A 57,671-nucleotide genomic window follows, 5' to 3' on the forward strand; every position below is an offset into this window, starting at 1 on the left:
TTTTTACCATTTACTAAGTTTTTCTCACTAAATTTAGGCAAAAAATTTATGCAAATTCGCCCCTTTTGCCAAAAAAGTGAAGCGTTTAGTATCGCTGGGCCACTTATGCCTCTATGTGTAAAAAGTAGATCACCACTAAATTTATGGCTCTCGTTTTTGGTATTTATCACTACATCTGCACTTAGACTAACGCCGCTAAGCTCTTTAAACCAAAACTCATCTTTTTGCACGCTAAAGCCAACAAGAGCAGGGGCAGGCATTGATAGCTCAAGTCCAAATTCGCTAGCTATTTTATATCCAACATCGCTTGCGCCAAGGGCTTTGTAGCTTAGTCCGCCACTTGCGATGACTAAATTTCTAGCTCTAAATTTCTCATCTCTTGTTGAAATTTCAAAAATTTCATCTACTTTTTTGGCGCCAAGAACCTCTTTGTTATAAAAAATATCTGCATTTTGCCTTTTTAAAAGCAGGCTCAAAACGCTCTTTGCACCGCTATCACAGAAAAATTGATTTTGCTTTTGCTCGCTAAATTTAAGCTCACTAAAAAATCTCAAAACCTGATCAGGGCTTAGTGCCTTTAAAATTTGCTCTATAAATTTCTGCTCGCCAAGGTAGTTTTTAGCGCTTACGAAGCGGTTTGTGATGTTGCATCTGCCACCACCGCTTGCTAAGATCTTTTTGCCAGCGCTACTGTTTTTCTCTAAAATGGCAACCTTTTTGCTCTTTAAATTTGCCCCTAAAAAGAGCCCGCTAGCGCCAGCACCAACGATAATGACGTCGTAGATCAAAACTTCAAGCTCTCTTTTAAGGCCGCCTCGCTTGTTAGGCGAGAGTCAAATTTGATCACTTGATTTTTCTCATTTTTATAATAATCCACCACGCCTTTTTGGCTGTTTAGTAGCTCTAAATTTAGGCTCGCTTCTGGGCTTAGGTAGATATTTTTAAAAATTCTTGGATCGCTTAGGCTAAAGAGCAAAACAAGCCAGATCACGCAAAGCACCACGCAGATGATTGCAAGCACTTTAAAACCAAAAGCGTGCATGATGTATCCGCCAAACGCGCCTCCAGCGAAGCTGCCAAGGTAGCCAAATGAGTTAAAGATGCCAAGAGCGGTGCCTTTTTGTGAGGATTTTACAAATTTTGTCGCGGTTGATTGCATGATGGGCTCGTGAAGGTTAAAACCTATAAAAAATATCGCGATGCCAACCACAAATATAAATTTCGTAAAGCTAAGGGCAAAAATGGCGTAGGTTATGGCAAAAAGCAATGTGCCAGCTATCAAGATGACCTTGCTAAGCCCCTTGCCATCGCCCAAGGCGCCAGCTAGCCCCATAGCTAAAAAGCCAAGCACAGCGCCAAGCGTATAGACCTTGTAAAGCTCGCCACTCTCATAGCCATACTCTTTTACTAAGACGATAGGGATCACCAAAAATGCGATGCTTGTGAGCATCTTTTGCATGAAAGAGGTGAAATTTATGATCATGTAGTCTTTTTGCAAAAAGAGCTTGCCAAATGGCACCTTTTCGGCCTTTGCGCTCACTTTTATCTCTTTTGGCACGACGGTGTAGAGCAGCACGACGCAAAGCAAGCTAAGAACGGCACTTAGATAAAAGAGGCTTGAAAGTCCGTAGTCTTTGGCAAGAAGCGGTCCAAGCACCATCGAAAGCGTGAAGCTAAGCCCTATAAAAGCGCCCATGATCGCCATGGCTTTTGAGCGGTTTTCTTCAGCTACAAAGTCGCTTATCATCGCTGTTGCCACGGCTCCCACGGCTCCCACACCTTGTAAAAATCTACCAAAAAGCATCGTGTAAATTTCACTTGCCAGCGCGCAGACGATAGAGCCAGCCACAAATATCAAAAGACCGATGGTTAGGGCTTTTTTGCGGCCTATCTTATCTGAAAGAGCGCCAAAAGGCACTTGAAATATCATCTGCGAGATCGCATAGACGCCTACTATTAGCCCCACTAAAAACTCATTTGCGCCGCTTAAATTTAGCGCGTAAAGGCTAAGCACCGGTAAGACTATGAAAAGCCCAAAAAATCTGCTAGCTACGATAAAAGATAGTGGCAAAACGCTTTTTAACATAAATTTTTCCCTTATTTTTAAAAGGACTAAGTTTATCATTTTAACACTAATTTAAATTTAAAAATTTAATCTACTTTTTTGTAAAATACGCCCAAAAATCAAGGAGTTTTGCGATGAAAATCGTGCTTGCGACATCAAATTTAGACAAAGTAAAAGAGATAAAAGAGTTTTTAAAAGGCTATGAAATTTACGCACTAAGCGAGGTTGTGAAGCCATTTGAGATCGTTGAAGATGGTAGCACTTTTCAACAAAATGCGCTCATAAAGTCAAGAGCCGTCTTTGCAAAGCTTAAAGAGCAGGGACTTGAGGGCGAATTTGTCTCACTTAGCGATGATAGTGGCATCAGTGTGGATGCGCTTGGTGGCGAGCCAGGGATCTACTCAGCGCGCTACTTTGACCTTGATGAAAATGGCAAAGTGCGCGGCAAAAACGCAAATGACGCAAACAATAGAGCAAAGCTAATTAGCAAGCTAAAGGCGTTAAATTTAAAGAGCTCGCTAGCTCACTACACCGCCTGTATCGCCATTAGCTCGAAATTTGGAGACTACACGGCCCATGGCTTTATGTATGGCGAGGCGATAAACGAGGAGCGCGGCACAAACGGCTTTGGCTACGACGCACTCTTTATCCCAGATGGCTTTAACAAGACGCTTGGCGAGCTAGATAACGAGACAAAGCTTAAAATTTCTCACCGCTCAAAGGGGCTTGAGCTTGCAAATTTCGTGCTAAAGAGCCTAAAGAAAAACTTTAGTTAAGCTCATTTAACCCCTTGCTGGCTCGCTCCAAAAGACCCAGCGCACGATGATTTTGCTCTTTGCCTTTTAAAATTTCAAGCACTTCTTTGTAGTTCTTGGCAGCTTCGTCCTTTCTTTCAAGCTTTACTAGGTCGTTAGCGACCTCTACTAAAAGCTCTGATCGCACAAGCTCGTTGCCACTTAACTCTGGTGTGATATCAAGTAAATTTAACGCTAAAATGTGCTTGTCGTAGGCATTTGCAAAGTCATTTTTCATGTAGTAGGCGTTACCGATGGACTTTATGCAAAGCAGCTCGTCGCGCATTGGGGCATTTGGCGTGACGTCATAAATTTTTTGAGCTTCTTGAAAATTAGCAAGCGCCTCGTCATATTTGCCTAGCGCCTTTTTTGCTGCGCCTATGTTTTGATAAGAGCGCGCTAGCAGCAGTTTGTCGCTAACGTTTGCCGCAAGCTCTAGGGCTCTTTGTGAGAGCTCTAACGCCTTTTGTGGCTCTTTATTTACCATGCAAATGCTAGCGCCATTTATGAGCGAAGTGATCGCCTGCTCGGTGTTGCTCTCTTTTAAGCAGACATCAGTCGCTTGCTCGGCTAAATTTATAGCGCGAGCTAAATTTCTATCACTTTTATAAAACTCATTTACGCTCTCTTGCACCAGCTCGTCGCAGCTACTTGCAAAGAGGCAAATAGGCGCTAAAAATGGCAAAATTTTCTTCATCTTTTTACCTTTAAAATTTGGCTCATTTTACCTTTTGAAGCTAGAAATTTATATTAATATAAAAAATATTATCATTTACTAATCTCAAAAGCAGTTTTAATATAGAGATAAAATTACATAAGAAGCCATGCAAATAAATTTATATTAAACCTGATAAAATACGAAGAAACCATAAAAGGATTGGTAATGGCGCTAAAAAATACATTAAATTACTTACTTTTAAGTGAATATTTAAATCCGCAAACGTTACAAAAACCACAAAAAGAGCAGAGTAAATATAAAAAAATTTATGAGACTAGTCTTGAAAAATTTACAGATGATTTTTGGCATTACTTAAAACAAATGAAAAGCGTATCTGATCTTGCAAATAGTGCTAGAAAGCGCGTTTTAAGTATAGAAATTTACGGAGGAATTTTTGAGCTAGATGAGATAAGTGAGGAGATAATAAAACAAAATCCAAATTTACAAACTAGTGAATTTCGCCAGAGCTCAAACCAAAAAGCTACGAGTTATTTTATAAAATTTATTGGAGATCTGTCTGTAAAAAACGGAGTAGAAAAAATCAGACTAAGTGAGCTAGTAAAAGATCCAAAATTTAGTGATATGGATGTTTTGGGTTTTGAACTTATTTGTGGAGAAAATAGTGGATTTAACGTTGATTTAAACAGCGTATTTTTATCCACGGCTCCTTGGGCGACGGCAAATTTCAACAAACCACAAAATTTGGATTATAAAAATTTTGAAGAACTTAGAGATAACATAAAGACGCAAATAGACGCACTAGGCAAAAACGAAAGAAGCTTGGAAGAGATGGTGAAATTTATCCACGATGAGTTTAAAAAACAGTTAAACTCTCCGCTACTAAGTGATAAATTTCGTATAAATATCTGTTTGGAAAATGGCGTTAAAAATAGTAATGATTTGTTAAATAGCTTTTACATAGAAGAGATTAGCCTTGCTCTAAAAAATGGGCTAAATAATAAAAATTTACAAACTATTTTTAATGAAACGGATGAAAATCTCATAAAAGCAGGACGCATTGATATGAGAGATAGTGCAAATTTTAACCATATTTTTTCAATGCTAGAGCCAAAAAACTATCCACTTGGAGCATTTGCAAGCGAATATATGCTTATCTATTCGCAACAAATTGCTGTAAATAATATAATTAAGCTTTTTAATGAGCAAAAAGGAGGAATTTATAGTGTAAATGGACCTCCAGGCACAGGCAAAACGACGCTTTTAAAAGATGTTATTGCAGCCATAATCGTAGAGCGAGCAAAAGTTTTAGCCACACTTAAAGAAGATACAATTTTTGGACGTGGCGTCAAACTAGATGGCAGTCAGTATCCAGACTTTTATCCTTTAAATGATAAGCTAAAAGGATTTGAAATCGTAGTAGCTTCATGCAACAATAAAGCTGTCGAAAATATAAGTGCAGAGCTTCCAAAACTAGATAGTGTAGATAAAATTTATTTGGATGAGTTGGATTATTTTAGGATGCAGGCTACAAGACTACTATCATTTAATCAAAAGGATGCATATAGAAGCCAACTAGCCCAGCCTGCATGGGGACTAATCTGCGCCACACTAGGCAATAGTGGCAATGTAAGTGATTTCAAAGAAAACTGCCTAAATGACTTTTTTATCTTCCAAAATCATCCAGATTTTAATGATCTAGAAAGCCAAGATGTGCTAACTAGTTATAAAGATAAAGAAGGAAATCCAAAATTTAAAGTCAATGGTCTTGTAAATTTACTTAGATTTGATAAGCAAAGTTATGATTTTGAAAATGCTAAAAATGAATTTATTAATGCACTAAATACGATAAATACACTTTTAGCTCTGCTAAATTTTACTAATCAAAAAGAATTGATTTTAACACAAGATAAAGAAGAGCGCGAAAATAACTCACCTTTTATGGCGGATAAGGGCATAAAAACAGCTGTTGCACATGCTAGGATAAATGTATTTATAAAAGCGTTAAATTTACACAAAGTTGCGATCTGGTCTCAACATAAACAATTTGGAACAAATTTATCGGCATTTTGCGATCTTGGTAAATTTAAAAAGAAAGACGAAGCCAGAGAGATTTTAAAATCACTCTTTTTTGTCGTGCCAGTTATTAGCTCAACATTTGCATCGTTTGGGCGATTTTTCAGTGATTTTGGAGAGAATGATATCGGACTTTTACTAGTAGATGAATCTGGTCAGGCAAATATCTCAAATGCAGTCGGAGCGTTGTATCGCTCAAAAACGGCAGTAATAGTTGGCGATCCGCTTCAACTTGAACCAGTAGTTACTTTACCAGAAAATTTAAATGATGTATTACTAAACTATACTGGTGCTTTAAAGGAATTTAACGTAGCTACAACTTCGTTACAAACATGCGCTGATAAAACACAAAAAATAGGCGCATACATTGGACAAACTTGGGTTGGGTCACCACTTATTGTGCATAGACGTTGCGATAATCCTATGTTTGACATAGCAAACGAGACTACATACGATAATGCAATGGTTTGGGGAAAAAGAAAAAATAAAGGTTCGTTAGAAGGTGTTAAAAGCTGCTGGATAGATATAAAAACAACTACATGGAATGGCAATAGCAGTGAGGCGGAGTTAATGGCTGCGGATCAAATTTATAAATCCTTAAAATCTCTAATCGGTGAAAATGCAAGTGAGCAGATAAAGGCCATAACGCCATTTACTGATGTTGTAAAAGCTAGCACAAATTTACAAAAAGAAGGCAAGATAGAAATCAGGGCAAACACAATCCACACTATGCAGGGTCAAGAAGCCAAGGTTATTATATTTATTCTTGGAGGAGCTAGTGCGGGAGCTAGAGCATGGGCATCAGCAAAACCAAATCTACTAAATGTAGCTTTAACACGTGCCAAAGAATATATCTATATTGTAGGTGATAAGGACGCTTGGGGTGAGCTTGATTATTTTAGTGTGGCAGCTAGAGAGCTTTAGGAATTAGATTTAAACAAATATCGATAAAATTGTATTTTAAAATTTTAAGGAGCCAAAAATGTCAAATATCTTAATCATCGGAGCAGGCGGCGTTAGTCAAGTCGCAACCGTAAAATGTGCGATGAACTCGGACGTTTTTACAAATATCACCCTAGCAAGCCGCACAAAAAGCAAGTGCGACGCGATCGCTAAATTTATAAAAGATCGCCTTGGCGTGCAGATAAACACCGCGCAAATCGACGCTGACGACACAGCGGCCGTGGTGGAGCTCATCAAACAAACAAAGGCTGATCTGCTTCTAAACGTCGCGCTGCCGTATCAAGACCTAACTCTCATGGACGCTTGCGTAAAGGCTGGCATACCTTACATCGACACCGCAAACTACGAGCACCCAGACACCGCAAAATTTGAGTACAAGCTTCAGTGGGCGAAGGATGGTGACTTCAAAAACGCTGGCACCATGGCGCTTCTTGGCTCTGGCTTTGACCCAGGCGTGACAAACGTATTTTGCGCTTATGCACAGCAAAATTTATTTGACGAGATCCACGAGATCGACATCCTTGACTGCAACGCTGGCGATCATGGATATCCGTTCGCGACAAATTTTAACCCAGAGATAAATTTACGCGAAGTTAGCGCAAATGGCCGCTACTGGGAGGCTGGCAAATGGATCGAGACAAAACCTATGCAGATCATGTTTAAGTGGGACTACCCAAAAGTTGGCGTCAAAGATAGCTACCTGCTCTATCACGAGGAGCTTGAAAGCTTAGTAAAAAACATCAAAGGACTAAAGAGAATTCGCTTTTTCATGACCTTTGGACAAAGCTACCTAACCCACATGAAGTGCCTAGAAAACGTGGGAATGCTGCGCATAGACGAAGTCGAGCATAACGGTATGAAAATCGTGCCGATCCAGTTTTTAAAGACGCTTCTACCTGACCCTGCAAGTCTTGGACCTCGCACAAAAGGCAAAACAAACATCGGCTGCGTTATCCGCGGTCTAAAAGATGGCAAAGAGCGCCAAGTCTATATCTACAACGTCTGCGACCACGAGGCTTGCTACGCTGAGACAGGCGCGCAGGCTGTTAGCTACACCACAGGCGTGCCAGCGATGATCGGCTCGCTAATGGTCGCAAAAGGCATCTGGAGCGGCAAAGGCGTCTTTAATATGGAAAACTTTGACGCAAAACCTTTCATGGACGAGCTAAATAAGCAGGGGCTGCCGTGGGAGGTAATAGAAATGAAACCAGGAGAGAGATACGAAGTTTAAAATTTAGACTCTTTAGGCTTGTCTTTTTCTACTTATACTTCGTTGGTTTTAAATTTTTCTCGGTCATTACCCACTCGGTAACTCCCGTCACAAAATTTAAAACCGCCTCGTCTAAGCGAAAAATCCTGCACCTAAATTTATTAAATTTAATATCTTGAAAGACTATATGTCTAGTCTTGGGATGAAAATTTCTTCGCTTCTGCTAGCAGTTGCGACCTTTGGGGATGCAAAGCCCAAAATTCAACTCACGATACTTCATCAGAGACTTTGTGGCATTTAAATTTTTAATAACACGCTCCGCTTAAAAATCGAATTTCGCCTCGTCTAAGCGAAAAATACCTCGCCTAAATTGTTAAATTTAACCATTCGAAAGGCTATATGTCTAACCTTGAGGCAAAATTTACTTCAAACATTTAAATCCATTTCACAACACTTCGCTTGAGTTCTATTAAATTTTATTTTGTTTGGTCATTACCAGATTGGCAGCTCTTGCCTCAAAATTTAAAACCATCTCGTCTAGATAAAAGTCACTTCGCCTAATTTTTGCCTTTAAATTTAAACCTCTTCGCCAAACAAAACCTTGATAAATTTACCTCGCTCCACCAAAGAAAATTTTCTAAATTTACGCCCAAAGTTCGTTTATAACGCTTGTTGCTGTAAATTTATAAATTTATGCTATATCTACGAAATCTTAATCGCAGCTAAAAAAGGGGAAATCTTGCAATCAACAAAAACATCTATCTGGTTTTTAGTCATCCTAAGCGGTCTAATGGCCTGCACCTCGCTATCAACGGACGTCTATCTGCCTGCCATGCCTACGATGGAGCGACAGCTTCATGGCGATGCGGAGCTAACGATCACTGGCTTTTTGATCGGTTTTGCCATCGCGCAACTCGTTTGGGGACCCATTAGCGACAGGATAGGGCGAAAACTCCCGCTATTTATCGGTATGGCGTTCTTTGTCGTTGGCTCCATCGGATGTGCCATGTCACAAAGCATGAGCGAAGTGATAATCTGGCGTATCTTTCAAGCTGCAGGCGCGTGCGTGGGACCTATGCTTAGCCGTGCGATGATCAGCGATGTTTTTGAAAATAGCGAAGCTGCAAAGATGCTTTCAAACTTAGTCATCATCATGGCTGCAGCTCCTATCATAGGACCGCTGCTTGGTGGCGCATTACTAGAGATTGGCTCATGACACTGGATATTTTGGCTAATGGCAGCTGCAAGTGCTTTTTTGTTTATCCTTATCTTCTTCTTGCCAGAGACGTTGCCACAGCAGAAGCGCTCAAAAGAGCCGATGATAAACTCGTTTAAGAGCTATTTTGTGCTTATAAAAGATGCTAAATTTATGAAATACACTCTAAGTATAACTTTCTTTTACATCGCAGCATACGCCTTTATCACGGGATCGTCGTTTGTTTATATAGATTATTTTGGCATACCGAGCAAGTACTATGGCTTTTTGTTTGGCGTAAATATACTTGGTGTGGCGGCGCTTAGTTTTTTAAACAAGAGCTTGGTCAATAAATTTAGCCTAAATTCGCTTCTCATCATCTCAAGCACAGTCGCTTTTGTCGCTGCGGCTTTGCTTTTAGCGCTTACATTTTTTGGTATCGCCGGAGTTTGGGGCGTTATCATACCTATGTTTTTCGTCTTTAGTATGAACGGTATCATCGCCTCTTGCTCAAACGCAGCCGCTCTTAATCAAGTCCCTCAAGAGATGAAAGGCAGAGCAAATGCTCTCATTGGCTCACTGCAATATGGAAGCGGCATCGTCTCATCAGCCATGCTAGCTCTCTTTACGACCACGACGCCACTTATCATGTCAGCCATCATCTTTGTCTTTGTATTTTTGTGCTGGCTTGCTGCCTATCTAAACAAATAAACTCTCAAAAGGGCTTAAATGCCCTTTAAATTTAAAGCTATTTCACCTATAATAAAGCTAAAATTTAAAAGGAAATTTTAGTGCTAACGATAGAAAATTTATATATTTTGGTGGCAGCTCTTGCGCTTATTTGCGTGATGCTAACAGCTTTTTTGATAAGTGCAAATTTGAAAAATGCAAAACAAAGAGAAGCTTTAGAAAATTTACAAGATGAGTTAAAAGATAGCGAGCGGCTAAATATCGAGCAAAGAGCAAAGCTTGAAGCAAGTAGCGACAAGATAGATGAGCTAGCTAAAAATTTAGACGAGTATAAAATTTCGCTCAGACAAAAAGATGAAAAAGAGGACGAGCTAGAGCGTGAGCTAAGGCGCTTAAACGAGGAGCTTGGCAGCCAGACAAAGATGGCTGAGATGGCAAGGTCGCTATCTTTAAATTTACAAAGCGAGCTTAGCGCAAAAGAGGATGAGCTAAAAAGATCAAACGAGAGCGAAAATGAGCTAAAACGCGCTATCGTCGCACTAAAAAGCGAGATCGAGGCCAAAGAAAATATCCTAAGGTCACAAGAAGAGAATTTAAAAAAGGTAAAAAACGAGTTAAATTTAGAGTTTGCAAACCTTGCAAATAAGATATTTGAAGAAAAAAGTGCAAATTTCTCAAAAAACAGCAAAGAGTCGCTTGAGCTCTTGCTAACGCCACTTGGAGAGAAGATAACAAGCTTTGAAAAGAGGGTAAATGACGCCCACAGCGACTCACAAAAGAGCGCAGGCGAGCTTAGTGCGCAGCTAAAAGAGGTAGTCGAGCTTGGCAAAAATATGTCAAAAGAGGCAAACTCGCTAAGCACGGCGCTAAAAGGCAGCAACAAGGTCCTTGGCAACTGGGGCGAGATGCAGCTTGAGCGCACACTGGAGGCTGCTGGGCTAGAAAAGGGCACGCACTACACTACGCAAGAGAGTTTTGACGCAAGCGGCAAAAAGCTCATACCTGACTTTGTCATAAAATTCCCAGATGATAAACAGATGATAATAGACAGCAAAGTCTCACTCCATGCCTACGAAAAGGCTGTCGCGGCGGCTGACCCGGCGCAGAGCAAGCTAGCTCTTGGCGAGCACATCGCCTCAATAAAAAAGCACATCGACGAGCTAGCTAAAAAAGACTACTCATCGCTTGTGAAAAGTCCTGATTTTGTGCTGATGTTTGTGCCAGTTGAGCCGGCATTTTTGGAGGCTTTGAAATTTGATCCAAATTTATTTAACTACGGCTATGAGAAAAAAGTGGTGCTAGTCTCGCACACGACGCTCATGCCGCTACTTCGTGTGGTGGCAAATTTATGGCGTATGGAAAATGGCAACAAAGAGGCGAAGGAAATTTTAAAAAGCGCAAATGAAATTTATGAGAAATTTTGCACCGTCGCTGAGAAACTAAATAGGCTAGGAAACTCGGTGAGATCGGTAAATGATAACTTCAACGAGGTTGTGAAAAGCGTGAGCGGACAAGGTGGGCTTGATAGCAGGTTGGAGAAATTTAAAAAGATCGCTATAAATCCCAAAGATACGCAGATAAAAGAGCTTGAAGCAAGACCTAGAGAGATCTTGCTAGCTAGCTCTAAAGAGTAAATTTGGAGCTTTTAAATTTAGTGATGCATGTGCATATTAGTTGAGTTATCATCACTCATATTTTGCATCATCATATTCATATGCATCTCACCCATATTTTGCATCATCATATTGTGGTGATCATGCATTGGCATATCTGCTGGCATGTTCATTGGCATATTCATATGCATACCCATCTCACCGTTTTCAGCCTTGTAGCCAGTTATGGTAGGATCAACCATGCCAAATATCATAGCGACGTGTGCGACGATCAAGGCAAATATGAGTAGGCAAAAGTGAAGCTTTAGCTTTGCCTTTTCGCTTGCGTTTTTGTAGATCAAATTTAGCTCTAAAAGCGCGATGCCAAGAAGTGGTATGACGCTGATGAGATATGAGTAGACAGCGATGACATCGGCATATCCACGCCATTTTATACTTGGATAAATTTTTGCCATAAAATAGATCACAAGAGCTGTAAAATAGACCCCAAGCACTATGCCAGCAAATTTGCCAACAGCCTTAAAGCCAGCATTTTTGCCGCTATCCATGTGATACATAGTGAGAAACTCCATCGCCACCAAAAGCTCCGCAAGCCCCATAGGTATCACCATGTAGAGGATTAGATTGTAGGGTTGATCGAGCGATAAAAGCTCCATGTAGTGTGTCATTACCATTGTAAATCCTTTGTAAAAATTTAAAGAAATTTACTACCAAAGGGCTAAGATAATTAAAAAATATCAAGAATAGTTATTGGATTTAAGCGGATGTTAAATTTACTCCTAGCTAGGCTAAGAGTAAATTTAAGCTAGTCTTTAAACTCGTGTGAGATGACTGGGGAGAATTCCTCCCAGTGAAGCTTGGTTTTAATGGTTGGCATCTTGCTTTGAAATGGCTCTTTTTTAAGTGCTGCCATAGCGACGCTATCGCCTTGCGGTTTGGCTGGTGCTTCTACGTTTAAGACCGCTCTTTCAAGCTCGATGAAGTCTTTTAAGATGATCGCATAGGAGCGGAAGAAATTTGCATTTTTATGAGCTAAAAGTAGCGAGCCAAACTCATCTACAAATAAATTTAAAGTCTCGCTAAAAAGCTTGTCGCTGATATTTTTCGCGCCGTTAAATTCATCATTTAAAAACGTAGCCATCGCTAAAAATATAAAGCCAACGTAGTCCTCGCTATCCTTGCAAAGCTCCTTATCACGCCTATATGGGCTAAGATTTAGGCAGTGTATCACCCTAAGTCTAGCCGCGCCGTTATCTCTGCCCTCTTCATAAAAAGAGGCGCTTAAAGGGATGTTTGTAAAGCCAAAAAGAACGTCATTTTGCTCATTTACAAGCTCTTTAAAGCTAAATTCTTCTAAATTTGCAAATGCCTCTGCGCTTTGCTCGCTCAAAGGATTTTGCGCTAGGTAGCTTAGCTGCTCTCTCCACCTTGCAAATTTCTCATCGCTCGTGTGAAAAAATAGCGGATAAGCTAAAAATTCGTAAAAATATGCCCTTGCTTTTGTGATGTTTTTATCCATTTAATAAATCCTCTCTCATCGCGTTTAGTTGGGCTTGCACCATGATCTTTGCCTTGCAGTCGGCACAGCAGTAAAGAGCTTTTATCTTGGCTCTGTCGTTGCCAAAACGTGGCTGCATGATCGCTGCGATCTTCTCGACCGCCTTTTTAGTCGCAAACTCTTTTCCGCACTCCACGCAGGCAAATAGCTCATCATGCGCAAGCTCGCTATAAATGAAGCTCTCAGGCTTGAGCGCTAGCTTGCCAACCTCAAGCGAGATGGTGTTTTTCTCAGCGCAGCTTAGCTCGCAGTAGCCACAGGCGGTGCAGACGCTTGGGTTAAATAAAATCGAATTTGTCTTCTTATCAGCCACCAAAGCGCTTACGTTACAAGCGCCAACGCAGCTAAGGCAGAGCGTGCAAGTTTCAGCGTTTATCGCAACCTCGCCATATCTTATCATCTCGCCGCTTTTTACGACGCCAAGATCATCACCACCCACGATAAACTCAAGCCTTTTGGCAAAAATTTCTCTCTTTGGTAGCGCGTATTCATTGATCGAGTGCTGAGAGCCAGCTATTAGTTTTGCTTTTTTAAGTGCGATTTCAAGCTCAGCCTTGTCTTTTGCGTGATAAACCGCAGTCTCTTTAAATTTAAGCTCATAAATTTGATTTAATATGCTAATGGCGTCTTTTTCGCCCTTGCCAAGGCTCTTGCTATATAAAATCACACTCGCGCCACTCTCTTGAAGAAGTGTTAAAAAGTGCGTTTGGCTTAGCAAATGTGGGGCTAGGATGACAAAAGGTAGGACATTTTGCGGTAGGCTCACGTTAAGCTCTTCTAAATTTATCTCCTCAGATACGACGAGAGCGACCTTATCTTTGTAAAGCTTAGCGATAGTGGCAAACGAGCTTTGTGGCATGAGCGTTGAGTCTAGTGAGCCACTAGGGCAGACGCTGATGCAGTTTCCGCAGTTTGTGCAATCTATCGCTGAAAAGACAAGGTGCTTTGTCTCGTCCTCTTTTAGGATGGCAACCGTTGGACAAACCTCGGCGCAACGTCCGCAAATTTCACTCCTGCGCTCGTGATACTGGCAGATTGATGAGTCGTATTGAGTAAAGCTTTTGTATCTAAATTTTGGGCTTTTTGCGTTTAAAATTTCAAGCACTTTTTCATCTTTTAGCCCTGAAATTTCGTAGCAGCCGCTTTGCTTTAGCATATAATCCCTTGCGTTTTCAACCAAGAAAAAGTCGCAATCAACCTCAAATTCATCATTTGCTCTAAGCACCAAAACGCTTAGCTCGCCAGCAGCGCCATATATAAATTTAACCTCAAAGTGCGTGAGCTCTATCACTTTGTAGCCATTTTCTTTTAGTAAATTTGCTAGCTCTTCGCGGCCTGAGTTGCTTACTATGACAACATTTTTGCCGACCTCTTTTTCGTAATCCACATCTTTTGCCATATCAAAGGCGCTCGCTCTTGCCTCGTAGAGTAAAAGGGTATTTTTGGCTTTTTCTAAGACGCTTGCGGTGGTATTTTTAAGGTAGAAATTTATCTCAGGTGCGATGATGTTTGCTTTTAGCTTTGGAGAGTTTGAGACTAGATAGTCGCCATTTTCGTTGTTGATCTCTATCTGCTCATTTAGCATCAAAGCATCGTCAAAATCGTTATAAAAGCCAAATTCTTTCATTGTTTCTCCTATTATCAAAAACGGGCTTATTCTAATATTAATGGGATTAATAGACTCTGAAATTTATATGCTCTTTTTTTGCTCTAAGTTTTAATTTATAATATTTTTATGTTAAAATCACGCCTTGGTAAAACTAACTTACTAGGAGCGCAAATTGAACGATTTAAGAAATATCCCACAAGTTGATAAGATCATAAAAAACGAAGCATTTTTGGGGCTTGATACGAGTTTAGTCACTATGCTTGCAAGGCAAATTTTAGATGAAATAAGAGCTAAAATTTTAAATGAAAATGCAAGTTTTAGCGGCGAAGAGATAATAAATTTAATCCTAGATGAGTATTATAAATTTAATGAAGCAAGCCTTCAAAGAGTGCTAAATTTAACCGGTGTGACCATACATACAAACCTCGCTAGAAGTGTTATCGATAAAGAAATTTTAAAGCGGGCAACGCCTGTTATCACAGGATACTCAAACCTAGAATACAATCTAAAAACAGGCAGCCGCGGCAACAGATATGACTATGTTGGCTCGCTAATAGCAAGAGCTTTTGGCTTTGAGGACGCCATCGTTGTAAATAACAACGCAAGCGCTGTATTTTTGGTGCTAAACACCTTTGCAAAGGGCAGAGAGGTGGTCGTTAGCAGAGGCGAGCTAGTCGAGATCGGCGGTAGTTTTAGAGTGCCAGAGGTGATGGCAAATGCAGGATGCATCTTAAAAGAGGTCGGCACTACAAACAAAACTAGGCTAAGAGACTACGAAGAGGCGATCAGTGACGAAACGGCGATGCTTGTAAAGGTTCATCGCTCAAATTTTGACATCGTTGGCTTTAGCGAAGAGACCACGGCAAACGAGCTAAGCGAGCTAGCAAGCAGGCAAAATTTGATAGATTATTTTGATCTTGGCAGTGGATTTTACGGAAATTTACCATTTAACTTAGACAAAAACGAGCCAGATCTAAAAAATTTAAAAGATGTTTCGCTAGTTAGCTTTAGCGGCGATAAGCTGCTTGGCGCGGTGCAGTGTGGTATCATCGTTGGCAAAAAAGAGCTCATCGCAAAGCTTAGGAAAAACCAGCTTTTAAGGATGCTTCGTGTCGATAAAGTGATCATCTCGCTTTTGGCTGAGAGCATGAAAGCTTATCTAAACAAAGAATTTGAGCTAATCACAACGCAAAAACAGCTTCATAAAAGCGTAAAAGAGCTTGAAAACTTAGCAAATTTTATAAATAAAAGCCTAAAAACTCCGCTTGAGATAGTGCGTACACAAACCTTTGTAGGAGGTGGGGCGATGCCAAATAAAAAGATCCCAAGTGTGGCTTTGGTATTTAGTGGCGACGCAAATTTAAACGAGCTAAAATTTAGGCAAAAAAAGGTGATCGGACGCATAGAAAACGATAAATTTATGCTAGATCTTAGGTCACTTCTTGATGAGGACGTAGAGACGCTAATAAAAATAATAAATGAAACGGAAGAAAAATGAGTTTAATAATAGGAACAGCAGGGCATATCGACCACGGAAAAACCGCGCTTATAAAGGAGCTAAACGGCTTTGAGGGGGATAATCTTGAAGAGGAGAAAAAGCGTGGCATAACGATCGATCTAAGCTTTTCAAATTTAAGCAAAAATGATGAGAATATCGCGTTTATAGATGTGCCAGGGCATGAAAATCTCATAAAAACGATGATAAGTGGCGCGTATGGCTTTGATGCGTGCTTGTTTGTGGTGGCGGCAAATGACGGGCTCATGCCCCAAAGCTTGGAGCACCTTGAAATTTTAAATCTCCTTGGCGTAAAATCCGTGATAGTAGCGCTTACAAAGTGCGATCTCGTGGACGAAGCGACTATAAATTTAAGAAAAAAAGAGATAAGAGATGAAATTTCTAAATTTAAAAACCTGCAAATTTTAGAAATTTTTGCCGTTAGCATAAAGGATAAGGCAAGCACCGATGAGCTTAGAAACTATCTCTTTACGCTAAGAGCCAAAAAGCGCGATGAGGAGGGCGTTTTTAGATACTACATCGATAGAGTTTTTAGCCTAAAAGGTATCGGAAATGTCGTAACTGGCACCGTTATAGAGGGAAGCGTTAGTAAAAACGAGAAGCTTTTTAACTACGACGCTGGCAAAGAGGTGCTAGTAAGAAGCGTGCAAAGCCACGATAAATTCGTTGATAGCGCTGGAGTTAGCAGCCGCGTAGCACTTAATCTAACTGGCATAGAGCTTAGTGAGCTAAAAAAGGGTCAGCTACTTAGCAAAAAGGGCTTTTTTAGGGGATTTAGAGAGGTTGATGCGGTCGTAACTGCTAAGAATCTCATCCACTCTCAAAGCGTAACCTTTTGCGTGGGCGCTAAAAACGTGCCTGCAAAGGTGCTAATACTAAGCCAAAAAGATGATAGCTACTTCGTGAGCTTTAAATTTCAAAGCGATATGTTTTTGAAATTTGATGAGGCCTTTGTGCTCATCTCAGATGCGCGCGTGATAGGCGGTGGTAGGGTGCTAAATCCTGTGCTTGAGCCACTAAAAAAGGCTGGCAAAATTCTCTTTTTAGCCTCGCTTTTAAAGCATGATTTTGTTGAAGCTTTTTCTATCTTAAAAGAGGCTCACAAAAATGGCTTTGGCATCATCTCTTCTTATCAAAGATTTGGTCTAAATCACGAAGAAGCCGTAGCTGTAGCTAAAAAAGTCTCAAACGTCTTTGTCGATGAAAAGGCTTTAAATATCTACGATTTAAGCGCGGTTGAGCGGATAAAATCAGCCATTAAATTTATGATAGAAAAGAATGAATTTGCTGTATTTTCAGCTCAAAGTATCAGCCTAAAACTTGCTTGGGCTAGCCAAAATTTAGCCCAAAAAGCGCTTGACGAGCTTGAAAGTGCAAATTTGATCGCCAAAGATAGCGGTGTCTATACCAAAAAAGGCGTTGATCTTAGCAAGCTAAAAGTTAGGCTTGAAGAGAAAATTTATGAAATTTTAGAAAGTGGCAAGCTAGCCCCAACAGCGCCATATAATATATATGATGATTTAGAGATCGATAGAGTTAGTGGCGACAATGCCCTTAAAAAGCTAACCGCAATGGGCAGGGTCATAAGGCTAGAGCATAACCTTTTCATCACTAGAAATTCGCTAAAAATGGCACTTGATAAACTAAGAGAGATCATAAAAAATCAAGGCTTTGTAAATGTCACAAACGCCAAGGATGCGCTAAATTTAAGTAGAAAATATGTAATCGCCTACCTCGAGCAGCTCGATCTTGAGAGTGACATAATGAAGCAAGGAAATGATAGGGTTTTTCGCAGTTAGTATTCATTTACAAAAAGCAAATATAATCCGCCAAATTTTTAAAAAGGATAAAAATGAAAAAAGTGATCTTAGCCTCAATCATAGCGGCAACTAGCCTAATGGCAGCAAGCGATAAGCAAATAGAGGACTTCTACTCTCAAATGGTTGATAGCAGCGTAAAAGTAAAGGTAGCCGATCGTCACAAAGTGGCAGGCGACATCGAAGCTGTCGTGGTAAAACTAAGCAAAGATGGCAACTCGCAAGATGAGATAGTATTTACAAAAGGTGACTTCATCTTCCCAGACGTGATAGATCTAAAAGAGCAAAAATCATACCTCGCTGAAGTGAAAAAAGAGGTCATCGCAAAGGGAATTTCTAAAATTTATAAAGATGAAGACAAGGCAAATATCATCGTTCTTGGTAGCGACCCTAAAAAGCCAACTATCATAATGTTTTCAGACCCTGAGTGCCCATACTGCAGAGCTGAGCTAGCAAAGATCGAGACAACACTAAAAGATAGCAACGTTGAGATCGTCCTAACTCCAGTGCATGACATCTCATCACTTCAAAAAAGCTCACTAATCTACAAAGATGCAAAAGCTGCTAAGAGTGACAGTGACAAGGTTAAAATTTTAAGAAAATACTACGCTGAAGACTACAATGTAGATGATAAGAGCGTTAGTAAAGAAGATGTCGCAAAGATCGATAATCTACGCAAAAAATACTTTGCAGCTGGCGTTAGATCAGTGCCATTTATCGTAAATAAAAGCGATCTAAAATAACATTTTCTAGGGAGCTCTCCCTAGAATTTCTACTACAAATAAATTTTATAAATTTAAAGTATATTTAACTATATTTTTAATAAATACTTAACATTCTTAATTAAACTTTTATATTTACTTTGCTTAACTTAGAAATATGCTAAATTTACATAGTTTAACTTTAGGGCGTTAAAATGCCATAAAATAGGCTATTTGCGATATTTTAGAAATTCTAAATATGCAAATTTTACATATTAATGAACCAAATTTCTCAAAAATTTTTGAGGCATAAGGAGAAAAAATGCAAGGATCAAGAAGAGATTTTCTTAAAAAATCTCTAAAAGTCGGTGCTGCTAGCGGAGTACTCGCAGTCTCAGCCGTAGCAAAAGTGACTAGCGATGACTTGGCTCCTGATGACAATGGCGTTGTCGTAGGCAAGTCTAACAAAAAAGAGGTGCTTTATAAAAAAAGCAAAAACTGGGAAACCTACTATAAAATAGCATACTAAGGGAGAAAACCATGAGTGATGCACGTATAGGAAGACGTTCATTTTTAAAGCTAGCCGCACTAGGTGCAGGCACCACAATGGCTTTTGGACAAAATGATACGATAAGACACGCTAGCGCAGAGGAGATAAAAGATCCTTTCCCTGGCTCAAAAAAGGTTAGAACTATTTGTTCTATATGCTCAGCAGGCTGTGGTATCGAGGCTGAGGTACAAGATGGTGTTTGGGTTCGCCAAGATATGGCGATGTTTCACCCGATATCTCAAGGCTCACACTGCTCAAAAGGTATCGATCAGATCGACCTTACACACAGCAAACAACGCATCAAATATCCTATGAAAAAGGTTGATGGCAAATGGCAAAGAATTTCATGGGATCAAGCTGTAAATGAGATCGGCGATAAGATGCTTCAGATCCGCAAAGAAGATGGTCCTGATAGCGTTATATTCTTAGGATCTGCGAAATTTAACAACGAGCAAGCATATTACTTTAGAAAATTTGCTGCGTTTTGGGGTACAAACAGCAACGACCACGTAGCAAGAATTTGACATAGCGCAACAGTCGCCGGTGTGGCGAATACTTGGGGTTATGGCGCGATGACAAACCACTTTGGAGATATGGCTGCAAATTCAAAATGTATATTTATAATAGGTGCAAACCCAGCTGTGGCAAACCCAGTTGGCGGTATGAAGCACACTTTGCAAGCAAAAGATAGAAACAACGCAAAGGTGATCGTAGCTGATCCAAATTTTACAAAATCAGCCGCGCACGCTGATCTATACCTAAGACAAAGATCAGGCACCGATATAGCGCTTGTTTATGGCCTTATCCACATCATCTTAAAAAATGGCTGGGAAGATAAAGAATTTATAAAAAATAGAACTTATGGTATCGACGAGATAGCAAAAGAGGCTGAACACTGGACACCAGAGGTCACATCTGACGTTACAGGCGTGCCAGTTGATAAGCTTATAGAGGCTGCAAATATCTTAGCTCACACAAAACCAGGCACGGTGGTCTGGGCACTTGGTATCACCCAACACTCAGTTGGTAGCTCAAATACGAGAATTTTACCTATCCTTCAACTAATCCTAGGCAACATGGGCAAACCAGGCGGCGGCTGTAACATCATCCGTGGTCACGACAACGTTCAAGGTTCAACCGATATGTGCAACCTCTCAGATAGCTTGCCGATGTATTACGGACTAACTGACGCGGCTTGGAAGTACTACTGCCAAGGCTGGGGTGTTGATTATGATGAGTTTATCAAACGCTTTGCTGTCTCAACCAAAGAGCCAAAACAAGGCGGCACACCAGTTAAAAATACTGTTTTTGAAGAGTATTACTACCACGATCCTAAAAATCCAGAGGATAGAAACTGGAGAAATGAAAAAGGCTGGTCGCTTTCAAAATGGTGGCAAGGCGTCTTAAAAGAGGAAAATACCTTTAGTAGTGGCGCATTAAGAGTTCTTTGGGTTCAAGGAACTGGCCTTACATCTATGGCACACCTAGCTAAAATTCAAGAAGCAGCTTCAAAACTAGATATGATCGTAGTTGCTGAGCCATTTGTAAATGAAATTTCTATCCTTTCAGATAGAAAAGATGGCGTTTATATCTTGCCAGTGGCAACTGCCTTTGAAAACGAAGGTCACCTAAACGCTACAAACCGCTCAGGTCAGTGGAGAACAAAAGTCGTTGATCCACTTTATGAGAGCAAGGGCGATCACGAAGTAATGTTTGCATTTGCTAAGAAATTTGGCTTTTATGATGAATATGTAAAAGGCATGAAGATGGCTGTCGTAGATAGAGAGCTAAAACAAGTAAAAGATGACTTTGTATGGCCAGATGATGCGACAAACGAGATAGCAAGGGTTGGAAATTCTATCGGTTATGGCGGCAGAACTGCTGAGATGTTTAGACGTCACCAAGCAAACTGGGATAAATTTGACCCAGATACGCTAATAGGTCTTGGCGGCGAGGTAAAAGGCGAGTACTACGGCAAACCATGGCCAGCATGGGATGAAAAACACCCTGGCACGCCGATACTTTACGATATGAGCAAGCCTTATGCAGAGGGTGGCTCTGGCTTTAGAAACCGCTTTGGCTTAGAGCACAACGGCGTTAGCCAGCTAGCTAGCGAAGAGGCAACTTTAGTTGGCTCAGCCATAAAAGGTGGCTACCCACAAATCACAAAAGATAACATAGAAAAAGTCCTAGGCATCACTCTAACAGAAGAAGAGAAAGCTAAAATAGGACCAAGCTGGAGCATGGACTACAGCGGTATCATCTTAGAAAAATGCCGTGAAAAAGGGGTCGTGCCGTATGGTAACGCAAGGGCTAGAGCTATCGTTTGGGAATTTCTTGATCCTATCCCAAAACATAGAGAGCCTATCCACTCACCACGCTGGGATCTTGTCCAAAAGTATCCGACATTTGATGATCAAGCTAGAAATTTCCGTGTTTCTACTAGATTTAAGTCAGAGCAACAAGCAAAAGACTGGTCAAAAGAGTTCCCTATCGTATTTAGCACGCAACGCGTCGTAAATTTAAGTGGTGCGGGAATGATCGAAAGAACTAGTAAATACCTCTCAGCTATCACACCTGAGATGTTTGCTAACGTCCATCCTGAGCTTGCTTTAAAATACGGCATAAAAGATCGCGATATGATGTGGATCCACAGCCCACAAGGCACGAAGATCAAAGTAAGATGCTACCACAGCTATATGGTCACTCCAGATAGAATTTGTATGCCTTACAACTTTGCTGGCGTTATGCAAGGTGTCGATCTCTCAGCTCGCTACCCAGAGGGCACTAAGCCTTATGTTATCGGCGAGAGCTTTAACACAGTTACCAACTACGGATTTGACCCTGTTACTCAAATTTCAGAATTTAACGCAGGTCTTTGCCGCATAGAAAAAGCTGAAGAGAACACCTTTAAAACATCGTTTTATCACGAGTATGGCGAGAGAGACGCCTTAGGTAAAGAGTAAGGAGAGAAAAATGGCAAGAATGAAATTTTTTGTAGATACAAATAGATGTATCAGCTGCTATGGATGTCAAGTCGCTTGCTCTTCTGCTCACGAGCTTCCAGTAGGAATTTATAGAAGAAAGGTTATCACGCTTCACGATGGCATCGAGGGCAAAGAGGTTTCAACTACTATCGCATGCCAGCACTGCACCGATGCACCTTGCGAGCAAGTTTGTCCGGTTGATTGCTTCTACATTAGAGCTGATGGCATCGTGCTTCACGATAAAAACAAGTGCATAGGCTGTGGATACTGCTTATATGCTTGCCCATTTGGTGCGCCACAGTTCCCTAAAGACGGGGCATTTGGCGTAAAAGGTGTAATGGATAAATGCACCATGTGTGCAGGCGGTCCAGAGCCAACTAACTCACACGAGGAGAGAGAGCTTTACGGTCAAAATAGAATGGCTGAGGGCAAAGTGCCTATGTGTGCGGCTATCTGTTCTACAAACGCGCTTTTAGTTGGCGACGCTGCTGAGGTTTCAAATGTATATCGCAAACGCGTTATGCTAAGAAATACAGGACTAAACGTATAACACTAAGGAGGGCGCTTGCTCTCCTTTAAATTTATAAAATTTAAATTATCTTTATGATTTTTATAATCTAAAATTTCATCAATAATTTTCTTTACCTATTAAAATTAGCAAAAATATATAACTATTTTATATCGATATGAAATTTAATTCTAATCCTCTAAATCCCTAAATTTACGTAAAGTTGATTATTAGATTGTAAAAAATATTATTTGTGCTTTCAATTTACATTCTTTTATGATAATCGTTTTTATTTTAATCAAAGTAAAGCCTTGGTAATATTTCGCTTTAAAATAATCTCACAGGTGGTTTAATTAATGAATAAATTTTTTAAATTTATACTTATCATGCTACTGCCTATCTGGCTTGTGGCAAAAAATGACGACTACGCACAAGTCGCAGCTCAGATAAAAGAGTCATTACAAAAAGTAATAACAGAGTATAGAGCTGGCAATGTCGAGCAAGCAGTTAGCGATACTCAAAATGCTTATTTTGGTCTGTTTGAAGATGTCGAAGCTGGCATCAGAATAAATTTAGGTCAGAAGAAAGCTTACTCTATGGAGAAGCAGTTTGGCGAGATCAGAAAGGCGATAAAAGCTGGCGAAGCACCAGATGACGTGCAAAAAAGAATAGATCAGATAAATAGCGAAATCGCTGAAGTTTTGCCAGTTATTTTAAATGGTCATAAGCTTGTTGGTGAATACTCAGACAGCCCAGCACAAGCTGCTGCAAGTGGCTATGACACTTCTAAATTTATCCCTGAGTGGAAGGTAGCATTTGAAAATTTATCAGCTACTTTGGATAAAGCCATAGCAAGCTACGAGAGCGATAAACAAGATGATGCTAAAAATTCTATCCAAGATGCTAAATTTAATGATTATAGAAATACTCAACTTGAAATCGCCGTTCGCCAATATATAGAAAATGGCAAAAGCATAGATGCTGACATCCAAAGAAAGATGGGTGAAGCGATCAGTGGCATCACAAATGGCATAAGCAAAGATGACTTTAAAGTAAAGCTAGAAGAGATCAAAAAGTTAGCTTATGATGCCGTCGCAAAACTTCCAGCTGAAACAGTAAAACTAGCAAAAGTTGATATGAGTAGTGCAGCATCTAGCGATAGCAGCGAAGATAGCGGCACAGACTACACTCAAACTGTTAAAAACATAAATGATAAAATTCAAGCAGCCATCGCGCTTTACAAAGGTGGCAATAGCGCTAAAGCTATGGGCGATATCCAAGATATCTACTTTGATGAGTTTGAAGGTAGCGGCATGGAGAACAAAGTAGGCGCGATAGATGTAAATTTAAAAACAGCCATCGAAGCTACATTTGGTAACCTTGTAGCCCTTATGAAATCAGGTGCAGATGAAAAAACACTTGAAGAGAGTGCAAGCAAGATGTCATCTCAGCTAGCAGCTGCACTTGAGAAAACTAGCGGTTCAAGCTCACCTTGGACGCTATTTATCTGGGCACTAACTATCATCTTAAGAGAGGGCTTTGAAGCTCTTATCATCGTTGCAGCCGTCGTTGCATATCTTGTAAAAACTGGCAATGCAAAAGCTATGGGCAAAGTCGTATATAGCTCAGTTGGCGTGGCTGTCATCTTAAGCTTTGTCATGGCTTGGATAATGAACGTCATCTTTGGCGAGGCAGCAGGTCAAAAAAGAGAGCTTATGGAAGGCATCACGATGCTTGTTGCAGTGGGACTTCTATTTTATGTTGGCTTCTGGCTTCTTTCAAATGCTGGCGCTAAAAAATGGAACGACTACATCAAATCTCACTTATCTGAGTCTATCTCAAGTGGCTCAAGCACGATGCTTTGGTGGACTGTATTTTTAGCGGTATTTAGAGAGGGCGCTGAGACAGTGCTATTTTATCAAGCGCTTATCTTTGACGCAAAAGACTCAGCTGGCTACTCAATGATCGCAGCTGGCTTTGTTGTAGGTCTTATCGTTCTTTTAATAGTCTATTTCTTATTTAAAATTTTCGCTATTAAAATTCCTATTAAGCCATTTTTTATATTTACATCAGCTATCATCTTTTACATGTCGATCGTCTTTGTTGGCAAGGGTGTTGGCGAGCTAGTTGAGGGCAAAATTTTCATCCCAACTATCATAAAAGGACTAAATTTTCCTGACTGGATGAGAGACTGGCTAGGACTTATGCCATATTACGAGAGTTTAGTACCTCAAATCATTATGGTGCTTGCCCTAATTATAGGCATCGTTATCATGAAATCAAAACAAAATAAAAACTAATCTTATTTAAAGGAGAGGATATGAATAAAATTCTTAGTTCAGCTCTAGCACTTAGCCTAGCAGCTGGTTTTGCACTTGCTGGAGAGCACCCAATCGGCGAGCCTGTAGAGGCTAATGGCATGGAGATAGCTGCTGTTTATCTTGAGCCAATCGACATGGAGCCAAAAGGTGTTGATCTAGCTCCAAGCTTAGCTGATCTTCACCTAGAAGCTGACATCCACGCTATAAAAGGCAACAAAAACGGCTTTGGCGAAGGCGAGTGGATCCCATATCTAAAGATCAACTATGAGCTAAAAAACCTTGATAATGGTAAAACTAAAAAAGGTACATTTATGCCAATGGTTGCAAGCGATGGCCCACACTACGGTGCTAACGTAAAAATGGATACAGGTGTTGGTAACTATGAGCTTAAATTCCACATCGACAATCCAGAAAAACAAGGCTTTGGTCGCCACGCTGACAAAGAGACTGGTGTTGGTAAATGGTTTGAGCCTTTCACAACAACTTATAAATTTCAATGGACAGGTGGTCCTGTTAAATAATCACTTTGGGGCGTTCTCGCCCCTTTTTAAAAATTCTCATAGGGTTTAGTTATGTCAATTTACTTCTATCAGGTCTTTTTAGCCCTCCTTGGATTTACGCTTTTTGCTGCCTTAAATAACAATGGCAAAAGTTTAAAAACGATCTTTCTACCATCATTTCTTGGCGTTGTTGCTGGTGTGCTTATCTTTAAAGCTGCTCGTCATGCGCTTGTTGATGACCAGTTTAAAATTTTCATAGATTCAGTGACACTGGTTTTTCTACTAATTAGCATTTTATGGATATTTTTCGAGCTTAAGATAGCAAAAATCGTAACATTTTTTATTTTAGGCATCGGCTTTGGCTTTGGTTATAGCTCAAGTAGTGCATTGTTCCCGCTATTTGGCGGCGAGCTGCTTGACACGCTTTCGGTCATTAGCTTCTTTTTGATGATCTTTGCGATGATCTTGATACTATTTTTATTTTTCTTCATTTCAAATTTAAAAGCTAGTATCCCATCATCACTAGCTAAAATTTTAGCTCTTATCACATTAGTCTTTTTGCTAGTTGATAGAAGCTCACAAACTGCACTTGAGCTTTTACGTGCAGGCGCTTTAAAGATAAGTAGCGAGCTAAATTCTCAAATTTTATCTATCAGCGCAAAAGGCATCTACGTCACAGAATTTAGTGCCTATTTTTACATAGCAGTGATCCTTCTTTTATGCATCATCGCGCTTTGCTTTGTGCCAAAGAGTATCGATAAGAGCACGTTTGGCTCTATCAAATACCGTTTTACAAAAGCCATTAGAGAAAATGTCTTTGACAATGCAAAATTTGCATTTTGCAGCGTTTTAATAGCGCTTGGATTTTCACTTTATTTTGATCTTTACGCATCTCGCCCACCTCAAATTTCAGAGCCAGTCTTGGTTGAGCCAGTGGGAGATAAATTTATATTTGATGTTGATATGTTAAAAGATAATGAACTTCACAGATTTGCCTACATCACAGATGAGGGCAAACAGATAAGATTTTTCTTGCTAAACCGCTTTAGCGACCGCCCATCTCCAGTCATCGTCTTTGACTCGTGCATGATATGCGGCGACATGGGCTACATAAAAAGAGGAAATGATCTTATTTGTATCTCTTGTAATGTTAGAATTTTCTTGCCATCAGTTGGCAAAGAGGGCGGTTGTAACCCGATCCCTATGGCATTTACCTTTGATGGTAAAAATATCACAGTTGATTACAAAACGATCGTCGCAGGGGCAAACTACTTTAGCAAGGTCGTCGAAAAGATGGTGCTTGACCCAGTTAGTCGCAAAAAGGTGAGCAATCTTGATTCAAGATCATATTTATACTACGGACGCACATATTTCTTTGAGAGCAACGAAACTCAGGCGAAATTTGAAGCAAATCCAGAAAAATATGTAGAAACAAATGGAACGTTAAAATGAAAAATATGCAACTAAGAATGATAAAAAGCTCGATCACTGGTTCAAAGGTGCAAAAGACGATGGCATTTATCACCATCTTGCTGGCTGCTCTTTTGATAGCTTGCATGCTAAATATCACGCTTAAAATCGGCGATCAGGTGGCAAGCGAGCTTAGAGGATATGGCTCAAATATCGTCGTTTTACCACGCGGTGAGAGCCTAAGCATCGAGATCGAGGGTAAAAATTTCACCCCACTAAAATCACAAAATTTGCTCCCAGAGGCTGATCTTTATAAGATAAAAGAGATCTTTTGGAGAAATAATATCGTTGCCTTTGCGCCGTTTCTAGAGACAAAGGTCAAAGATGAAAAAGGTAATGAATTTAGCTTTGAGGGAACATATTTTGATAAAAATATTGGTCTAAAAGATGAGCCAGAATTTAGCACAGGCGTAAAGGGCTTGTATGGGTTTTGGGGTGTTGAGGGCGTTTGGCCAAAAGATGAGAGTATGGATGAAATTTTAGTAGGAGATGAGCTTGCAAAGGCTAAAAATTTAAAAGTTGGCGACAAGCTTAGCCTTGTGGGCAAAAATGGCACAAGAGAGGTTAGCGTAGTTGGCATCTTAAAGGGTGCAGGCGACGAGACGCATAAGCTAATAGGCTCGCTCAAACTTGCTGGCGATCTATCAGGGCATCCTGGCTCATACACAAAAGCTGAAGTCTCAGCCATGACGATCCCAGAAAACGACCTATCGCTAAAGGCTAGACGAAATTTAGACAATCTTGATAGCGCAGAGTATGACAAATGGTACTGCTCGGCTTATGCGGGCTCGATCGCATTTCAGATAGAGGAGAACCTGCCAAACGTTAGCGCAAAGGCTAGCCTTCAAGTAAGTGATGCGGAGAGTAATATCGTAAAGAAAATTCAAAGCCTAATGGGTATCGTTAGTATCATCGCTCTTGTGGTTTCAGCCATCGGCATAACATCGCTAATGACAAGTGAAATTTATCGCCGTAAAAAAGAGATCGGCCTTTTAAAAGCCATAGGCGCAAGTAACTTTGAAATTTACGCTCTTTTTGCTAGCGAGAGCCTTGTGGTGGCATTTTTTGCAGGCATAACGGGAGCATTTTTAGGATATGCGCTAAGCTACGTGATGTCTTACATCATATTCTCTCACGGCATCGGTATAGCGTGGATCGTGCTGCCAATTAGCGTGGCATTTGCCTTGCTCATCTCAGTCGTTGGCTCGCTAATGCCAATGAGAAACGTCATAAATTTACTACCTGCGGAGGTGCTATATGACCGCAAATAGCAAATTCTTTTACAATATAATCTACAAAAGCCTAAAAAATGGCTCATCAAGGGTTATGGTTATCGTGATCTCGATCTTGCTTGGAGCGTGCGTGTGTGCGGCATTTGTCAATGTCTATCTGGACATCGACTCAAAGGTCTCACGCGAGCTAAAAACTTATGGTGCAAATATGATCTTTGCTCCAAAAGATATGGCGACAAGTGATGATATGAGTGAAAAAACTTATAATGAAATGATCGCTAAAGTGCCAAAAGATAAGCTTCTTGGCGAGAGCGGTTATCTCTTTGCTCAGGCAAATATCGGTCCGACAAACGCCATCGTCATGGGGACAAAATTTAGCAATCTAAAAAAGGTAAAGCCGTTTTTGGATGTTAGAGATGGAACTATGATAAATGTCGATTTTGACGATAAAAACGTGCTAATAGGCGTCGATCTTGCTCGTCAAGCTGGCTTTAAAGCAGGCGATGATATAGAAATTCGTGCCATTGGCTCAAATGAGAGCATAAATGTAAAGATAAAAGGCGTAGTGGCAAGTGGCGACAAAGAGGACGCTCTTTTGATCACGTCACTATCTTTGGCTCAAAAAATTTCAAACAAAGTTGGCAAGATAAACTATGCTGAAGCTGTTGTGCTTGGAAATTTTGACGAGATAACATCGCTTGCAAAAACTATAAGTAACGATGAAATAGTCGCAAAACCAGTGGCAAAGGTCTCAAAGTCTGAGGGCTATATCTTAGAAAAGATCAAACTTCTAATGGCGCTTGTCAGCCTTGTCATCTTGCTCATTACTTCAATGTGCGTAAATACAACGCTTAGTGCTATCTTGCTCTCTCGATCACGTGAGATCGCACTTCTTAGAGCCATAGGTGCAAGCAAAAAAGATGTATTGAGGCTATTTGGCTTTGAAACATTTGTGACAGCGCTCATCTCAGCGTTAGTTGGAGCGTTTTTAGGTTATCTACTAGCTCAAATTTTAGGTTATGCGATATTTGATTCTAGTATTGATTTTAGAATTCTAAGCATCCCAGTAGCTGTGGTCATATCACTTCTTTTTGCAGCGATCGCAGCGTTTTACCCGATTAAGCGGGCACTTAATAACAAAATGGCAGATACACTAAGAGGAGAATGATATGCAAAATGCACTAGAACTTAAAAATATTTGTAAAATTTTTGGCGATGTAAAAGCACTTGATGATATAAGTTTTGAGGTTAAAAAGGGCGAGTGGGTCAGCGTCATGGGACCAAGCGGTAGTGGTAAGAGTACTCTTGTAAATATCCTTTCTCTAATGGATACTCCAAGTAGTGGCGTTTATATGCTTGGCGGCGATGATGCGAGCAACCTAAATGCCGATGATACGCTTAAATTTAGACGTGAAAAGATCGGACTTGTCTTTCAGCAGTTTCACCTAGTGCCATATCTTAGCGCACTTGAAAACGTGATGATAGCGCAGTATTATCACAGCTCAGTTGATGAAGAGGATGCTAAAAAAGCCCTTGAGGCAGTTGGCCTCTCTCACAGGCTAACGCACAGACCAAGTCAGCTAAGTGGTGGCGAACAACAACGCCTTTGTATCGCACGCTCGCTCATAAACGACCCTGAAATTTTAATAGCAGACGAGCCAACTGGTAACCTTGATGAGGCAAATGAGAGGATCATACTTGATCTTTTTTGCAAGCTAAGAAAAGAGGGCAAGACGATACTTCTAGTCACTCACAACCCAGATCTAGGCGAGTATGGCGATAAGATCGTCTATCTAAGACACGGCAAGCTAGAGAATATCCGCACTATCGAAAATCCAAAGGTGCCAAATGCGATATAAAATTTTACTTTTGTGTCTAGTCTCAGCCCTAGTTTTGGGCTGTGTCAAGCAGTATGAGAAGCACCACATCACGCTAAATGACTCAAGTGGCATCGATACGCAGTTTTTCCCTACCGAAAAGCGCCTAAAGATCGGCGATAAGCCATATATGCTCTTTTTCTTTGGCACGGACTGCGGAGTATGCAAGGCTGCGATCCCTGATCTAAACGCACTTGAAAAAGAGTATGGCAAAGAGGTTCAGTTCATTGGCATTTTAGGGCCTAGCAAGGGCTTTGATAAGGATATCGAAATCTTAAAAGAGCACAACATTACCTTTAAAACTACAAGTGATAAGGTTTCGGTGGATTATTTCAGCAAGGCAGTTGGTGGCGTTATGGGCGTGCCAGTTATCTATTTTTTTGATAAAGATGGTAAGATGCGATCAAAATTTATCGGTCTTACACCAAAAAGTGTGCTTGAAGGTGCTATAAGATCGCTCTTATAGGAGTGAAGATGAGAAATCTCTTTTTATTTGTTCTAGCGGTGTTTTTTGTCGGATGTGCTAGCAGCACGCCAAATATATCGGTAAAAACGAGCGATCCGATATTTTTTACGCTTGGTGAAGCAAACAAAAGCGTCTATGTAAATTTTAAAAATAGTGCGACCGGACAAGATGTAAATGCTGAAATTTTAAGCGAATTTGCAAAGGCTGGCTTTAGAAATGAGCCAAATATCAAAAATGCCGACTTCATCATCCTTGGCGACGTGCAAAGCTTTTCTAGGACAACCAAAAGAGACCCTAGATTTTCAATGGGCATGGGATATGGCTTTGGCAGACCAAGTTTTGGCTTTGGTTACTCGATGTTTTTCCCATTTGGTTATGATGATTATGATGACGACTTTAGCACAAACAGCTATGCTTACTACATGCAAGTAAGCGTGTTAGTGCGCCCAAAAGATGGCGGTGAGAAAGCGACAAATATCTCGCTCATGCAAGCTGGCAATGTCTATTCGCCAAGCTATATCTGGCCATTTTTCAAAGAGCGCCTAGCAAAACAGATCGTTAGCTTTTTCTATAACGTCTCACAAAGGTAGAGAAATTTAGCGAAATTTAAAAGGAGTTAAGATGCTAGTTGATGGAAGCTACGAAATTTTATCTTGTGATGATGTGGAGCTTGGCATAAAAAGAAGCTCTGCTTTATCTTTTTATGCCTGTTATGACGATGTCAAGGAGGCAAAAGCTCTTTTAGTCATCATCTCTGGTTTTGGAGAGGACTCTGACTCTGGCTATAGAACCCATCTAATGCGAAGCATGGTGGAGTCTTATGATGTGGCATGCATTAGTGTGGATTATCACTGTATAGGCAACCGCCCACAGCTTGGGGCAAAATTTGGGCTTGATGATATAGACCGCGCGATACTAATAAGAGAATTGGCAAAGATCGGTATAACTTTACCTATTGATTTAAAAATAGTTGATAACTATGATAAAACCTGCGTTTTACTTAAAAGTCTTAACGAGGAGATCACTATTAGAAAAGAGAGCGGGGTCTTGCCAGATGATTTTATTTTAGATATCAGTATGACTATGCTGCCGACAAAAAACGAATACCAAAATTTTGGCGTTATGCAAGCAATGGACGTGCTAAATGCCGTGCTTTATACAAAAAAATATATAAATAGTGCCAAATTTGAGCATCTACCAGTGATAATGGTAGGCAGCTCACATGGTGGATACTTGGCACATATGTGCGCTAAGATAGCTCCTTGGCTAGTTGATGGGGTGATAGATAATAGCTCTTACGCTATATTTTTATGGAAACTTATTGGTTTTGGAAAGGAGATTGATTTTACTAGGTTTTTTGGCTGTGGCACTGGAAATTTATATGAAAATTTAAATCTTTACTTCTGCGATAAAACTTATTGGACTCTTAATGATAAATCACCATATTATTTTAGTGATGCAAGAGAAGAGATAAGAAATATCCTAAATTTAGATCATTTAACTGTTCAAAGCAGCTATAAAAAGCCAATTTACGTGAGCTATCACTGCATTTATGATAAAGAAGTAGCCCCCGCAAAGGATAAAACCAAGCTTTATGAGACTCTTAAGAAGCTAAAATTTGACGCAACTTTGCATATGATAAAAGATGAGAGCGAGGTTGATGGTAAATTTATAAAGTCTCTAACTCACGGCATGGGGATGTCTTATAAACTGCTTTTGCAAAGAGAGCTTCCTGGCGTTATGAAGAAAATTTTGTCTAAAAAAGATAAAAAAGATGAGATTAATGAAAAATGCATAGAGTATAAGTGTGGTGATTTGCTTTATAAATTTAGTGAAGTCTCAGACCAGATAAGGTTTGAAGTTACCAATATTTAAATTTTTAGAGCCATTTTATCTAAAGCTAGGCTTTTAAAGACCTAGCTTTAAATTTTCTAGTTATCTATCATAAAATCATAAAATTCGTTGTTATATCCGACGTTTCCTATCTTGCTATATTGTATAAGAGCTGCTTTTATGTTGTCAATTTGCTGATACATAAAGCCAAGTGCGGCTCTGTTTTCAACAGCACTTGGATCATTTAGCTTTGTAAGCTCCAAAAGTGCGATCGCATTTGTTATTTTGTTCGCTCCAGTGGCGGCCACAGAGGCCAAAAAGAGCGTGCCAGCGTCATTTATCTTAAACTCGTCTATGACCTCATTATAAAGCTTATAACTCTCATCAAAGTCATTTGTAAAGATATCCACGTAGGCTAGAGTTTGGATCAAATTTATATTTTTTGGAGCCTCTTTTAGCTCGGCTCTTAGCTTGTCTCGCTCCCTTGTTAGCAGGCCTGAGATCTGAAGCAGCTTGATGTATTGCTTTTTGATGATGTCAGCGCCGTGATAGAAGGCATTTGAGTCGAGATTTTTATCGATGAAGTAAATTTGTATCGCTTTTGCATACTCTTTGACGTTTTGATCTTTGTTTTTAGAGATGAAATTTAAGATATTTGCGATGATATCATTTGGCAAGATTCTCATAAGCTCATCAGCTTTTTTTGACATTAGTTCATCGTTGTTTGAAATTTTAGCGATGATGATATCAAAGGCTAAATTTAGCGTCGTAGGCTCTTTTGGCTCTTCAAGCCACCTTATCATCGCACTTTGGTTGCCGCTAACTAGGCTTAGAAGCGAGGCGTATAAATTTACAGGCTTTAGGCTCTTGTCGTTTTCTAAATTTTCTCCGATCTCTTCAACTAACTTTGGATTTAAATTTCTATTTATATCCATGCAGATAGCCCCAAAGATGCCCGAGAGGTGGTTATTTACATCTTGATGGTAGCTTGCTATAAAGTGCTTTGCTGCAAGGCTAAAATTTCCAAGCTGAGCGTAGCTAAGAGCTAGGTTATACTGCAAGATCGAGTGGTTTGGATAGGCTTTGGCAAGCTCTTCAAAGTCCTTGTTTGCCTCTTTTAAGCGGTAGTTAAGTGCCTTTGCGATGGCTTCGCTAAGTTTGGCATTGACCTTTGAGGCGGCGGCACTTTGGCTAAGGTAGTCATTTGCCGCTGAGGTATCGTCTAAAAAGACGCTAACTCCGCCTTTTCTTATCTGCTCGATGCTCTGTTTTGCATCAAAAACCTTGTAAGGTGCGAAGTAAAAGAGTGTCTCGTAGCGTCTTGTCCTATCAAAAAACATATCGTCGCTAAAGTGCGCCTGAGCTAGGCTAACGTCAAAAAGATCTGGCTTTAGTATCGTTTTTATCTTGTAAATTTTGCTTGGCAAAGAAGCATTGTAGTCGTAAACATCTTTGATAAATGCTGCCGCATCGCCATAATCAGCCGTTTTTAGATCGATTAACGCCTCAGTCATCTTGATAAGATCGATATTTGGCGTATTTTTAGAAGCCTTTGTTAGATAGTCCCTTGCCTTGTCGTATTTGCCAAGTCTTGCGTAGAGCTGCGCTAGCGTAAAGTCAGCCTTAAATGCCTTTTGTCCCTCAAGCTTGGCTATGGCTCTCTCGTCATCTCCAAGAAGCGATAAAATTTTAGCGCTCAAGTAGGCATACTCGCCCTTATAATCATCTGTGCTAGGATGCGAGAGCGCTTGCAGTGCCTCATAATAATTGCCTTTGTAATAATTAACCAGCGCATAGTAGTAGCTGTAAAGTGGCGAGCTGTTTTCATATTGCAAAAAGGAGTCCGCAAGCCCTATGTAGTAGTTGAAATTTTTGGTGTTATTTAGCTCAAGCGAGCAAACAGCGGCGTTTATGGCGCTAACTGCGGTGTTTTCGCGGTCGGTTATCGCTTTGTTAAACGAGATGATAGCTTCGTCGCATTTTTCTTGTTTCATCTGCGAAACGCCGAGGTTGTAGTTTGAAAGCGACTGGTTATAAACAGCTATATTTTCATAAATTTTTAATGCTTCAAATTTATTGCCACGCTCGTAAAGCTGGTTAGCCTTATTTATCATCTCATCGATCTTTGAAGCGCCAAAATTTTGCGTTTGGTAGTTGTTTTCTATATTTTTTACGATAGCTGTAGTGTCTATCTCCTCTTTTTTATCCTTTTTTAGCAAGACGATTAGCAAAACAACTATCAAGATGACAAGCACCAAAGCAGCTGCGCCGATGATGATAAAGAGCTTTTTCTTGCTCTTTTTTACAGGTATTGGCTCTGGGATGCTCTCATCTTGCAGCACGCCATCATTTGCGATGCTCTCAAGCGAGACGATCTCTTCAGGTACCTCGGCTTTTGCCTCTTCAGGCGCTTGCTCTGCTTGCTCGCCAGGTGGTTTTAGAACTACAACCTCGTCATCAGCCACTACATATACCTTTTAAGAACTTCTGGAATTTCGATAGTGCCATCAGCCTTTTGGTAGTTCTCCATTATCGCTATTAGCGTCCTGCCAACTGCCAAGCTTGAGCCATTTAGGGTATTTACAAGCATATTTTTCTTGCCATCTTTAAAGCGAATTTTCGCTCTTCTTGCTTGAAAATCACGAGTATTAGAGATAGAGCTTATCTCGCGGTATTTGCCTTGACCTGGTAGCCAAACCTCAAGATCTACTGTCTTTGCCGCGCTAAAGCCTAGATCGCCGCTGCAAAGAAGCATGTGGCGGTGAGGCAAACCAAGGCTAGTTAGCAAGTCGCTCGCGCAAGATATCATCTCAGCAAGCACGCCCTCGCTTTGATCAGGCTTTGTGATGCTTACAAGCTCGACCTTTTCAAACTGGTGCTGGCGGATCATGCCCCTTGTGTCACGTCCTGCTGAGCCTGCCTCTTGGCGGAAGCATGCTGAGTAGCATGTCATTTTTATAGGTAGCTGCTCGGCTTCAATGATGGTGTCATTGTATAAATTTGTCACAGGCACTTCGCTAGTTGGGATGAGGTAGAGATCCTCGTCGCGCACTTTGTAAAGATCCTCTTCAAATTTAGGCAGCTGACCTGTGCCAAAAAGTGTGTTTGAGCTTACTAGATAAGGGACATTTACAAGCTCAAAGCCTCGCGCGCTGTTAAAGTCGATCATGTAATTAACAAGCGCTCTACTAAGCCTTGCTCCCATGCCACGAAGCACGGTAAAGCGCGATCCTGAGAGCTTTGCACCCCTTTCAAAGTCAAGCCAGCCAAGGCTCTCACCTAGCTCCCAGTGCTCCTTTGGCGTAAAGTCAAATTTAGTTGGCTCAAGCACCGTTTTTATGCAGACATTATCGTCCTCGTCCTTGCCAAATGGCACGTCATCGTCGGTGATATTTGGCACGCTAAATGAAATTTGCTCAAGCTTTTCTTCGTATTGTTTAACGATCTCATCAGCGTCAGCAAGGGCAGCTTTGTTTAAATTTAGCTCACTTTTAAGCTCGCTCACATCTTCGCCAGCTCTTGCTTTTACGCCAAGCTCCTTGCTCTTTGCGTTTTGGATCGCTTGGAAATTTTCAAGCGCTTTGCGCTTTTGCTTTAGCTCGTTAAAAGTGTGTAAAAGCTCGTCTAGCAAGCTAGCTTTAACGTTTTTACCCTCTAGTTTTTTTACGAATTCATCGTAGTTTGTCTCAAGTAGTTTTAAATTTATCATTATCTTCTCCTTATCCTATCCTTAAACCATAAACATAACTTTTGCAAGCAATACGATCGCCACCGCAAGCGTAAGTGCGATAGGGTGGATGTTGCCAAGTGGGCTAGGGCGCTTAAATATAAATTTGCAGCTTAAATTTACTATCACCGCAGCCACGATCACCATCGCTAAGCAAAATTTGATCATAAAAGCGATCTGTAAATTTGTCTCAAAGTAGCCTCCAGCCTTGCTGCCGACCCAGTTACTCATCATCATACCACCAGTTAAAACTAAAAGTAGCACGCAAATAGGCATGATCTTAACAGCTACTGAGCCGATGGCTTGCTTTGCCTTTTGCGCAAGCTCTGGTGGTAGCTTTTTGCTCGCCGCTCTTAATATGATCACATCAAAAAATAGATAACCAACAAAAATGATCGCACAAAAAAGGTGAATTATCTGTGCGTATGGGTATAAATTTTGCATATTTTTCCTTATCTGTAAATTCCAACTGCTTCACGCACTTTTTTTATCGTTTCGTGAGCTACATTTTGAGCTTTTTTAGCGCCTAGATCTAAAATTTTAGCCACCTCGTCAGGATTATTTTGATAGTGCTCAAATTTCTCTCTTGCCTCTTTGAAATAGTCCCAAACAAGCTCATTTAGATAGGCTTTAAAGTGTCCGTGACCTTCTCCTCCACGCTCATATCTAGCCTGCAAGTCGCGCTGTCCGTTCTCGTCTAAAAAAAGCTTTGCGATGTTATAGACGTTGCAGTTTTGCCACTGCTTTGGCTCTTCAAGCGGCGTGCCATCAGTCACGATACTTGAAATTTGCTTTTTAAGCGTCTTGGCGTCCGCGAAGATATCGATCGTGTTGCCGTAGCTTTTGCTCATTTTTTCGCCGTTTGTGCCAGGCACGGTAGCGACGTTTTCATCGATCTTTGCTTCAGGCAGAGTGAAAATCTCGCCATGTTCGTTGTTAAATTTGATCGCAATATCACGCGCGATCTCTACGTGCTGGATCTGGTCTTTGCCCACAGGCACGACTTGCGCGTTATAAAGCAAGATATCAGCCGCCATCAAAACCGGATAGCTAAAGAGCCCGTGGTGCGAGCTAAGGCCTTTTGCGACCTTGTCTTTGTAGCTGTGTGCGCGCTCAAGTAGCCCCATAGGCGTGTGCTGGCTTAGCACCCAGTAAAGCTCAAGCACGTCTTTAACGTCACTTTGCACCCAGAAAATGCTCTTGTTTGGATCAATCCCAAGCGCCAAAAAAGCACACGCAGCGTCAAATGTGTTTTGCTTTAGCGCTTTGCCGTCGTTAAGGCTGGTCATCGCATGGTAGTTTGCTATAAACATAAACATCTCATTTTTTTCTTGCATATCAACCATCTGCTTTATCGAGGCAAAATAGTTGCCAAGGTGTAGTTTGCCGGAGGGTTGGAGGCCAGTTAATACTCTCATCTTATCCTTTCAAATTTTGGCTTTTTTCTCGCGAGCGCTTTTGATAGAGATTTGAAATTTTAAGCTTTCGGCAGACTATGTGTCTAGCCTCGGCTTAAAATTTCTACACAACTATCAAAATCCTCTCACGATACTTCGCCAAAATGCTTTTTAAATTTTTAACATCAGGGTAGATATTTTTATCTAGTCTAATCTTAAAATTTAGCTTGCTAGCCCTCACTTAAAAACAAAATTTCGCCTCGCCTAAACAAAAAACTCTTCGCCAAAGCTTTTAAATTTTAGCATCACGTTAGACTTTATGTATCTAACTTGATCTTAAAATTTAGCTTGGCATTATGTGTCTAGCCTCGGCTTAAAATTTCTACACAACTCTCGTCGCTTTAGCGTTGCGAACAAGTGAAGCAAAAATTTATCTCAAAATTTCGCTCAAACATCACAAATTCCAACACCACGCCAGACAGCCATCTAGCTTGATCTTGAAATTTATCGTTGCAAGCAGCTTGCACCACTTTGCAACTAAACTTTTAAAAGTATCCTTATCTCTTTTACGATCTGCTTTGGAGTTTTGCCCTCCACTTCAACGATATAATCAGCCTTTTTCTCATATAGCTTCTCTCGCTCCAGATGCAGCGCCTCAGCCTTTTTTAGGTCGCTTAAAAGTGGGCGTTTGGCGAGTTTTTTCTCGCTATTTTTGCTATTTTTTAGCCTCTGCATGATCGCATCAAAGCTTGCTTTTAGATAGATCACGGTGCCTATTTTGTTTAAATTTTTAACTTTCGCAAAGCCTCCACCTGTTGAGATGATCGCATTTTTGACATTTGTGGCTAGAAATTTGGCAAGGTCTTTTTCAAGCTGCCTAAAATATTCTTCGCCAAATTCATCAAAGATGGCCTTTATCTTCATATTTTGTGAGCTCTCTAGCAAGTCGTCGCAGTCAAGGTTTATCGTCTTTAGCGCCTTGCTTAGCGCCCTTGCAGTGGTGCCCTTGCCAACGCCCATAAACCCTATCAAAACGATATTATTGTTCTTTGTCTTCATCACTCTCTCCACGTTTTTTAGGGATCAGCACGATAGGCACGCCAGCTAGACTAAAGCTCTCTCTAAGCTTGTTTGTAAGATAGCGTTTGTAGCTAAAGTGCAGGCATTTTGGGCGGTTCATTATGAGCGCTATCATGATAGGTGCGGTTTTAAACTGCACTGCGTAGTAGATTTTCACGACTCTGCCTTTATCTCGTGGCAGTGGATGCGCCTTGGTCGCTTCGCCGATCACTTCATTTAGCTTTGAAGTTTGGATTTTTTGGGTGTAGTTTTTGTAAATTTCAACTATGAGTGGGTAAATTTTATGCACTCTTTTGCCGCCAAGTGCTGAGACGCTGATGATGGGTGCATATGAGAGAAATTTAAACCTATCTTTTATCTCTTTGCAAAGCTCGTCAAATTCTTCGCTGCTTTTGTCCCATTTGTTTAGCACGATGATGACGCCAAGCTCAAATTTTGAGGCGACACCAGCGATACGCTCATCAAGCTCGGTTAGTGGCTCAGAGCTATCAAGCACAAGTAGCGCCACGTCCGTCTCTTCTAAAATTTTCTCAGTTCTATTTAGCGCGTATCTTTCGATACCCTCGATCTTGCCGCGCTTTCTGATACCAGCGGTATCTACAAACTCAAAAACCCTTCCATCATGCTCGTAAATTTCATTGACTGGGTCGATCGTAGTGCCTGCCACGTCGCTAACAACGGCACGGCTCTCTTTTACAAGGGCGTTTAGAAGTGAGCTTTTGCCGACATTTACGCGGCCTATGATGCCAACTCTTATGTTTTTACTCTCATAGTCTATCTCGTCGCTTAACTCGCCCTCGTCGTTATAGTTTTCTAAAAAATCATCAAAATCATCGCTCGTATCGGCCTTTATCTGCACTTTATCTTCTAAGTGTTTTGCCAGCCAGATGCTAAGCTCATCAACGCCAGTGTTATGGCTTACTGAAATTCCAAATGAGTTTTTTGCGCCAAAACTTACAAATTCCCACTCTCTTTGCTCGTCTTTTTTGCTGTCGATTTTGTTGATGACTAGAGCGATTGGTAAATTTAGCTTGCTAAGCTCGTAAAAAATGGCTCTATCTTCGTCATCTGGCATCATTTTGCCATCGACCATGTATAGGATAACGTCTGAGTTTTTAGCCTCTGCCAAGGTCTTTGCTTTTACGTTTTTAAAAAGCTCGCTGCTATCATCAAGCCCGCCGCTGTCGATTAATATACACTCTTTGCCCTCAACTTCGATCTTAGCTTTATTTGTATCTCTTGTAGTGCCGCTAACGTCGCTTGTTATGGCGATGCGTCTTCTTGCTAAGCGGTTAAAAAGTGAGCTTTTGCCGACATTTGGCTTGCCTACTAATATTACTTTTTGCAAATTTTGTCCTTTTTATGATGGCTGATTATACAAATTTTTCTCTTATATAAAGTATAAAATTACGCTTAAAAGCGCCGAAATAAAAGAAAAAATCAACCAAAATTTAAGCCATTTTTTATTAAAATGAGTGCTTTAAATTTAGAGGTTTTGCAATGTTAAAAAGGTTTTATATTTCACATCTTGGCATTTTTTATATGCTCTTTGCTTGCTTTATGTTTGCCGTGACTGGCGCATTTGCAAAGTATCTGAGCAAAGATATGCCTTCTATCGAAGTTGTTTTTTTTAGAAATTTGATCGGACTTTTCATCGTCATCTACGCCATCTATAAATTTCCATTTAAACAAACTGGCGGGCACTTTTTCTTGCTGATGTTTCGCGGTTTTGTGGGCACGGTGGCGCTTTTTGCCTTTTTTTACAACGTCGCGCACGTAAATTTAGCCACAGCCTTTACATTTCAAAAGACAAACCCGATATTTACAGCCATTCTCGCAGCTATCGTGTTTAAGGAGCGGCTAAGCTCGCTTGGCTGGTTTGCGGTTTTTTTAGGATTTGGTGGAATTTTGCTTGTTATCCAGCCAAATTTAGGTATCAATAAAACCGATATCATCGGCATTTGGAGCGGCCTTGGAGCGGCTATTGCCTACACGAGTGTCAAGGAGCTAAACAAGAGCTACGGCACAAACGTGATCGTGCTAAGCTTTATGCTTTGGGGCTCGTTTTTGCCGCTTATTTGCATGGGACTTGCGGAGTTTTTTACATACGAGCCGCTTGATTTTTTATTTTCTAAATTTACCATGCCAAACTGGCACAATGTCGTTTTTATCTTGCTAATGGGGCTTAGTGGCTACTATTTTCAGGTGTTTATGACAAAGGCATTTGCGGTTGGCAAAAAAGCTGGCGTGATCGCTGCTGTTAGCTATGCAGACGTCATTTTTACGCTTATAATTGGCTATTTTATGGGCGATGCGTTGCCAAATCACTTGGCGCTTTTAGGCATCTTGCTAGTAGTGGTGAGTGGAATTTTAGTTGTTAAAGAAAAATAAAGGAGAAAAAATGATCTTAATCGCTGGACCTTGCGTGATAGAGAGCAAGGAACTTGTTTTTGAAGTGGCAAAAAGGCTAGTTAAATTTAATGAAAATCCAAAGCTTGATTTTTACTTTAAGTCGAGCTTTGACAAGGCAAATCGCACGAGCATTAGCTCGTTTCGTGGCCCTGGGTTAGAGAAGGGTTGTGAAATTTTAGCTGAGGTGAAAAAAGAATTTGGCTTTAAAATTTTAACCGATATCCACGAGAGCTATCAAGCTCAGCCAGTTGGCGAAGTGGCTGATGTGCTGCAGATCCCTGCATTTTTGTGCCGTCAAACTGATTTGCTCGTGGCAGCTGCAAAGACAAAAGCGGTCGTAAATATCAAAAAAGGGCAGTTCTTAGCAGCTTCAGCTATGAAGCACTCTGTTAAAAAGGTGCTTGAGACAAGAGGTGTGAGTGGCGATGGATACGAGGTCGCAAAGGCAAATGGCGTCTGGCTAACCGAGCGTGGAAGCACCTTTGGATATGGAAATTTAGTCGTTGATATGAGAAATTTAGTGATGATGAGAGAATTTGCGCCAGTCATCTTTGACGCGACCCACAGCGTGCAGATGCCAAGCGCACTTGGCGAAAAAAGCGGCGGTGACGCTAGGTTTGTGCCATATCTTGCAAGAGCAGCAGCTAGCGTTGGGGTGGATGGATTTTTCTATGAGACGCACATAAACCCTTGCGAAGCGCTATGTGACGGACCAAATATGCTAAATTTAGACGAGCTTGAAAAGGTCGTAAATGACACGCTAAAGATAGAGGAAATTTTAAATTTTTAAACTAAGGAGAGAGATGAAAAGGATTTTAGCGCTACTTTTAGGAGTGTTGTTTTTAGTAGGTTGTGGCTCATCTCAGCCAAAGGTGCCACTTGCTGGTAAGTATAAATTTGAGAGCATTAGCTACACTCATGTGCAGCGCCACGAACCAAAGAAATTTAGCTATCAGAGCAAAGAAGCGGTTGAACAAAAATACAATGAGCAAATTTTAGAGGGGCTTACTAAAGCAAATTTGCTTGACCAAAATTCAAGTGATGAGCTAAAGATAAAGATAATTCACCACAGAGCATTTGTAGGCGAAGCGACATTTATTAAAACTGATAGAGTAGGCGGTATCTTTCTTATACTTAGCATAGAAGTTTTAAAAAATGGCTAGGTTTTAAGAAGCTACCATACAGATGAGTTGATGTATGACCCAGGTTTTTTTGGCAATCTAAAAACGATAGCTGGACAAAATACAGATGATAGTTTAGAAAACGATGCGATAAAAGCAATGGTGAAAAAAATTTTAGAGATAGTGAAAGGGTTTTAGGTAGTTTGTCAAATAGAGGCTTTTTGTGGATATTTTTGGGTGCGGTGGCCGAGTGTGGCTGGGCGTATGGGCTAAAGCACGCGTCAAATTTAAGTGAATTTTTGCTTACGACGCTGCTTGTTAGCATAAGTTTTGTCTCGTTTATGAAGGCTTTAAAATATCTGCCCATAAGCATCTCTTATGCTGTATTTGTGGGCTTTGGGACGGTTTTTATCGTCATAGCCGAGATCGTTAGCGACTACGCAGCAAGTGGAATCATGCCAAATTTCATTAGGCTATTTTTCATAGCGACGCTCATTTTAGGCGTGCTTGGGCTAAAAGGCATAAAAGAATGATCCACTTTTTAGCGCTTTTACTAGCTGGATGTTGCGAGGTCTCAGGCGTCTTTTTTATCACGAAATTTTCAAAAAGCACAGGCGTAAAAAAGTGGGCAAATTTCATCCTTTTGCTTGGAAATTTCGCCCTTTCTCTAACGCTACTTAGCTATGCGATGCAAACTATCGCTATGTCGGTGGCGTATGCGATCTGGACAGGCATCGGAGCGATCGGAGCAGTAGTGGTGGGCGTAGTTTTTGAAGGTGAGAAGATAAATTTTAAAAAAGCCTTGTTTTTAGCGCTCATCATCTTTAGCGTCATCATGCTAAAGATAGTTTAGGAAGCAAATTTGGAAATAGTTATAATGAGTTAAATTTAAATATATTTTTAAAAACAGATAATTTCAAATTTATACACTTATATACTCTAATAATAATATTTAAACTCATTTTCTAAGATACTAGTCATTATAAATATTATTTTTTACAAAATATTGATTTTTAAATTCAAAATAAATTTATATAAATAACACTACACTTTCAAGTTATTTTTCAAATTTAAGGAGACATTGTGCAAATTTGTAGAATTTTGTTTATCTCTGGTGTGGCGTCCAGCTTTGTCTTTTCATCACAAGATGTGCTACTAGAAGGTGTTGTAGTAAGTGCTAGTGGTATCTCAGCAAAAAAGACAGAGCTTAGTAAAAGCGAGCTAAAAAAAGGTCAAATTTTCTCCGAGCGAGATCTTGTGCGAAACGAAACAGGTGTAACTGTCACAGAAGGCGGTAGAAGTGGAAATAATGGGTATGCGATACGAGGTGTAGATAGTGATAGAGTTTCTTTAAAGATAGACGGAATGGAAGCTGTTGAGAGCTTTATGCCTCGTTCTTACAATATTTTAGGGATATTAAATGGCAATCGAAACAGCACCGAGCTTGAAAACATAAGCAACGTAGAGTTTGTAAAAGGTGCAAATTCATTAAACAAAGGTAGCGGTGCGATCGGTGGTAGCGTTAGCATGCAGACAAAAAATGTTGATGATTTTGTAAGGGATGGGCAAAATGTTGGCTTTTATAGCAAAAGCGCATACGCATCAAAAAATAGTGAATTTAGGCAAGTTGCAGGTGCAGGTGTAAAAGTAGGCGGTATCGAAGCACTATTTCAGCATACGTATAAGCGTGGCAAACAGACAAAGAATTTTTACAGCGGTAAGCTAAATGATGTGCCATTTTGTGGAATGGGGACTAGTATAGAGGATTCGTATTTGGCAGATAAATACCCAGAGCTTTGCTCCTTTGGTAGAATTTTGCCCGATGATGTGAGATTTCGCACGCACTCAAATTTGATGAAATTTGGCTATAGGTTTGATTCGCATTTTATAAACACTTCTTATGAAGACTTTAGGCAAAACTATTTTACGGAAGAGAAGAGTAATAGCACCGCAACACTTAATAGAAAGCAAATAAGAGATAGCATCCCCTACAAAAGATATGGAATTTACTACGAGTTTGTACCAGACCATGATGCTTTACTAAGTAATTTAAAGGTAAGCTTTTATAAACAAAGAGTGCAGCAGAGGTCAAATTTCACAAGATATCATGCAAACTATCCAAACGACATGCAATACAACTCGAGTTTTGATCAAAAAGATAGCTATGAATTTTTTCAAGACAAAAAACAGTTCGATATAAGCGGCATGAGTGGCGACATTAATGCAGGTAAATTTTCTCACATATTGAGTTTTGGTCTTGGCAGACACATCTCTACCTTTAAAAATAGAAATTTACAACTTAGACAAAGTTTTAATACAAAATGGGGCGGTAGCGGTTTTATTGTAGATCCAGCAAATCCTTTCAAGCCTGTTAAAGCAACGGACGTAACCTTTGCTCAGCCAGTAAAAAGCTCTCTTGAATATGTTTTTCTGGGAGATGATATGAGCTTAAATGAGGCCTTAAACCTAAACTATAGAGTTAGGCTTGATAGATATGTATATAAACCAGAGCAAGCATCTGTTGCCTCTGGCGCAGGATATAAAATGGTCACTACACCAGAGCTACAAAAAAGTAAATTTAAAGCTGTTACCTACAATGCAGGAGCCCAGTATGATATAAATAACAATGTGAGTGTTAGCTACGCATTTAGTACTGGTTTTCGTGCGCCAAGAGTGGAGGAGATGTATTTTGATACACCAAGGGATAGTACAAGATATGTTAGAAATTTAGAGCTAAAACCAGAAAAAGCCTTTAATCATGAGATAAGTTTATTGTCATCAGGTCAGAGTTATGCGCTTGCTCTTAGTGCTTTTTATTCTAAATATAGAGATTTTATTGATAGTGATTATGAGGTTGGTATTGATGAGATAGAAGAACTTGACTTTGCGACATTTGATTTTGTAAAAAAATACATCAAAAAAAGTCTCGACTTTAAGCATGTAAATGTCGGTAGGGCAACCGTCAAAGGTTTGGAACTAAATTCGCGTGTAAATGGTGATGTGCTAAATTTAAATGAAAATTTATACGCAAGCTTAAAAGCGACCTATGCACGTGGCAAAAAAAATGATGGGACTTCACTTATGGCTATTCAGCCATTTACTGCAGTAGCTGGACTTGGGTATAGTGATAAAAAATTTGATCTCTTACTAACTAGTAAATTTGTAGCAGCCAAAAAAGCAAAAGATGCGGTTTCAAAAATACCGCCAAATTTTTCTCAAATAACTGTTGATAGAGATACAGGTAAAGTAACTGGCACAACAAAGCCAGAAGCACATAAATTTCTAAGTAAAAGCTATTTTGTTTTTGACTTAACTATGGGTTATAAGATCAGTAAAAATTTCAGCATCAATGCAGGGGTGTTTAATATTTTTAATAAAGAGTATTCTACTTGGGAAAATTTAAGACAGCTTAGATATAACGGCAACCAAAGTTATGTTAAATTTGATGGTACTGGACTTGAGCGATATACTGCTCCTGGTAGAAATTTTAGCGTTTCTTTTGAGATTAGATATTAGCTTTAGTTTAAATAAGATTTTGATAAACTAGGCAAAAAACTAAGGAGAAAAGATGAAAATAATCGAAGGAAATTTAGCCCTAAAAGGCAACGAAAAGATAGCGATCATAAACGCAAGGTTTAACCACATCATCACAGATCGCTTGGTAGAGGGCGCAAAAGATGCATTTTTACGCCACGGCGGCGACGAGAAAAATTTAACTTTAGTGCTAGTCCCTGGCGCATTTGAGATACCTATGGCGCTTGAAAAGGTGCTTGCAAGCGGTAAATTTGACGCAGTTTGCTGCGTGGGAGCGGTGATAAGAGGCGCAACCCCGCACTTTGACTACGTAAGCGCTGAGACCACCAAAGGCATCGCAAACGTGACGCTAAAATACGCAAAACCAGTCACTTTTGGCGTTCTAACAGTAGATAACATCGAGCAGGCGATCGAGCGAGCTGGCAGCAAAGCTGGAAACAAGGGCTTTGAAGCGATGACAGGCGTTATTGAGATGCTAAATTTATACAAAAAGCTAGGAGAGTAAAATGGCCACACGTCATCAAGTGAGACAAGCCATCGTTTCGCTACTTTACTCAAACGAGATAAATCCCGTAACTGCGGAGTTTGAAGAGGAATTTTTAGAAGAGAAAAAGATAAGAAATGAGCGCAAAAATGAGGCGCAGCAGACCTTTAAAGAGGTGCTAGCAAACAAAGAAAAGCTAGATGAAATTTTAAAGCCACACCTAAAAGATGGCGACTTTAGCAAGGTTGGCGCAACAGAGCTTGCTATCCTTAGACTTGGGCTTTATGAGATGAAATTTAGCCAAACTGATAAAGCTGTCATAATAAACGAGGCGATCGAGCTTGCAAAGGAGCTTGGAAGCGATCAGGCGCCAAAATTTATAAACGGCGTGCTAGATAAGATAAAGGGCGATCTATGAGGCTTTGCGTCGCTCTTGATATGGCGAGCAAGGATGAAAATTTAGCCCTAGTGCGCGAGCTAAAAGGGCTTGATCTTTGGCTAAAAGTGGGGCTTAGAAGCTATCTTAGAGACGGAGCTAAATTTATAGAGGAGCTAAAAGGAGCAGGGGAGTTTAAAATCTTCCTTGATCTAAAGCTCTATGATATCCCAAACACCATGGCAGACGCCGCTGAGGTCGTCTCAAAGATAGGCGTGGATATGATAAATTTGCATGCAAGCGCTGGCGTACGTGCGATGAAAAGTGTTATGGAGCGTCTTAATGCGCTGCAAAATCGCCCTTTAGTGCTTGCTGTATCAGCACTTACTAGCTTTAGCGAGAGCGAATTTGAAGCGGTTTATAACGATACTATTTCTCGCTCGGTTAGGAAATTTAGCCAGATGAGCTTTGAAGCGGGGCTTGACGGCATGGTCTGCTCGGTCTTTGAAAGTAGGCTCATAAAAGATGTAACAGATCAAAATTTCATCACTCTTTGCCCTGGAGTTAGGCCTTTTGGCGAGAGTGCGGGCGATCAAAAGAGGGTTGCAAATTTAGTTAGCGCAAAGCAAGAGGGCAGCGACTTTATCGTCGTTGGCAGACCGATCTACGAAAACGCAAACCCAAGAGAAATTTGCGAACGCATTTTGGAGCAAATTTAGCGCCCTAACTTGCATAAAATTTGATCTAAAATCATTTTTAAGCATGGCTTTTCGCGTAAGAAATTTTAATTAAATCATCGCGTGATCATGGTTTGGACGACGACTGAAAGCAATAGCAAGATGAAATTTAGCAAGCTTTGTAGCGCACGAATAAAATTTAAAATTTCATTGTGGCGAGCTTGGCGGAATTTAAAAGAAATTTGAGGTAAATTTTGAGCGATTTTAAGAAAATCCCCTATGTCGGCGAGGCAACCGAGGCGGATCTACTGGCACTTGGCTACACTGACATTGCTTCTTTAAAGGGCGCGGACCCTGAGGAGATGTTTGAACGCACAAAGGCGCTCGGACGCGGCAGTGATAGGTGTATCCTCTATGTTTACCGCATGGTCTGCTACTACGCAAATACTCCACATCCAGACAAGTCCAAGCTAAAGTGGTGGCTTTGGAGGGATTAAATTTTTAAATTTGGTAGCCACTATTTATAAACAGCATAAACTTTTATCAACTTTTACAAGCATTGAGCCACGGTTTTAACGTTATTTTAAAGCCTTTATGCATAAAATCACAAACTATTATTATCAGAACTTTTTAGTTGACTTTTTGACTTAGTAAAACAAAAACCATAGATAGCAAAGGGTAACTAATATTTTTAATTATATAAATAAGGTAAAAATGAGACTTTGGACGATAAATTTTAAATATCTTGACGCTAAGGGTCTTGTGGCCCTGTGGAGAGAGGCTTTGCTGGCTAAAAATGTTTTAGAGGGGCTGACAAAAGGCTATAAAAACCACCCACAATTAATTAGATTTTACACTCACCAAAACTCTACAGATGCCATAAATGCCTATCTTTTGGAAGTTTATAAAGAGGCTTGCGCTCGTGGATATAAATTTGATGTTGCAAAAGTTGGAAAATTTGACGCAGAAAATTTATCCAAGATTGCCGTTACTAGAGGTCAAATCGAGTATGAATTTAGCTTCTTGCAAGAAAAACTAAAACTAAGAGATTTAAAAAAATACAAAGAAAATTTAAATGTAAAAAATATAGAAATTTCTACCATTTTTACGAAGATAGACGGTGACATCGAGCTTTGGGAGAAGGTAAAAACGCTTATTTAGTTTTTATACTACAAATTTTTTTAACGATCTCTATCCTATTTATATCCTCAAATTTGATCCTGGTTTTTACGATCATGAGGGTTTTATCTTTGAAATTTATGTCTGAGACTAGACCGCTAGTTTTTACGTAAGTAAAGCCGTCGTGGTAGCTCACACGCACCTCGTCAGCTATCTTTATCTCGCTTATCTTTTTTAAAATTTCATCGATCTTGCTCTCGTCAAGCTCTAGCTTTTCGCATCTTTCTCGCTCTTTTTGGCACAAGGCTCGCTCTAATGTAGAAAGAGGATTAAACGAGCTAAAAATTTTCGCCCTATCTTTACTCACCGCTCTTGTGCCCTCCGATCTTTTTGTTTCTATCTTGCCCAGTCGCCTCTGGCAGCAGGTCGATCGCGCGCAGGATCGAGTTTTTACCAAATTTCTCTTTTATCAAATTTAGCGACTTTAGCACCGCTTTTTCTTTGGCGTCATCTTCAAATAGGCTAAATTCTGCCAAATTTTCTTTTACCACATCGTTTGCAGATATGCCTATTTGCCTGATTAGCCCAGCATTTTTTATCTTGTTTAAAAGTAGCTCCTCAGCCGCGCTCATCAGCACGCTTGAGACATTTGTTGGCGTTTTGAACCGCACACTTGCACGTTGCTGAGGCTCGAGCTTATCGGCAAATCTCACATTTATCGTTAGCCCACTCGCCCTTACATCTTTGTTTATCATCCTAAGCGCGAGCCTGTCAGCCATCTCTTTTAGCACGATCACCGCCTCGCAGCGCTCGTAGTCTCTAGGTAAAATTTCCGAGCTAAAGTAGGACTTCGTGCTTGGTTTATAGGCCTTTATCTCAGCTATCGTCGTTGGCTCTATGCCGTTAGCGTGATCTATCGTGATGTAGGCATCGACGCCAAAAATTTTTTCAAGCAGGCTTTTTGGCGCATTTGCGATATCTTTCATGCAAAAGATGCCGCATTTTTCGAGCTTTAGCCTAGTTTGCTTACCGATACGCCAAAAGTCACTTAGCGGCTGATGCGTCCAGAGCTGCTTTTTGTAAAGCTCTTCGTCAAGATAGGCGATGCCGTCATCTTGGTGCTTTGCTAGTATATCAAGCGCGATCTTTGCGAGGTATAAATTTGTCCCCATGCCACAAGTCGCCGTCACGCCAGTCGTTTTTAAGATCTCATCCATCATCATCTTTGCCATCTCTTTTGCGCCAAGAGCGTAAAATTTCAAGTAAGAAGTGAGGTCTATGAAGCACTCATCGATCGAATAGACGTAGATGTCCTCTTTGGAGACATATTTTAGATAAATTTCATAGATCCTTGCGGCGTAGTCGATGTAAAACTGCATCCCAGGCGGCGCGACGATAAATTTGATATCTCTTGGTATCTCAAAGAGTCTGCAGCGGTTTTTCACTCCCTTTGCACGAAGCGCAGGGCTAACAGCTAAGCAGATGCCGCCACTGCCACGACTAGCATCAGCCACGACTAGATCGGCCTTAAATGGATCAAGCCCGCGCTCCACGCACTCAACCGAGGCGTAAAAGGACTTTAGGTCGATAACGGCGTAAATTTTGCTCTTTGGATTTTCATTTTTCATGAGAGGATTATAGATGAAATTTGGTAAAAGTTAGTTTGTAAATTTTGTTTGAAATGGCTTAAAATTTTAATAAAAATCTTTTAGAAAAAAGGCTAAATTTGAGTGCAAAGACCACGCACCAAAGATACCGCCTCCACTCACAGCTAAATAACTCCGTGATCAGAAACTACGCCAAGCTGAGCGCAAAAGAGCCGATGCTTATAAATTTAAATGAAGCTAAGAAAAAGACATCGCAACTGGCGATGTGGCGAGAGTATTTAACGACAGGGTCGAAATTTTAGTTGGCGCGCTAGTCGCCGACATCATCCCAGAGCACGTCATCACCATCTGCGAGGGTGCGTGATATTATCCTGAAGTGCTAGGCGAGAAGAGCCTTTGCAAACACGGCTGCGTCAATGTCCTAACTCGTGACAAAGGTACATCTGGCACCACTCAAAGCAAGTGCAGACACGGGGTATTAGCAAATTTAGAAAAATTTAAAGGCAAGATCAAGCTGGTCGCCGTTTTTTTCTAAACCAAAAATTTTGCAATCTTTGTAGATTTTATAGAAATTTAGCCCTCATTTGGGGGTAAGTAAAATTTAGCCGTAAATTTTCTTTAAATTTTCAAGCTTTGTGCTTGCATTTAGCAGTAGCATATCAGCAAGCACCAGCCTTATCATCGCAGTTGCTACGACGCTGCCACGTATGCCTATGCAAGGATCATGCCTGCCTCTTAGCTCAAAATCCACCGCCTCGCCCTTTAAATTTAGCGTCTTTTGCTCTTTAAATATCGAAGGTGTTGGCTTAAAATGGCTCTTTAATATGATCTCAGCACCACTGCTTATGCCACCAAGTATGCCACCAGCGTTGTTGCTTAAAAAGCCAAGCTCGTCCATCTCGTCGTTGTTTGCTGAGCCAAGCATAGAGCTCACATTTACGCCAGCGCCGATCTCTACGGCTTTTACTCCGTTTATGCCCATTAAAGCAGCTGCCAAAGCGCTATCAAGCCTATCATAAAGTGGCTCGCCAAGACCAGCTGGCACGCCTCTAGCCACGCTTAAAACCACAGCTCCCACGCTATCGTGCTCACTTCTAGCTTTATTTACCGCCTCTTTCATCGCCTCTTCGTTGCCAAGAGCGTAAATTTGCGAATTTTGTGCAAAAGCAAAATCAATTTTGTCGCTAATAGCCTTGCCAATGCCAAGCACGCCGCTTAAAACTTCTATCTTAAATTCATTTAAAAGTAGCTGCGCAAATGCCCCACCAGCAACCCTAACTGCAGTCTCTCTCGCACTTGCACGACCGCCACCTCTATGGTCTCTGATGCCATATTTTTTAAAATATGTAAGATCAGCATGCCCAGGGCGGAAAATCTCACGTAAATTTTCATAGTCATTTGACTTTTGGTTGTTGTTAAAAATGGCAAAACCTATCGGCGCCCCAGTGCTCATGCCATCAAAAACGCCGCTAAAAATTTCTATCTTATCAGCCTCATCTCTTGCCGTTGTGAAGCTACTTTGTCCGGGGCGACGTTTATCAAGCTCGCTTTGGATGAAGTCTGCATCGATCTTTAGCCCAGCAGGTAGTCCATCTATCACGCCACCGATCGCCACCCCATGGCTCTCACCAAAGCTAGTTAAGGTTAGTTTTTTGCCAAATGTGTTCAAAATTTATCCTATTTTTTGATTTTTTCTAGTGCTATTTTTGCTGCGAGCTGTTGGGCTTGCTTTTTCGAGCTTCCAACGGCACGTGAAATTTCCTTGCCATTGAGTAGCAAGGCTATCTCAAATTCTTTCTTATGATCAGGGCCAAAAGAGCCTATGAGCTCGTATGTTGGTATGACGCCAAGGGTCGCTTGAGTGACCTCTTGAAGGGCTGTTTTGTAGTCCTTTTCAAGATGCGCAAAGTCGATCTGCGGATAACAAAGCTCAAGCAGTGTGATCGAAATTTCTCGCACTTTATCAAGTCCAGCCTCTAGGTAGATAGCACCCATCACCGCTTCAAATGCGTCACTTAAAATGCTATCTTTCTCGCGGCCGCCGTTGTTCTCTTCAGCTTGGCTAAGTCTTAAAAACTCGCCCATTTTTAGCCGTCTAGACATATTTGCAAAGCTTTTTTCATTGACAAGCGCGGCTCTTAGCTTGCTCATGTCGCCCTCTGCGATCTTGCTAAATTTCTTAAAAAGATACTCAGCCACGAGCAGATCCATCACCGCATCGCCCAAAAACTCGAGCCTCTCGTTATTTAACGCCTGCTTGGTGCTTTTATGTGTTAGCGCCTCTTCTAAAAGCTCAGATTTTTTAAATTTATAGCCAAGATTACGTTCAAATTCTTCTAAATTTTTCATATCTTATTCTCATCTTTTATTTTTAATGCCTCGTCCCTTGCCATCTGGTCACACTCCTCATTTTCAGGGTGTCCAGCGTGTCCTTTAACCCAGCTAGCCACGACTTTATGTGGCTTTGAAATTTCTATATACTCCTGCCAAAGCTCGACATTTTTTACATTTTTAAAATTTCTCTTTTGCCAGTTTGCAAGCCACTCATTTATGCTATTTACCACGTATGAGCTATCGGTTATTAGCCTTACCTCGCAGGGCTCTTTTAGCGCTTTTAGCCCCATTATCGCAGCTTTTAGCTCCATTTGGTTATTTGTCGTATATGCCTCGCCGCCACTTGCTTTTTTCTGCGCTTCGTTAAATTTCAATATATAAGCCCAGCCGCCAGCTCCAGGGTTTCCAAGGCACGAGCCGTCACTAAAAAGTGTTACTATCTTCACTTGCTTTTTCTGTGATGTGGGATAAAATTTTCACACTTCCTAGCTCGTGGCAGACTGGACAGCGGTAAAAGTGCATAGGAAATGAGTTTTTGCAGTTTTTGCAAACGTAGTTAAAGCTTAGCCCAGCTGCGTCAAATTTAGCGTCTTTTAGCCTCTTTATGACATTTAGCTCAAAGCCATAAATTTCACATGGACCTTCTATATCGCCCTTTGCGTAAAAGAGGGATTTGTATTTTGCATCGCCTAAATTTATAGGCGTTTTTAGGTTATAAAGCAGGTCTAGCACATCTTCAAATTTGGCAAAATCTTTTAAATTTTCTAAATTTTCATTGTGTCTTATGAAAAGTGCTAAGATCATGCGCTTTAAAAGCTCAAAATTTTGACTAAGGTGCGAGAGGATTTCTACCTTTTCGCTAAAGCTTAAATTTCTATCATCAAGCGTGCTGATCGCCTTTATATAGGCCTTTTGATCTTTTACATTTGTCCCAAGCTCTTCAAGCGAATTTAGCGCATAAAGGGCTTCTTTGTAGTTTTTAAGCTTCTCGTCTATCATCGTTAAAAAGCGCAGTGCGAGGACGTTTCTAGGGCTTAGCTCGAGCGCTTTTTCAAAGATTTCGCTAGCTTTTTTTAAAAATCCAGCCTTAAAATAGACCTCTCCAAGCTCGTTTAGGATAAATTCTTTCTCGTTTTTATCTTTTACCTTTTCAAGCGCGATGAGATAGACGCCGATCGATTTTTCAAAGTCACCGTTTTTAGCGAAGGTCTGACCTAGCATGCTAAGGCTTGGTATGTCTACTTCTGGGCTTTTTAGCATCTGTTTGTGCTCGTCGCTTATGCCATCTTTGCTGTCAAATTTCTTTATAAATTTCTCGATGCGTTTTTTCTCATCTTTGCTAGAAAATATACCCCAAGCATAGCTTAAAGCGGCGATCATCAAGATGATACTAAATAGAATAATAAGGCTAAATATCGGATCTCTGTGCCCAATGAAAAAAATATCCACGCTAACACTTTGTAATAAAATTTTACTTTAATTATAACAAAGCAGTTGTATAATTTTGCTTATGATAGATCCAAAATCCATTGAAAAATTAAAAAACCAAATAGACATTGTTAATATCATCGAGCAGTATATCCCTGTCAAAAAGATGGGCTCAAGCTACAAGTGTGTCTGTCCGTTTCATGACGACAAAAACCCAAGCATGAGCATAAATCAAAACAAGCAGATGTATCACTGCTTTGCCTGCAAAGCTGGCGGAGATGCGGTTAAATTTGTGATGGATTATGAAAAGCTAACCTACCCAGAGGCGATAGAAAAGATCGCTCAAATTTCAAATTTCAGCCTTGAATATACAAACGACAAGGTGCCAACGCAAAAAGAAAATAAGCACATTTTAGAAAAGGTAAATGCCTTTTATAGGAGTGAGTTTTACAAAAATGAAGCGGCCATTAGATATATCAAGTCGCGCGGCATAAATGACGCGATGATCGAGAAATTTGAGCTTGGCTGGGCTGGGGATAGTAAAAGCACCATTAGGCTTTTGCAAAATGAAAACATAGAGCCTAAAGAGGCGATTGAAGTTGGCATCGTAAAGCAAAATGAGAAGGGAATTTATGCTAGTTTCATAGAGCGCATAACCTTTCCTATCTACTCGCACACCACAAGGCTAGTTGGCTTTGGTGGTAGAACGATCTCAGACCACCCTGCAAAATATGTAAATTCGCCACAAAGTGTGCTCTTTGACAAGTCAAAGCTACTCTATGGCTACCACCTGGCTAAGCAAAGTATCTTTGAGAAAAAACAGATAATAATCACTGAAGGCTACCTTGACGTCATTATGCTTCACTACGCTGGTTTTACAAATGCTGTTGCCGTGCTTGGGACAGCACTTACAACAAGTCACTTGCCACTTTTAAAAAGGGGCGAGATAAGCGTAGTACTTTGCTTTGATGGCGATGGCGCTGGCATAAATGCAGCCATAAAGTCGGCTCACCTGCTAAGCATAAATAAGATAGATACAAAAGTAGTCATCATAAGTAACGGCGCAGATCCTGCTGATATGGTCTTTGCAGGCAAGATAAAGGAGCTTAATGAGCTCTTTGGCTCAGGCGAGGACGCGGTGAAATTTTATATAGAAAAGATCATGCAAAAGTATGATATAACCCGCTCAATGCAAAGAGATAACTGCCTAAGCGAGATAAAAGCCTATATGGATGAGCTTGGAGAGGAGATAGCAAGTTCGTATGTAACAGAGGTAGCGGCAAGATTTAACCTAACTCCACAAAGCGTGGCAGATAGATTTGGGCTAAAGCAGAAGCCAAAAAATGAATATAAATTTAAAAAAGAGTTTAGAAAAAAAGATAAAGATGAATTTAGCAACTCTGTCATGGTAGATGAGGTGCCAGCTGTGATGAACAAAGACCCGCTTGAGTTTGCACTTTTTAAAACCATGCTAAATAACCCAAACTACAGAGATGAGATACTCTCAAAGCTTGGGGCTAGATACTTTATAAAGCATCCTGAGTATCTAAACGCCATCCTTTATAGATACGACGTGAGCGATGAGCAGATGGTTAGAGAAATTTTAATGGACGAAAAGATCCATGAGATCATCGATGCAACCACTTTACAAAAGGCTATTTTGAATATCCAGATCGCATTTTACGAGAACGAACAGCAAATTTTAAAAGGCTCTGACAACCCAAATAAGATAGAAATTTTAGAAAAACTGCTATTTATCATCAAAGATCTCAAGACTCAGCTTTATAAAATTTAAGCAGAGCTTTTAACTAGCAACACAAAATCCTTGATACTCTGAAAGAAATGTAAAATAGCGTAAAACTGAGGGCATAGTAGAAGCTGACGAAACATTTGTGCCTATCTCGTGTAAATGTTGTCGCAAGGATTTTAATTTTCAACGCTCGGCAAAACATCGTGGCACGGCAAATACGAAGCGTGGATTATAAAAAGAATTAGTTTGTATGCCTTGCGTTGTTAATCTAAACGGCAAATCAGTAGCCAAAGTAGCAAATCTTGGTAAGCCAAATGTAAAGGCACTTAATAGCGTAATAGGTGGCAAAGTTGAGCGTGAAAGCGTATTTGTAACTGATAGCCTTAGAAGCTACCTAAGCTCTCAAATGAGATGAGCTTAAATCATATTAGAATACCACACAATAAATATTCTAATAGAAGTTTTAATATTCAAGTAGTTGATAACTATCATAGCTGTCTTAAATCAATCCTAGTGTATAATTTCAAAGATGTATCTAAAAAATATATTAATAATTATCTTGTTTATCACAACTTTGTAAATTTTGCAAAAGAAAGTAGAATGGATAAAGAGCAGATACTATTTAATCATATATTAAATACTGATTGTATTAGTAAGGTTGATAAACTAGGAGATAGACCAAGTGTGCCACTACTTGTGGTGTAATAAACCAAAAACATTTTAGAAAGGATATAAATGGCAAAAAATAAAAACTTACATCAGGCAAAAAATGCGAAAAAAGATGAGTTCTATACTCAACTTGGAGATATAGAAAACGAACTAAGACACTACGAAACACACTTTAAAGATAAAGTTGTCTTTTGTAACTGCGATGACCCCTATGAGAGCAATTTTTTTAGATATTTTGTCTTAAATTTCAACCGACTAGGGCTTAAAAAGCTAATTTGCACTTGCTATTATGATAGCCCTATATCTCAAACAAAAACAGGCAAAGACAAAGCACATAAAATAATAATCAATGAGATGAAAGATTTTGATAACAACGGAAGTATTGATTTAGACGATGCTAGGTTTATTATTGAAAAAGCTTTAAAAGATAGTGATGAAAATGTCTTATCGGTGCTAAAAGGCGATAAGACACAAACTAGCGACACTTCTCTCTCTCTCTCTCTCTCTCTCGCATAAGCCTGGCGACTTTCGCACTGCAGAGTGCATAGAACTACTAAAACAATCTGACATCGTAGTAACTAATCCCCCTTTTTCGCTCTTTCGTGAGTATGTTGCACAACTTATTGAATATAAAAAAGATTTTTTAATTATCGGCAATGTTAATGCAATAACTTATAAAGAGATTTTTAGTTTAATAAAACAAAATCGCCTTTGGATTGGCGCAAGTATTCATAGTGGTGATAGAAAATTTAATGTTCCTAATGATTATCCATTAAGTGCAGCAGGTTGTGGTATTGATGAAAAGGGAAATAAATTTATAAGAGTTAAAGGTGTTCGTTGGTTTACAAATTTAGATTATAAAAAACGCCATGAAAAATTTGAAACAATAGCAAGTTATCACAAAGACCCTAATCATTACCCAAAATACGACAACTACAATGCTATCAATGTGGATAAAACGATAGAAATTCCGCTTGATTATGACGGTGTTATGGGTGTGCCGATAACATTTTTAGATAAATACAACCCTGAGCAATTTGAGATTGTGGCTCTTGGAATTGTCGGCTCGGTCGATTTTACTTGCAATAAAAAAATGGAAATTTTAGATAAAAATGGCTTACCGACAGGCAAATTTACATTTAATGCCAAAGGAACACTTTATAGAAAATTTAATCCCAAAACAGACAAAACACCTGCATTTAAAGATTGTGAAACAGGCGAATTATATTCTAGTATTTACGCACGAATTTTAATAAAAAATAAAAACCCACAAAAAGGAAAAAAATGAAAATAGATTTGCAGCCTATAAAGGTAGTTGATTTAGTAAAGGATTATTTTCGTGATGATGAGAGTAGTCAAGTTAGCGGATATGGCGGCATACTAAATATCCGTCCAAAATATCAAAGAGAGTATGTCTACGATGATAAAAAGCGAAATGCGGTCATTGACACTGTTATAAAAGGCTTTCCGCTTAATACCATTTACTGGGCTAGACAAACAATGTCTAGCAATGAAGCAGAATTTGAAGTGCTAGATGGGCAACAAAGGACTATCTCAATTTGCGAATATGTAAAAGGAAGTTTTAGTATAGAAATAAATGGTCAGCCAAAACTATTTGATAATCTTACAAAAGACATACAAGAAAAAATCCTAAACTACAAACTAATGGTCTATATATGTGAGGGTAGCGATAGCGAAAAATTAGACTGGTTTAAGGTCATAAATATAG

The 57,671-nt window shown here is 40.1% G+C and carries 54 protein-coding genes and 3 pseudogenes (1 of these 57 running past the window's edge); 39 read left to right on the top strand and 18 right to left on the bottom strand.

Annotation, left to right across the window (positions count from 1 at the left end):
- Both CVS91_RS05020 and CVS91_RS05025 read right to left on the bottom strand, forming a co-directional pair.
- Positions 1–788: aminoacetone oxidase family FAD-binding enzyme (locus CVS91_RS05020; RefSeq protein WP_107830738.1), on the bottom strand; the 788-nt coding region annotated here is incomplete at its 3' end.
- On the bottom strand, positions 785–2,086 hold the full coding sequence (locus CVS91_RS05025; RefSeq protein ID WP_107830740.1) for an MFS transporter: 1,302 nt from the start codon (positions 2,084–2,086) through the stop codon (positions 785–787). The genes CVS91_RS05020 and CVS91_RS05025, both read right to left, overlap by 4 nt.
- 113 nt (positions 2,087–2,199) lie before the next feature.
- On the opposite strand from CVS91_RS05025, the gene CVS91_RS05030 reads away from it, so the two are divergent.
- Positions 2,200–2,841 carry a non-canonical purine NTP pyrophosphatase gene (locus CVS91_RS05030; RefSeq protein ID WP_107830742.1) on the top strand — a complete coding sequence of 214 codons (642 nt, stop codon included), beginning with the start codon at positions 2,200–2,202 and terminating at the stop codon, positions 2,839–2,841.
- On the opposite strand, the gene CVS91_RS05035 is transcribed toward CVS91_RS05030, so the two are convergent.
- Entirely contained in the window at positions 2,834–3,556 is a 723-nt protein-coding gene (locus tag CVS91_RS05035; RefSeq protein WP_107830743.1) for a tetratricopeptide repeat protein, read from the bottom strand. The two genes, CVS91_RS05030 and CVS91_RS05035, sit on opposite strands and share 8 nt — an antisense overlap.
- Before the next feature lie 186 nt (positions 3,557–3,742).
- Between CVS91_RS05035 and CVS91_RS05040 the strand changes: the two genes are divergently transcribed.
- The 4 genes and pseudogenes from CVS91_RS05040 (at position 3,743) to rmuC (ending at position 11,303) form a co-directional block, all read left to right on the top strand.
- Positions 3,743–6,535, top strand: a complete 2,793-nt coding sequence (locus CVS91_RS05040; RefSeq protein WP_107830745.1) for a DEAD/DEAH box helicase — start codon at positions 3,743–3,745, stop codon at positions 6,533–6,535.
- 58 nt (positions 6,536–6,593) lie between these two features.
- The gene (locus CVS91_RS05045; protein WP_021086069.1) at positions 6,594–7,805 is read left to right on the top strand and encodes a saccharopine dehydrogenase family protein; all 1,212 of its coding nucleotides are present in this window, start codon (positions 6,594–6,596) and stop codon (positions 7,803–7,805) included.
- Positions 7,806–8,574: 769 nt separating this feature from the next.
- Positions 8,575–9,690, top strand: a pseudogene (locus CVS91_RS10460) (multidrug effflux MFS transporter).
- Between the two features lie 80 nt (positions 9,691–9,770).
- The gene (gene rmuC / locus CVS91_RS05055) at positions 9,771–11,303 is read left to right on the top strand and encodes a DNA recombination protein RmuC (protein WP_107830747.1); all 1,533 of its coding nucleotides are present in this window, start codon (positions 9,771–9,773) and stop codon (positions 11,301–11,303) included.
- 17 nt (positions 11,304–11,320) lie between these two features.
- On the opposite strand, the gene CVS91_RS05060 is transcribed toward rmuC, so the two are convergent.
- From CVS91_RS05060 to CVS91_RS05070, 3 genes are all read right to left on the bottom strand, one after another.
- Complete coding sequence (locus tag CVS91_RS05060; RefSeq protein ID WP_107830749.1) at positions 11,321–11,956, bottom strand: DUF6803 family protein; 636 nt, start codon at positions 11,954–11,956, stop codon at positions 11,321–11,323.
- A 131-nt stretch (positions 11,957–12,087) separates the two neighbouring features.
- Positions 12,088–12,801, bottom strand: coding sequence for a molecular chaperone (locus CVS91_RS05065; protein WP_107830751.1), 714 nt, complete (start codon positions 12,799–12,801; stop codon positions 12,088–12,090).
- Entirely contained in the window at positions 12,794–14,467 is a 1,674-nt protein-coding gene (locus CVS91_RS05070) for a 4Fe-4S dicluster domain-containing protein (protein WP_107830753.1), read from the bottom strand. The genes CVS91_RS05065 and CVS91_RS05070 overlap by 8 nt, the downstream gene beginning before the upstream one ends.
- Before the next feature lie 154 nt (positions 14,468–14,621).
- Here CVS91_RS05070 and selA point away from each other — a divergent pair, with 154 nt between their 5' ends.
- From selA to CVS91_RS05150, 16 genes and pseudogenes are all read left to right on the top strand, one after another.
- On the top strand, positions 14,622–15,947 hold the full coding sequence (gene selA, locus CVS91_RS05075; RefSeq protein ID WP_107830755.1) for an L-seryl-tRNA(Sec) selenium transferase: 1,326 nt from the start codon (positions 14,622–14,624) through the stop codon (positions 15,945–15,947).
- The gene (gene selB / locus CVS91_RS05080) at positions 15,944–17,764 is read left to right on the top strand and encodes a selenocysteine-specific translation elongation factor (protein ID WP_107830757.1); all 1,821 of its coding nucleotides are present in this window, start codon (positions 15,944–15,946) and stop codon (positions 17,762–17,764) included. Before selA ends, selB begins: the two co-directional genes overlap by 4 nt.
- Positions 17,765–17,817: 53 nt before the next feature.
- A complete protein-coding gene (locus CVS91_RS05085) occupies positions 17,818–18,525 on the top strand; it encodes a thioredoxin domain-containing protein (RefSeq protein WP_004317675.1) in 708 nt (235 codons plus the stop codon).
- Between the two features lie 280 nt (positions 18,526–18,805).
- Complete coding sequence (locus CVS91_RS05090) at positions 18,806–19,012, top strand: twin-arginine translocation signal domain-containing protein (protein WP_004317725.1); 207 nt, start codon at positions 18,806–18,808, stop codon at positions 19,010–19,012.
- A gap of 77 nt (positions 19,013–19,089) precedes the next feature.
- Positions 19,090–19,284 (top strand): annotated as a pseudogene (locus tag CVS91_RS10465) (hypothetical protein); the annotation flags it as partial.
- Positions 19,285–19,332: 48 nt separating this feature from the next.
- Complete coding sequence (locus CVS91_RS05100) at positions 19,333–21,999, top strand: formate dehydrogenase subunit alpha (protein ID WP_265094393.1); 2,667 nt, start codon at positions 19,333–19,335, stop codon at positions 21,997–21,999.
- Positions 22,000–22,009: 10 nt separating this feature from the next.
- Entirely contained in the window at positions 22,010–22,570 is a 561-nt protein-coding gene (gene fdh3B, locus CVS91_RS05105) for a formate dehydrogenase FDH3 subunit beta (RefSeq protein ID WP_021092752.1), read from the top strand.
- A gap of 314 nt (positions 22,571–22,884) precedes the next feature.
- Entirely contained in the window at positions 22,885–24,828 is a 1,944-nt protein-coding gene (locus CVS91_RS05110; protein WP_107830761.1) for an FTR1 family iron permease, read from the top strand.
- Positions 24,829–24,848: 20 nt separating this feature from the next.
- Positions 24,849–25,370 (top strand): iron transporter, encoded by a 522-nt coding sequence (locus CVS91_RS05115; RefSeq protein ID WP_004317727.1) that lies wholly within the window; start codon positions 24,849–24,851, stop codon positions 25,368–25,370.
- Between the two features lie 51 nt (positions 25,371–25,421).
- Complete coding sequence (locus CVS91_RS05120) at positions 25,422–26,801, top strand: Fe-S-containing protein (RefSeq protein WP_107830763.1); 1,380 nt, start codon at positions 25,422–25,424, stop codon at positions 26,799–26,801.
- Positions 26,798–28,090 (top strand): ABC transporter permease, encoded by a 1,293-nt coding sequence (locus tag CVS91_RS05125; protein WP_103645609.1) that lies wholly within the window; start codon positions 26,798–26,800, stop codon positions 28,088–28,090. The genes CVS91_RS05120 and CVS91_RS05125 overlap by 4 nt, the downstream gene beginning before the upstream one ends.
- Positions 28,077–29,219: an ABC transporter permease gene (locus CVS91_RS05130; protein WP_107830765.1), complete on the top strand. Its 1,143-nt coding sequence runs from the start codon at positions 28,077–28,079 to the stop codon at positions 29,217–29,219. Before CVS91_RS05125 ends, CVS91_RS05130 begins: the two co-directional genes overlap by 14 nt.
- Position 29,220: 1 nt before the next feature.
- Positions 29,221–29,910 carry an ABC transporter ATP-binding protein gene (locus CVS91_RS05135; protein ID WP_009294897.1) on the top strand — a complete coding sequence of 230 codons (690 nt, stop codon included), beginning with the start codon at positions 29,221–29,223 and terminating at the stop codon, positions 29,908–29,910.
- Positions 29,900–30,394 (top strand): TlpA family protein disulfide reductase, encoded by a 495-nt coding sequence (locus CVS91_RS05140; RefSeq protein ID WP_009294896.1) that lies wholly within the window; start codon positions 29,900–29,902, stop codon positions 30,392–30,394. The genes CVS91_RS05135 and CVS91_RS05140 overlap by 11 nt, the downstream gene beginning before the upstream one ends.
- 8 nt (positions 30,395–30,402) lie before the next feature.
- Positions 30,403–30,984 carry a hypothetical protein gene (locus CVS91_RS05145; protein ID WP_107830767.1) on the top strand — a complete coding sequence of 194 codons (582 nt, stop codon included), beginning with the start codon at positions 30,403–30,405 and terminating at the stop codon, positions 30,982–30,984.
- Between the two features lie 31 nt (positions 30,985–31,015).
- Positions 31,016–32,269: a DUF2920 family protein gene (locus CVS91_RS05150; protein WP_107830769.1), complete on the top strand. Its 1,254-nt coding sequence runs from the start codon at positions 31,016–31,018 to the stop codon at positions 32,267–32,269.
- A gap of 56 nt (positions 32,270–32,325) precedes the next feature.
- Here the strand turns inward: CVS91_RS05150 and CVS91_RS05155 are convergent, their stop codons facing one another.
- The 6 genes from CVS91_RS05155 to der form a co-directional block, all read right to left on the bottom strand.
- A complete protein-coding gene (locus CVS91_RS05155; protein ID WP_107830771.1) occupies positions 32,326–34,692 on the bottom strand; it encodes a tetratricopeptide repeat protein in 2,367 nt (788 codons plus the stop codon).
- Complete coding sequence (gene serS / locus CVS91_RS05160; RefSeq protein ID WP_004317677.1) at positions 34,692–35,936, bottom strand: serine--tRNA ligase; 1,245 nt, start codon at positions 35,934–35,936, stop codon at positions 34,692–34,694. The genes CVS91_RS05155 and serS overlap by 1 nt, the downstream gene beginning before the upstream one ends.
- Before the next feature lie 21 nt (positions 35,937–35,957).
- Positions 35,958–36,398 (bottom strand): copper resistance protein CopD, encoded by a 441-nt coding sequence (locus CVS91_RS05165; RefSeq protein WP_103595550.1) that lies wholly within the window; start codon positions 36,396–36,398, stop codon positions 35,958–35,960.
- An 8-nt stretch (positions 36,399–36,406) separates the two neighbouring features.
- Positions 36,407–37,372 (bottom strand): tryptophan--tRNA ligase, encoded by a 966-nt coding sequence (gene trpS / locus CVS91_RS05170; RefSeq protein ID WP_107830773.1) that lies wholly within the window; start codon positions 37,370–37,372, stop codon positions 36,407–36,409.
- 516 nt (positions 37,373–37,888) lie between these two features.
- Positions 37,889–38,410 (bottom strand): shikimate kinase, encoded by a 522-nt coding sequence (locus CVS91_RS05175; RefSeq protein WP_107830775.1) that lies wholly within the window; start codon positions 38,408–38,410, stop codon positions 37,889–37,891.
- Positions 38,391–39,779 (bottom strand): ribosome biogenesis GTPase Der, encoded by a 1,389-nt coding sequence (gene der / locus CVS91_RS05180; RefSeq protein ID WP_107830777.1) that lies wholly within the window; start codon positions 39,777–39,779, stop codon positions 38,391–38,393. The genes CVS91_RS05175 and der overlap by 20 nt, the downstream gene beginning before the upstream one ends.
- A gap of 152 nt (positions 39,780–39,931) precedes the next feature.
- Here der and CVS91_RS05185 point away from each other — a divergent pair, with 152 nt between their 5' ends.
- From CVS91_RS05185 to CVS91_RS05235, 12 genes are all read left to right on the top strand, one after another.
- Positions 39,932–40,822 (top strand): DMT family transporter, encoded by an 891-nt coding sequence (locus tag CVS91_RS05185; protein WP_107830779.1) that lies wholly within the window; start codon positions 39,932–39,934, stop codon positions 40,820–40,822.
- Positions 40,823–40,832: 10 nt separating this feature from the next.
- Complete coding sequence (gene kdsA / locus CVS91_RS05190) at positions 40,833–41,633, top strand: 3-deoxy-8-phosphooctulonate synthase (RefSeq protein WP_004317708.1); 801 nt, start codon at positions 40,833–40,835, stop codon at positions 41,631–41,633.
- Positions 41,634–41,646: 13 nt separating this feature from the next.
- Complete coding sequence (locus tag CVS91_RS05195) at positions 41,647–42,006, top strand: hypothetical protein (RefSeq protein WP_199906237.1); 360 nt, start codon at positions 41,647–41,649, stop codon at positions 42,004–42,006.
- A 30-nt stretch (positions 42,007–42,036) separates the two neighbouring features.
- Positions 42,037–42,162, top strand: coding sequence for a hypothetical protein (locus tag CVS91_RS10565; protein WP_265094392.1), 126 nt, complete (start codon positions 42,037–42,039; stop codon positions 42,160–42,162).
- A gap of 5 nt (positions 42,163–42,167) precedes the next feature.
- Complete coding sequence (locus tag CVS91_RS05200; RefSeq protein ID WP_107830781.1) at positions 42,168–42,497, top strand: DMT family transporter; 330 nt, start codon at positions 42,168–42,170, stop codon at positions 42,495–42,497.
- Positions 42,494–42,817 carry a DMT family transporter gene (locus CVS91_RS05205; RefSeq protein ID WP_004317710.1) on the top strand — a complete coding sequence of 108 codons (324 nt, stop codon included), beginning with the start codon at positions 42,494–42,496 and terminating at the stop codon, positions 42,815–42,817. Before CVS91_RS05200 ends, CVS91_RS05205 begins: the two co-directional genes overlap by 4 nt.
- Before the next feature lie 230 nt (positions 42,818–43,047).
- Positions 43,048–45,480 carry a TonB-dependent hemoglobin/transferrin/lactoferrin family receptor gene (locus CVS91_RS05210; protein WP_159071397.1) on the top strand — a complete coding sequence of 811 codons (2,433 nt, stop codon included), beginning with the start codon at positions 43,048–43,050 and terminating at the stop codon, positions 45,478–45,480.
- A 52-nt stretch (positions 45,481–45,532) separates the two neighbouring features.
- Positions 45,533–46,003, top strand: coding sequence for a 6,7-dimethyl-8-ribityllumazine synthase (gene ribH / locus CVS91_RS05215; RefSeq protein WP_021084559.1), 471 nt, complete (start codon positions 45,533–45,535; stop codon positions 46,001–46,003).
- A 1-nt stretch (position 46,004) separates the two neighbouring features.
- Positions 46,005–46,400, top strand: coding sequence for a transcription antitermination factor NusB (gene nusB / locus CVS91_RS05220; RefSeq protein ID WP_004317696.1), 396 nt, complete (start codon positions 46,005–46,007; stop codon positions 46,398–46,400).
- Positions 46,397–47,077, top strand: a complete 681-nt coding sequence (gene pyrF, locus CVS91_RS05225) for an orotidine-5'-phosphate decarboxylase (protein WP_107830785.1) — start codon at positions 46,397–46,399, stop codon at positions 47,075–47,077. The genes nusB and pyrF overlap by 4 nt, the downstream gene beginning before the upstream one ends.
- 212 nt (positions 47,078–47,289) lie before the next feature.
- Positions 47,290–47,532, top strand: coding sequence for a helix-hairpin-helix domain-containing protein (locus CVS91_RS05230; RefSeq protein ID WP_107830787.1), 243 nt, complete (start codon positions 47,290–47,292; stop codon positions 47,530–47,532).
- Between the two features lie 217 nt (positions 47,533–47,749).
- A complete protein-coding gene (locus CVS91_RS05235) occupies positions 47,750–48,196 on the top strand; it encodes a pyrimidine dimer DNA glycosylase/endonuclease V (protein ID WP_107830789.1) in 447 nt (148 codons plus the stop codon).
- On the opposite strand, the gene CVS91_RS05240 is transcribed toward CVS91_RS05235, so the two are convergent.
- Positions 48,189–48,521: a YolD-like family protein gene (locus tag CVS91_RS05240; RefSeq protein ID WP_107830791.1), complete on the bottom strand. Its 333-nt coding sequence runs from the start codon at positions 48,519–48,521 to the stop codon at positions 48,189–48,191. The genes CVS91_RS05235 and CVS91_RS05240 overlap by 8 nt on opposite strands.
- Positions 48,514–49,782: a DNA repair protein gene (locus tag CVS91_RS05245; RefSeq protein ID WP_107830793.1), complete on the bottom strand. Its 1,269-nt coding sequence runs from the start codon at positions 49,780–49,782 to the stop codon at positions 48,514–48,516. The genes CVS91_RS05240 and CVS91_RS05245 overlap by 8 nt, the downstream gene beginning before the upstream one ends.
- Positions 49,783–50,137: 355 nt before the next feature.
- Between CVS91_RS05245 and CVS91_RS10685 the strand changes: the two genes are divergently transcribed.
- Positions 50,138–50,296 (top strand): hypothetical protein, encoded by a 159-nt coding sequence (locus tag CVS91_RS10685; protein ID WP_234409673.1) that lies wholly within the window; start codon positions 50,138–50,140, stop codon positions 50,294–50,296.
- Between the two features lie 66 nt (positions 50,297–50,362).
- Here CVS91_RS10685 and aroC read toward each other — a convergent pair whose 3' ends face one another.
- The 4 genes from aroC to CVS91_RS05270 are packed head-to-tail and all read right to left on the bottom strand — an operon-like array spanning position 50,363 to position 53,544.
- On the bottom strand, positions 50,363–51,430 hold the full coding sequence (gene aroC, locus CVS91_RS05255; protein WP_107830795.1) for a chorismate synthase: 1,068 nt from the start codon (positions 51,428–51,430) through the stop codon (positions 50,363–50,365).
- Positions 51,431–51,438: 8 nt separating this feature from the next.
- Positions 51,439–52,110, bottom strand: a complete 672-nt coding sequence (gene rnc / locus CVS91_RS05260; protein WP_107830797.1) for a ribonuclease III — start codon at positions 52,108–52,110, stop codon at positions 51,439–51,441.
- Positions 52,107–52,541: a ribonuclease HI gene (gene rnhA, locus CVS91_RS05265; protein ID WP_107830799.1), complete on the bottom strand. Its 435-nt coding sequence runs from the start codon at positions 52,539–52,541 to the stop codon at positions 52,107–52,109. Before rnhA ends, rnc begins: the two co-directional genes overlap by 4 nt.
- Positions 52,519–53,544 (bottom strand): tetratricopeptide repeat protein, encoded by a 1,026-nt coding sequence (locus CVS91_RS05270; protein WP_107830801.1) that lies wholly within the window; start codon positions 53,542–53,544, stop codon positions 52,519–52,521. Before CVS91_RS05270 ends, rnhA begins: the two co-directional genes overlap by 23 nt.
- A 61-nt stretch (positions 53,545–53,605) precedes the next feature.
- On the opposite strand from CVS91_RS05270, the gene dnaG reads away from it, so the two are divergent.
- The 5 genes and pseudogenes from dnaG to CVS91_RS05295 all read left to right on the top strand — a co-directional run.
- On the top strand, positions 53,606–55,318 hold the full coding sequence (gene dnaG, locus CVS91_RS05275) for a DNA primase (protein ID WP_199906238.1): 1,713 nt from the start codon (positions 53,606–53,608) through the stop codon (positions 55,316–55,318).
- A 17-nt stretch (positions 55,319–55,335) separates the two neighbouring features.
- Positions 55,336–55,978 (top strand): annotated as a pseudogene (locus CVS91_RS05280) (IS1595 family transposase); the annotation flags it as partial.
- 30 nt (positions 55,979–56,008) lie between these two features.
- Positions 56,009–56,458: an adenine-specific methyltransferase EcoRI family protein gene (locus CVS91_RS10570; protein ID WP_107830805.1), complete on the top strand. Its 450-nt coding sequence runs from the start codon at positions 56,009–56,011 to the stop codon at positions 56,456–56,458.
- Positions 56,459–56,510: 52 nt separating this feature from the next.
- A complete protein-coding gene (locus CVS91_RS05290; RefSeq protein ID WP_223231403.1) occupies positions 56,511–57,230 on the top strand; it encodes an adenine-specific methyltransferase EcoRI family protein in 720 nt (239 codons plus the stop codon).
- On the top strand, positions 57,227–57,671 hold the start of the coding sequence (locus CVS91_RS05295) for an HNH endonuclease family protein (protein ID WP_021092718.1). 695 nt of this gene lie beyond the right edge of the window; only the first 445 of its 1,140 coding nucleotides appear in the window; its start codon is at positions 57,227–57,229; the stop codon falls past the right edge of the window. Before CVS91_RS05290 ends, CVS91_RS05295 begins: the two co-directional genes overlap by 4 nt.

The organism is Campylobacter concisus (assembly GCF_003048985.1).
GTDB lineage: Bacteria > Campylobacterota > Campylobacteria > Campylobacterales > Campylobacteraceae > Campylobacter_A > Campylobacter_A concisus_AY.

Excerpts from the sequence above, each read along its gene's own strand:
- CVS91_RS05090 (WP_004317725.1), top strand. The coding sequence starts at position 18,806 with ATGCAAGGATCAAGAAGAGATTTTCTTAAAAAATCTCTAAAAGTCGGT.
- serS (WP_004317677.1), bottom strand. The coding sequence starts at position 35,936 with ATGATAAATTTAAAACTACTTGAGACAAACTACGATGAATTCGTAAAA.
- fdh3B (WP_021092752.1), top strand. The coding sequence starts at position 22,010 with ATGGCAAGAATGAAATTTTTTGTAGATACAAATAGATGTATCAGCTGC.
- CVS91_RS05045 (WP_021086069.1), top strand. The coding sequence starts at position 6,594 with ATGTCAAATATCTTAATCATCGGAGCAGGCGGCGTTAGTCAAGTCGCA.
- rnc (WP_107830797.1), bottom strand. The coding sequence starts at position 52,110 with ATGAAAAATTTAGAAGAATTTGAACGTAATCTTGGCTATAAATTTAAA.
- CVS91_RS05185 (WP_107830779.1), top strand. The coding sequence starts at position 39,932 with ATGTTAAAAAGGTTTTATATTTCACATCTTGGCATTTTTTATATGCTC.
- CVS91_RS05035 (WP_107830743.1), bottom strand. The coding sequence starts at position 3,556 with ATGAAGAAAATTTTGCCATTTTTAGCGCCTATTTGCCTCTTTGCAAGT.
- CVS91_RS05165 (WP_103595550.1), bottom strand. The coding sequence starts at position 36,398 with ATGCAAAATTTATACCCATACGCACAGATAATTCACCTTTTTTGTGCG.
- CVS91_RS05060 (WP_107830749.1), bottom strand. The coding sequence starts at position 11,956 with ATGGTAATGACACACTACATGGAGCTTTTATCGCTCGATCAACCCTAC.
- CVS91_RS05245 (WP_107830793.1), bottom strand. The coding sequence starts at position 49,782 with ATGAAAAATGAAAATCCAAAGAGCAAAATTTACGCCGTTATCGACCTA.
- ribH (WP_021084559.1), top strand. The coding sequence starts at position 45,533 with ATGAAAATAATCGAAGGAAATTTAGCCCTAAAAGGCAACGAAAAGATA.
- CVS91_RS05115 (WP_004317727.1), top strand. The coding sequence starts at position 24,849 with ATGAATAAAATTCTTAGTTCAGCTCTAGCACTTAGCCTAGCAGCTGGT.
- pyrF (WP_107830785.1), top strand. The coding sequence starts at position 46,397 with ATGAGGCTTTGCGTCGCTCTTGATATGGCGAGCAAGGATGAAAATTTA.
- CVS91_RS05130 (WP_107830765.1), top strand. The coding sequence starts at position 28,077 with ATGACCGCAAATAGCAAATTCTTTTACAATATAATCTACAAAAGCCTA.
- CVS91_RS10570 (WP_107830805.1), top strand. The coding sequence starts at position 56,009 with ATGGCAAAAAATAAAAACTTACATCAGGCAAAAAATGCGAAAAAAGAT.
- CVS91_RS05125 (WP_103645609.1), top strand. The coding sequence starts at position 26,798 with ATGAAAAATATGCAACTAAGAATGATAAAAAGCTCGATCACTGGTTCA.
- CVS91_RS05175 (WP_107830775.1), bottom strand. The coding sequence starts at position 38,410 with ATGAAGACAAAGAACAATAATATCGTTTTGATAGGGTTTATGGGCGTT.
- CVS91_RS05235 (WP_107830789.1), top strand. The coding sequence starts at position 47,750 with ATGAGACTTTGGACGATAAATTTTAAATATCTTGACGCTAAGGGTCTT.
- nusB (WP_004317696.1), top strand. The coding sequence starts at position 46,005 with ATGGCCACACGTCATCAAGTGAGACAAGCCATCGTTTCGCTACTTTAC.
- CVS91_RS05205 (WP_004317710.1), top strand. The coding sequence starts at position 42,494 with ATGATCCACTTTTTAGCGCTTTTACTAGCTGGATGTTGCGAGGTCTCA.
- CVS91_RS05135 (WP_009294897.1), top strand. The coding sequence starts at position 29,221 with ATGCAAAATGCACTAGAACTTAAAAATATTTGTAAAATTTTTGGCGAT.
- CVS91_RS05085 (WP_004317675.1), top strand. The coding sequence starts at position 17,818 with ATGAAAAAAGTGATCTTAGCCTCAATCATAGCGGCAACTAGCCTAATG.
- CVS91_RS05070 (WP_107830753.1), bottom strand. The coding sequence starts at position 14,467 with ATGAAAGAATTTGGCTTTTATAACGATTTTGACGATGCTTTGATGCTA.
- CVS91_RS05065 (WP_107830751.1), bottom strand. The coding sequence starts at position 12,801 with ATGGATAAAAACATCACAAAAGCAAGGGCATATTTTTACGAATTTTTA.
- CVS91_RS05110 (WP_107830761.1), top strand. The coding sequence starts at position 22,885 with ATGAATAAATTTTTTAAATTTATACTTATCATGCTACTGCCTATCTGG.
- dnaG (WP_199906238.1), top strand. The coding sequence starts at position 53,606 with ATGATAGATCCAAAATCCATTGAAAAATTAAAAAACCAAATAGACATT.
- CVS91_RS10565 (WP_265094392.1), top strand. The coding sequence starts at position 42,037 with ATGTATGACCCAGGTTTTTTTGGCAATCTAAAAACGATAGCTGGACAA.
- CVS91_RS05120 (WP_107830763.1), top strand. The coding sequence starts at position 25,422 with ATGTCAATTTACTTCTATCAGGTCTTTTTAGCCCTCCTTGGATTTACG.
- kdsA (WP_004317708.1), top strand. The coding sequence starts at position 40,833 with ATGATCTTAATCGCTGGACCTTGCGTGATAGAGAGCAAGGAACTTGTT.
- CVS91_RS05025 (WP_107830740.1), bottom strand. The coding sequence starts at position 2,086 with ATGTTAAAAAGCGTTTTGCCACTATCTTTTATCGTAGCTAGCAGATTT.
- selB (WP_107830757.1), top strand. The coding sequence starts at position 15,944 with ATGAGTTTAATAATAGGAACAGCAGGGCATATCGACCACGGAAAAACC.
- trpS (WP_107830773.1), bottom strand. The coding sequence starts at position 37,372 with ATGAGAGTATTAACTGGCCTCCAACCCTCCGGCAAACTACACCTTGGC.
- CVS91_RS05040 (WP_107830745.1), top strand. The coding sequence starts at position 3,743 with ATGGCGCTAAAAAATACATTAAATTACTTACTTTTAAGTGAATATTTA.
- CVS91_RS05150 (WP_107830769.1), top strand. The coding sequence starts at position 31,016 with ATGCTAGTTGATGGAAGCTACGAAATTTTATCTTGTGATGATGTGGAG.
- CVS91_RS05140 (WP_009294896.1), top strand. The coding sequence starts at position 29,900 with ATGCGATATAAAATTTTACTTTTGTGTCTAGTCTCAGCCCTAGTTTTG.
- CVS91_RS05195 (WP_199906237.1), top strand. The coding sequence starts at position 41,647 with ATGAAAAGGATTTTAGCGCTACTTTTAGGAGTGTTGTTTTTAGTAGGT.
- CVS91_RS05145 (WP_107830767.1), top strand. The coding sequence starts at position 30,403 with ATGAGAAATCTCTTTTTATTTGTTCTAGCGGTGTTTTTTGTCGGATGT.
- CVS91_RS05030 (WP_107830742.1), top strand. The coding sequence starts at position 2,200 with ATGAAAATCGTGCTTGCGACATCAAATTTAGACAAAGTAAAAGAGATA.